Annotated in this window: 54 protein-coding genes (2 of these 54 cut by a window edge); 29 read left to right on the forward strand and 25 right to left on the reverse strand. The window is 70.8% G+C overall.

The features are described from left to right. On the forward strand, nt 1–244 hold the final stretch of the coding sequence (locus tag JNX00_RS09565; RefSeq protein ID WP_204744804.1) for an ABC transporter substrate-binding protein. Its footprint begins 815 nt before the window's first position; only the last 244 of its 1,059 coding nucleotides appear in the window; the start codon falls outside the window, past its left edge; the stop codon is at nt 242–244. 24 nt (nt 245–268) lie between these two features. Here JNX00_RS09565 and JNX00_RS09570 read toward each other — a convergent pair whose 3' ends face one another. Then, entirely contained in the window at nt 269–1,909 is a 1,641-nt protein-coding gene (locus JNX00_RS09570; protein WP_204744805.1) for a transglycosylase SLT domain-containing protein, read from the reverse strand. Further along, nucleotides 1,906–2,679: a hydroxyacylglutathione hydrolase gene (gloB, locus tag JNX00_RS09575; RefSeq protein ID WP_070397972.1), complete on the reverse strand. Its 774-nt coding sequence runs from the start codon at nt 2,677–2,679 to the stop codon at nt 1,906–1,908. Before gloB ends, JNX00_RS09570 begins: the two co-directional genes overlap by 4 nt. A gap of 68 nt (nt 2,680–2,747) precedes the next feature. On the opposite strand from gloB, the gene JNX00_RS09580 reads away from it, so the two are divergent. From JNX00_RS09580 to JNX00_RS09595, 4 genes are all read left to right on the forward strand, one after another. Then, nucleotides 2,748–3,515: a class I SAM-dependent methyltransferase gene (locus JNX00_RS09580; protein ID WP_204744806.1), complete on the forward strand. Its 768-nt coding sequence runs from the start codon at nt 2,748–2,750 to the stop codon at nt 3,513–3,515. 66 nt (nt 3,516–3,581) lie between these two features. Next, complete coding sequence (rnhA, locus tag JNX00_RS09585; RefSeq protein WP_070397970.1) at nt 3,582–4,016, forward strand: ribonuclease HI; 435 nt, start codon at nt 3,582–3,584, stop codon at nt 4,014–4,016. Nucleotides 4,017–4,203: 187 nt separating this feature from the next. Then, nucleotides 4,204–5,349, forward strand: a complete 1,146-nt coding sequence (locus JNX00_RS09590) for an efflux RND transporter periplasmic adaptor subunit (protein ID WP_204744807.1) — start codon at nt 4,204–4,206, stop codon at nt 5,347–5,349. A 31-nt stretch (nt 5,350–5,380) separates the two neighbouring features. After that, nucleotides 5,381–8,476, forward strand: coding sequence for an efflux RND transporter permease subunit (locus JNX00_RS09595; protein ID WP_204744808.1), 3,096 nt, complete (start codon nt 5,381–5,383; stop codon nt 8,474–8,476). A 6-nt stretch (nt 8,477–8,482) separates the two neighbouring features. Here JNX00_RS09595 and JNX00_RS09600 read toward each other — a convergent pair whose 3' ends face one another. The 13 genes from JNX00_RS09600 to JNX00_RS09660 form a co-directional block, all read right to left on the reverse strand. Continuing rightward, the gene (locus JNX00_RS09600; protein ID WP_204744809.1) at nt 8,483–9,007 is read right to left on the reverse strand and encodes a hypothetical protein; all 525 of its coding nucleotides are present in this window, start codon (nt 9,005–9,007) and stop codon (nt 8,483–8,485) included. A 121-nt stretch (nt 9,008–9,128) separates the two neighbouring features. Further along, on the reverse strand, nt 9,129–10,403 hold the full coding sequence (gene glp / locus JNX00_RS09605; protein WP_204744810.1) for a gephyrin-like molybdotransferase Glp: 1,275 nt from the start codon (nt 10,401–10,403) through the stop codon (nt 9,129–9,131). Beyond that, nucleotides 10,400–11,029 carry a molybdenum cofactor guanylyltransferase MobA gene (gene mobA, locus JNX00_RS09610; RefSeq protein WP_070397965.1) on the reverse strand — a complete coding sequence of 210 codons (630 nt, stop codon included), beginning with the start codon at nt 11,027–11,029 and terminating at the stop codon, nt 10,400–10,402. Before mobA ends, glp begins: the two co-directional genes overlap by 4 nt. A 15-nt stretch (nt 11,030–11,044) precedes the next feature. Continuing rightward, a complete protein-coding gene (moaA, locus tag JNX00_RS09615; RefSeq protein ID WP_204744811.1) occupies nt 11,045–12,160 on the reverse strand; it encodes a GTP 3',8-cyclase MoaA in 1,116 nt (371 codons plus the stop codon). 14 nt (nt 12,161–12,174) lie between these two features. Then, complete coding sequence (locus JNX00_RS09620; RefSeq protein ID WP_204744812.1) at nt 12,175–12,936, reverse strand: SDR family oxidoreductase; 762 nt, start codon at nt 12,934–12,936, stop codon at nt 12,175–12,177. 27 nt (nt 12,937–12,963) lie between these two features. Next, entirely contained in the window at nt 12,964–14,397 is a 1,434-nt protein-coding gene (locus JNX00_RS09625; protein ID WP_070397962.1) for an aldehyde dehydrogenase family protein, read from the reverse strand. A 13-nt stretch (nt 14,398–14,410) separates the two neighbouring features. Next, a complete protein-coding gene (locus JNX00_RS09630) occupies nt 14,411–15,739 on the reverse strand; it encodes a TRAP transporter large permease (protein WP_070397961.1) in 1,329 nt (442 codons plus the stop codon). A 31-nt stretch (nt 15,740–15,770) separates the two neighbouring features. Next, nucleotides 15,771–16,262, reverse strand: a complete 492-nt coding sequence (locus JNX00_RS09635) for a TRAP transporter small permease (protein WP_070397960.1) — start codon at nt 16,260–16,262, stop codon at nt 15,771–15,773. Nucleotides 16,263–16,382: 120 nt separating this feature from the next. Beyond that, nucleotides 16,383–17,327 (reverse strand): TRAP transporter substrate-binding protein, encoded by a 945-nt coding sequence (locus JNX00_RS09640; RefSeq protein ID WP_239478330.1) that lies wholly within the window; start codon nt 17,325–17,327, stop codon nt 16,383–16,385. A 68-nt stretch (nt 17,328–17,395) separates the two neighbouring features. Continuing rightward, nucleotides 17,396–18,424: a D-erythronate dehydrogenase gene (denD, locus tag JNX00_RS09645; protein ID WP_204744813.1), complete on the reverse strand. Its 1,029-nt coding sequence runs from the start codon at nt 18,422–18,424 to the stop codon at nt 17,396–17,398. Nucleotides 18,425–18,464: 40 nt separating this feature from the next. Further along, on the reverse strand, nt 18,465–19,142 hold the full coding sequence (locus JNX00_RS09650; protein ID WP_204744814.1) for an aldolase: 678 nt from the start codon (nt 19,140–19,142) through the stop codon (nt 18,465–18,467). Then, the gene (locus JNX00_RS09655) at nt 19,139–19,909 is read right to left on the reverse strand and encodes a FadR/GntR family transcriptional regulator (RefSeq protein ID WP_070397956.1); all 771 of its coding nucleotides are present in this window, start codon (nt 19,907–19,909) and stop codon (nt 19,139–19,141) included. The genes JNX00_RS09650 and JNX00_RS09655 overlap by 4 nt, the downstream gene beginning before the upstream one ends. An 89-nt stretch (nt 19,910–19,998) precedes the next feature. Beyond that, entirely contained in the window at nt 19,999–20,826 is an 828-nt protein-coding gene (locus JNX00_RS09660; protein WP_070397955.1) for a metal-dependent hydrolase, read from the reverse strand. Between the two features lie 154 nt (nt 20,827–20,980). On the opposite strand from JNX00_RS09660, the gene JNX00_RS09665 reads away from it, so the two are divergent. Continuing rightward, nucleotides 20,981–21,532 carry a dihydrofolate reductase family protein gene (locus JNX00_RS09665; RefSeq protein ID WP_239478294.1) on the forward strand — a complete coding sequence of 184 codons (552 nt, stop codon included), beginning with the start codon at nt 20,981–20,983 and terminating at the stop codon, nt 21,530–21,532. 15 nt (nt 21,533–21,547) lie between these two features. On the opposite strand, the gene JNX00_RS09670 is transcribed toward JNX00_RS09665, so the two are convergent. Both JNX00_RS09670 and fliA read right to left on the reverse strand, forming a co-directional pair. Next, a complete protein-coding gene (locus JNX00_RS09670) occupies nt 21,548–22,819 on the reverse strand; it encodes an MFS transporter (protein WP_204744815.1) in 1,272 nt (423 codons plus the stop codon). 52 nt (nt 22,820–22,871) lie between these two features. Further along, complete coding sequence (gene fliA / locus JNX00_RS09675) at nt 22,872–23,600, reverse strand: RNA polymerase sigma factor FliA (RefSeq protein ID WP_070397953.1); 729 nt, start codon at nt 23,598–23,600, stop codon at nt 22,872–22,874. A gap of 260 nt (nt 23,601–23,860) precedes the next feature. Here fliA and JNX00_RS09680 point away from each other — a divergent pair, with 260 nt between their 5' ends. The 4 genes from JNX00_RS09680 (at nt 23,861) to JNX00_RS09695 (ending at nt 30,376) form a co-directional block, all read left to right on the forward strand. After that, nucleotides 23,861–24,358 carry a c-type cytochrome gene (locus JNX00_RS09680; RefSeq protein ID WP_204744816.1) on the forward strand — a complete coding sequence of 166 codons (498 nt, stop codon included), beginning with the start codon at nt 23,861–23,863 and terminating at the stop codon, nt 24,356–24,358. A gap of 143 nt (nt 24,359–24,501) precedes the next feature. Further along, entirely contained in the window at nt 24,502–25,692 is a 1,191-nt protein-coding gene (locus JNX00_RS09685; protein ID WP_204744817.1) for an efflux RND transporter periplasmic adaptor subunit, read from the forward strand. Between the two features lie 12 nt (nt 25,693–25,704). Continuing rightward, entirely contained in the window at nt 25,705–28,932 is a 3,228-nt protein-coding gene (locus JNX00_RS09690) for a multidrug efflux RND transporter permease subunit (RefSeq protein WP_204744818.1), read from the forward strand. Next, nucleotides 28,925–30,376 (forward strand): efflux transporter outer membrane subunit, encoded by a 1,452-nt coding sequence (locus tag JNX00_RS09695; protein WP_204744819.1) that lies wholly within the window; start codon nt 28,925–28,927, stop codon nt 30,374–30,376. The genes JNX00_RS09690 and JNX00_RS09695 overlap by 8 nt, the downstream gene beginning before the upstream one ends. Before the next feature lies 1 nt (nt 30,377). Here the strand turns inward: JNX00_RS09695 and JNX00_RS09700 are convergent, their stop codons facing one another. Then, complete coding sequence (locus JNX00_RS09700) at nt 30,378–31,364, reverse strand: NADPH:quinone oxidoreductase family protein (protein ID WP_204744820.1); 987 nt, start codon at nt 31,362–31,364, stop codon at nt 30,378–30,380. 157 nt (nt 31,365–31,521) lie between these two features. Between JNX00_RS09700 and surE the strand changes: the two genes are divergently transcribed. The 5 genes from surE (at nt 31,522) to rlmD (ending at nt 36,383) form a co-directional block, all read left to right on the forward strand. Then, nucleotides 31,522–32,304, forward strand: coding sequence for a 5'/3'-nucleotidase SurE (gene surE, locus JNX00_RS09705; RefSeq protein WP_116957820.1), 783 nt, complete (start codon nt 31,522–31,524; stop codon nt 32,302–32,304). Beyond that, entirely contained in the window at nt 32,301–33,080 is a 780-nt protein-coding gene (locus JNX00_RS09710; RefSeq protein ID WP_204744821.1) for a protein-L-isoaspartate(D-aspartate) O-methyltransferase, read from the forward strand. Before surE ends, JNX00_RS09710 begins: the two co-directional genes overlap by 4 nt. A 77-nt stretch (nt 33,081–33,157) precedes the next feature. Continuing rightward, complete coding sequence (locus tag JNX00_RS09715; protein ID WP_204744822.1) at nt 33,158–34,051, forward strand: peptidoglycan DD-metalloendopeptidase family protein; 894 nt, start codon at nt 33,158–33,160, stop codon at nt 34,049–34,051. A gap of 12 nt (nt 34,052–34,063) precedes the next feature. After that, on the forward strand, nt 34,064–34,849 hold the full coding sequence (locus JNX00_RS09720) for a 3'-5' exonuclease (protein ID WP_070397945.1): 786 nt from the start codon (nt 34,064–34,066) through the stop codon (nt 34,847–34,849). Between the two features lie 115 nt (nt 34,850–34,964). Next, nucleotides 34,965–36,383, forward strand: a complete 1,419-nt coding sequence (gene rlmD / locus JNX00_RS09725; RefSeq protein ID WP_204744823.1) for a 23S rRNA (uracil(1939)-C(5))-methyltransferase RlmD — start codon at nt 34,965–34,967, stop codon at nt 36,381–36,383. A gap of 97 nt (nt 36,384–36,480) precedes the next feature. On the opposite strand, the gene JNX00_RS09730 is transcribed toward rlmD, so the two are convergent. Together JNX00_RS09730 and JNX00_RS09735 are read right to left on the reverse strand one after the other, a co-directional pair. Next, nucleotides 36,481–36,798 (reverse strand): hypothetical protein, encoded by a 318-nt coding sequence (locus tag JNX00_RS09730; protein WP_070398239.1) that lies wholly within the window; start codon nt 36,796–36,798, stop codon nt 36,481–36,483. Nucleotides 36,799–36,906: 108 nt separating this feature from the next. Then, entirely contained in the window at nt 36,907–37,605 is a 699-nt protein-coding gene (locus JNX00_RS09735) for a Bax inhibitor-1/YccA family protein (RefSeq protein WP_204744824.1), read from the reverse strand. Nucleotides 37,606–37,789: 184 nt separating this feature from the next. Here JNX00_RS09735 and JNX00_RS09740 point away from each other — a divergent pair, with 184 nt between their 5' ends. Then, nucleotides 37,790–38,197 (forward strand): heme-binding protein, encoded by a 408-nt coding sequence (locus JNX00_RS09740; protein ID WP_204744825.1) that lies wholly within the window; start codon nt 37,790–37,792, stop codon nt 38,195–38,197. 117 nt (nt 38,198–38,314) lie between these two features. On the opposite strand, the gene JNX00_RS09745 is transcribed toward JNX00_RS09740, so the two are convergent. From JNX00_RS09745 to JNX00_RS09755, 3 genes are read right to left on the reverse strand one after another with little or no spacing between them, the layout of a single operon-like run. Next, nucleotides 38,315–38,725 (reverse strand): biopolymer transporter ExbD, encoded by a 411-nt coding sequence (locus JNX00_RS09745; protein WP_070397941.1) that lies wholly within the window; start codon nt 38,723–38,725, stop codon nt 38,315–38,317. A gap of 4 nt (nt 38,726–38,729) precedes the next feature. Continuing rightward, nucleotides 38,730–39,476 (reverse strand): MotA/TolQ/ExbB proton channel family protein, encoded by a 747-nt coding sequence (locus JNX00_RS09750; protein ID WP_070397940.1) that lies wholly within the window; start codon nt 39,474–39,476, stop codon nt 38,730–38,732. 32 nt (nt 39,477–39,508) lie between these two features. Beyond that, on the reverse strand, nt 39,509–40,219 hold the full coding sequence (locus JNX00_RS09755; RefSeq protein WP_070397939.1) for an energy transducer TonB: 711 nt from the start codon (nt 40,217–40,219) through the stop codon (nt 39,509–39,511). Between the two features lie 326 nt (nt 40,220–40,545). On the opposite strand from JNX00_RS09755, the gene JNX00_RS09760 reads away from it, so the two are divergent. The 6 genes from JNX00_RS09760 to JNX00_RS09785 are packed head-to-tail and all read left to right on the forward strand — an operon-like array spanning nt 40,546 to nt 45,194. Beyond that, nucleotides 40,546–40,884 carry a hypothetical protein gene (locus JNX00_RS09760; protein WP_083292907.1) on the forward strand — a complete coding sequence of 113 codons (339 nt, stop codon included), beginning with the start codon at nt 40,546–40,548 and terminating at the stop codon, nt 40,882–40,884. Nucleotides 40,885–40,915: 31 nt separating this feature from the next. Next, a complete protein-coding gene (locus JNX00_RS09765; protein ID WP_204744826.1) occupies nt 40,916–41,521 on the forward strand; it encodes a DUF6162 family protein in 606 nt (201 codons plus the stop codon). 32 nt (nt 41,522–41,553) lie between these two features. Beyond that, nucleotides 41,554–42,489 carry a zinc ABC transporter substrate-binding protein gene (locus tag JNX00_RS09770; protein WP_239478295.1) on the forward strand — a complete coding sequence of 312 codons (936 nt, stop codon included), beginning with the start codon at nt 41,554–41,556 and terminating at the stop codon, nt 42,487–42,489. Next, nucleotides 42,486–43,292, forward strand: coding sequence for a metal ABC transporter ATP-binding protein (locus JNX00_RS09775; protein ID WP_204744827.1), 807 nt, complete (start codon nt 42,486–42,488; stop codon nt 43,290–43,292). The genes JNX00_RS09770 and JNX00_RS09775 overlap by 4 nt, the downstream gene beginning before the upstream one ends. A gap of 58 nt (nt 43,293–43,350) precedes the next feature. Further along, complete coding sequence (locus tag JNX00_RS09780; RefSeq protein WP_204744828.1) at nt 43,351–44,256, forward strand: metal ABC transporter permease; 906 nt, start codon at nt 43,351–43,353, stop codon at nt 44,254–44,256. Continuing rightward, nucleotides 44,253–45,194, forward strand: a complete 942-nt coding sequence (locus JNX00_RS09785; protein WP_204744829.1) for a zinc ABC transporter substrate-binding protein — start codon at nt 44,253–44,255, stop codon at nt 45,192–45,194. Before JNX00_RS09780 ends, JNX00_RS09785 begins: the two co-directional genes overlap by 4 nt. A 4-nt stretch (nt 45,195–45,198) precedes the next feature. On the opposite strand, the gene JNX00_RS09790 is transcribed toward JNX00_RS09785, so the two are convergent. Both JNX00_RS09790 and JNX00_RS09795 read right to left on the reverse strand, forming a co-directional pair. Continuing rightward, complete coding sequence (locus JNX00_RS09790; protein WP_070397934.1) at nt 45,199–45,888, reverse strand: response regulator; 690 nt, start codon at nt 45,886–45,888, stop codon at nt 45,199–45,201. Then, a complete protein-coding gene (locus JNX00_RS09795) occupies nt 45,881–47,407 on the reverse strand; it encodes an ATP-binding protein (protein ID WP_204744830.1) in 1,527 nt (508 codons plus the stop codon). The genes JNX00_RS09790 and JNX00_RS09795 overlap by 8 nt, the downstream gene beginning before the upstream one ends. A 162-nt stretch (nt 47,408–47,569) precedes the next feature. Between JNX00_RS09795 and JNX00_RS09800 the strand changes: the two genes are divergently transcribed. The 7 genes from JNX00_RS09800 to JNX00_RS09830 form a co-directional block, all read left to right on the forward strand. Continuing rightward, nucleotides 47,570–49,000: an efflux RND transporter periplasmic adaptor subunit gene (locus JNX00_RS09800; protein WP_204744831.1), complete on the forward strand. Its 1,431-nt coding sequence runs from the start codon at nt 47,570–47,572 to the stop codon at nt 48,998–49,000. Further along, a complete protein-coding gene (locus JNX00_RS09805) occupies nt 48,997–51,006 on the forward strand; it encodes a MacB family efflux pump subunit (RefSeq protein ID WP_239478296.1) in 2,010 nt (669 codons plus the stop codon). Before JNX00_RS09800 ends, JNX00_RS09805 begins: the two co-directional genes overlap by 4 nt. A 29-nt stretch (nt 51,007–51,035) precedes the next feature. Continuing rightward, nucleotides 51,036–52,439 carry an efflux transporter outer membrane subunit gene (locus JNX00_RS09810; protein WP_239478297.1) on the forward strand — a complete coding sequence of 468 codons (1,404 nt, stop codon included), beginning with the start codon at nt 51,036–51,038 and terminating at the stop codon, nt 52,437–52,439. 124 nt (nt 52,440–52,563) lie between these two features. Continuing rightward, nucleotides 52,564–53,226, forward strand: coding sequence for a PepSY-associated TM helix domain-containing protein (locus JNX00_RS09815; protein WP_070397930.1), 663 nt, complete (start codon nt 52,564–52,566; stop codon nt 53,224–53,226). Nucleotides 53,227–53,248: 22 nt separating this feature from the next. Next, a complete protein-coding gene (locus JNX00_RS09820; protein ID WP_204744833.1) occupies nt 53,249–53,761 on the forward strand; it encodes a DUF2271 domain-containing protein in 513 nt (170 codons plus the stop codon). 28 nt (nt 53,762–53,789) lie between these two features. Then, on the forward strand, nt 53,790–54,653 hold the full coding sequence (locus tag JNX00_RS09825) for a DUF4198 domain-containing protein (protein WP_204744834.1): 864 nt from the start codon (nt 53,790–53,792) through the stop codon (nt 54,651–54,653). Nucleotides 54,654–54,766: 113 nt separating this feature from the next. Continuing rightward, nucleotides 54,767–54,964: the beginning of an FAD:protein FMN transferase gene (locus JNX00_RS09830; RefSeq protein ID WP_204744835.1), read on the forward strand. The gene runs 822 nt beyond the window's last position; 198 of the gene's 1,020 nt are visible here — the first part of the coding sequence; its start codon is at nt 54,767–54,769; its stop codon lies off the right edge, out of view.

A 54,964-nucleotide genomic window follows, 5' to 3' on the forward strand; every position in this document is an offset into this window, starting at 1 on the left:
GACGGCCGGTCCCTCGGACCTCATCAAGACCGTGCCCGAGAGCCACTTCCAGGGCGACCGGGCGATCTACCTGGCCACGGTGGAGCGCTCGCGCGACGCCTGGACGGCCGATGGCCTGATGCCGCGCGGCGGTCCCGAGGCCATGAACCGCGTGGGGGAGGGAACGCTGCTGGCACCGGCCGAGGTGGCGCGGCATTTCACGAACGCCTTCGCGCAGAAGGCGAAAGCGCGCTTCAGGGCCTGAGGCCCGCCCGCGCGCCGCGCCGTTTCATTTGCGCGCGGTCTTGCTGGAACCCGAACTGGCCGAGCGGGTTTTGCCAGACGAAGACTTGCTGGCGCTGGCCGGCTTCTTGACCATTGCCTTCTTCGCCGACGCCGAGCGGGTGGCGCTGGCGCGCGGCTTGGCCGCCTTGGTGGTGCGCGCCGTGGCGGTGCCGCTGGCCTTGGCCCGCTGCGGCAGGTGCAGGGTCACGCGCTGGCCGGTCTTGAGCGAACTGCCCACCGAGAGGTGGTTCCATTCGGCCACGCTCGCCGCGCTCAGGCCATAGCGCCGCGCCAGGCGGGCCACGTTTTCGCCCTTGCGCGCCTTCACCACCACGCGGCGCGTGGTCACTTCGGGCTGCAGGCTAAGGGTGCCGTTGTCGGCCACGTGGGCGGGCACGTCGCGGTCCAGCTTGCCGTTGCGCGGCACGATGAGGCTGGAGCCCGCGCGCAGCCGCATGCGCGGCGGAATGGCATTGGCCTTGCGCAGTTCGGCTTCGCTCATGCCCACGCGCTCAGCCGCCTGTGCCACCGTCATGGTGCTGGGCACCACCCAGGCGGTCCAGCTCGCCAGCGGGCCGCTGTAGGCCTGCAGCTTGCGTTGGAAGATCACCGCGTTGTCCCAGGGCAGCAGCACCTGGGGCGTGCCGGCGGCCATCACCACCGGCTGCTTGAGGGACGGGTTGAGCGCGCGCACGTCGGCCTCCTCGACCTCGGCCAGGCGCGCGATCACGGCCACGTCCATGTCGCGCTCGATGGCGACGGTGTCGAAGAAGGGGTGGTTGCCGATGTCGGGCAGGGTGGCCGAGTAGCGCGCCGGATTGGCCACGATGTTTTTCACCGCCTGCAGCTTGGGCACGTAGTGGCGCGTCTCGGCGGGCATGATGAGGTCGCCGTAGCCCGTGGGCAGTCCCGCGCGCTGGTTGCGCGTGATGGCGCGGCTGACGTTGCCCTGGCCCCAGTTGTAGGCGGCCAGGGCGAGGTGCCAGTCGCCGAAGCGCGCGTGGAGCTGCTCCAGGTAGTCGAGCGCGGCGCGGGTGGAGGCCAGCACGTCGCGCCGGTCGTCGCGGAAGGCGTTCTGCTTCAGGTCGAAGGAGGCGCCGGTGGCGGGCATGAACTGCCACATGCCGGCGGCGCGCGCGCTGGACACGGCCTGCGGGTTGAAGGCGCTTTCGATGAAGGGCAGCAGCGCCAGCTCCATGGGCAGGCCACGCGCCTCGATCTCCTCAACGATGTGGAAGAGGTAGCGGCTGGAGCGCTCGGTCATGCGCTGGATGTAGTCGGGGCGCGAGAGGTACCACTGCTCGTGCTGGCGCACCAGCTCGTCGTTCAGGTCGGGCAGGGCCAGGCCGCGGCGGATGCGCTCCCACAGGTCGGCGGGCGCGGCCAGCGAGGTCACGGTGGGCGCGTCCATCGGCGCGACGGCGAGGTCGCTTAGCGGCACGTTGCCGGGCAGGCGAACGGCCGGGCCGCCGCGCGTGCTGGAGGCGGGGTCGCCGGTGGGCGCGCTGGCGGCGGGCGAGTCCGGGGCGTTGACGGCGACGGTGCTGGCGCAGCCGGCCAGCGCCACCGGGAGGGCGAGGGCCAGCGCCAGGCGCCGGGCACCGCCACGCAGGCGCGCGAGCGCCGGGGCAAGACAAGGGGTCATCGGAAAACGTTCTTCCATTCGCGCAGCGTGGCGAACACGGCCACCGGATCGGCCGAGAGGCCGGGTGCCTGTTGCTGAGCCGCGGCCACCACCTCGGGTTCCGCGGTGCGCAGAAACGGGTTGATGCGCCGCTCCAGATCGATGGAGCTGGGCAGGGTGGGCTGGTTGCGCGCGCGCTGCTGCTGGCAGTGCCGCGCATAGGCCGCGAGCTCGGCGTTGCCGGGTTCCACCGCCTGCGCGAATTTCAGGTTGGAGAGGGTGTACTCATGCGTGCAGCACACGCGGGTGGCGCCCGGCAGGGCCGCCAGGCGGTCCAGCGAGCGGTGCATTTGCGCGGGAGTGCCTTCGAACAGGCGGCCGCAGCCGCCCGAGAACAGCGTGTCGCCGCAGAACAGCAGGGGCAGGCCGTCGAGTTCGGGGGTGTAGTACGCGATGTGGCCGCTGGTGTGGCCCGGCACGTCGATCACGTCGAAGGCCAGGCCCAGCGCCGTGACCCGCTCGCCCCCGCCCACGCGGCGCAGCGGCTCGGGCATGGGCTCGTGGACGGGGCCGATGACCTGGGCGCCCGTGGCCTCGCGCAGGGCGGCCACGCCGCCGGTGTGGTCGGCGTGGTGGTGCGTGATGAGGATGGTGTCGAGCGCCAGGCCCAGGTCCTTCAGCGTGGCCAGCACGCCCGAGGCCTCGCCCGGGTCGACCACCAGCGCGCGGCGGCCGTCGTGCAGCAGCCAGATGTAGTTGTCGGTGAAGGCGGGGATGGGCAGGAGCTGCATGGGGGCTGCGGTGGGCGCAGGGGAGGGGGCGTGTAGAGTGCGGGCACTGTGAATACGCCCCCGCGCCGATGACCGAAAAAATTATAGGGTTGACCGAATGGTTCGCGACCCCGCCTGGCAGGTACCTGCTGGCCTGGGAGCAGGACCGGTTCGACCTGGCGGTGGCCGATGTGTTCGGTTTCCATGCCTTGCAGCTTGGCGTGCCCGAGCTCGACGCGCTGCGCGCCAACCGCATGCCGCAGCGCTGGCTGGCCTTGCCCGAGGGCGATGCGCCCGCCATCGACGGCGCGCGCGTGGCCCTGGTCACCGACGCCGCGGCCCTGCCGTTTCCCGAAGCCAGCCTCGACCTGGTGGTGCTGCCGCACACGCTGGAGCTCAGCGCCGACCCGCACCAGGTGCTGCGGGAGGTGGAGCGCGTGCTGGTGCCCGAGGGGCGGGTGGTGCTCACCGGCTTCAATCCCGCGAGCCTGTGGGGCATGCGCCAGGCGCGTGCGCGCGCCATGCAGCGGCTGGGCCGGGGCACGCGCCCGTACCTGCCCGACGCGGGCGAGTTCATCGGGCCGGGCCGCCTGCGCGATTGGCTGCGGCTGCTGAGCTTCGAGGTCGAGGCCCAGCACTGCGGCTGCTACCGCCCGGCGGTGCGCACCGACAAATGGCTGCACCGCCTGCGCTGGATGGACCGCGCCGGCGCGCGCTGGTGGCCCATCTTCGGTGCGGTGCACGTCACCACCGCGGTCAAGCGGGTGCGCGGCATGCGCCTGCTGGGCCCGGCCTGGAAGCCGCGCCGCCTGCCGGCCACGGCGCCGGTGCCGCTGGCCAACCGGCAACGGCGCTGAGGCACTCGCCGCCGCGCCGCGGCGGGCACGGCCATCGGGCATTTTTTTCTTTGGATGGAGCATTCTTTGGACCACGTGGTGATCTACACCGATGGCGCCTGCAAGGGCAATCCCGGCCCCGGCGGCTGGGGCGTTTACTTGAAATCCGGCGGGCATGAGAAGGAGTTGTGGGGCGGCGAGCGCGACACCACCAACAACCGCATGGAACTCATGGCCGTCATCCAGGCTCTGTCCGCCCTGAAGCGGCCCTGCCAGGTGTCGCTGCACCTGGACAGCGAGTATGTGCGCAAGGGCATCACCGAATGGATCCACGGCTGGAAGAAGAAGGGCTGGGTGACGGCGAGCAAGCAGCCCGTCAAGAACGCCGATCTGTGGCAGCGCCTCGACGCCCTGGTGCACGGCGGGCCGCACCGCGTCGAGTGGCACTGGGTCAAGGGCCACGCCGGCCACGCCGGCAACGAGCGCGCCGACGCGCTGGCCAACCGGGGCGTGCCGAACTAGAAAGCCCCCCCGCCGCGCTTCGCGCGACCCCCCAAGGGGGGCGGCACCTGCGGCCCGGCACAGCCGGTTCAGCGGTGCCCCTTGGTTGCGCCGCTTCTGGCGTGGACTGCACAATGTAAGGATTGTTGGCATGGAAACTGTTTCCCCACGGCGACAGGGCCAACGGCAGTATTCGAGCGGAGACTTCATGGCGAAACCCAAATCAACGGTCTGGCTGGCGGTGCTGGGCCTGGCGCTGGCGCTGGGCGGTGCCTGGTGGTGGCAGCAGCAGCCGCGCGCCTCGGGCGTGTCCGGCTCGGCGGGTGCGGCCCCCGCGCCCCGCGCGCCCGGCGGCGCCGGTCCGGTCAGCGTGGAGATCGCCGCCGTCAAGCAGGCGCGCCTGCAGGACGACGCCCAGGCCGTGGGCTCGCTGAACTCGCGCCAGGCCGTCACCCTCAAGCCCGAAACGGCGGGCCGCGTCGCCCGCATTGCCTTCAAGGACGGCCAGGGCGTCAAGCGCGGCCAATTGCTGGTGCAGCTCGACGACACGCTGCAGCGCGCCGAGCTGAGCCAGGCCCAGGCCCAGCTGTCCATCGCGCGCGCCAACCTCAAGCGCAATGAGGAGCTGCTGGCCCAGAGCTTCGTGGCCGCGCGCGTGGTGGACGAAAGCCGCGCCGCCCTGCAGGTGGCCGAGGCCCAGGTGGACCTGGCCCAGGCCCGGCTGCAGCGCATGCGCATCACCGCGCCCTTCGACGGCACGCTGGGCCTGCGCAGCATCAACCTGGGCCAGTACGTGAAGGACGGCGATCCGCTCGTCAACCTGGAAGACACCTCCCAACTGACCGTGGACTTCCGCCTGCCCGAGCGCTACCAGAACCGCATCGCCCCGGGCCAGTCCGTGCAGGTGCAGCTCGACGCGCTGCCCGGCCAGCGCTACCAGGCGCGTGTGCTCGCGGTCGATCCGCTGCTGGACGCCAACGGCCGCTCCATCGCGGTGCGCGCCGAGATGCCGTCCTCCCCCAGCCAGGCGCTGCGCCCCGGCATGTTCGCGCGCGTGCTGATCGTGTTTTCGGTGAATGAGAACGCGCTGGTGGTGCCCGAGGAGGCCCTGGTGCCCCAGGGCGGCCGCCAGTACGTCTACGTGATCGACGAGCAGGGGCAGGGCGACGCGCGCAAGCGCACCTCGCGCCGCGTCGAGGTGGAGCTGGGCGTGCGCCGCGGCGCCGACGTGCAGATCACCCAGGGCCTGAAGCCCGGCGACACCGTGGTGGTGGCCGGCCAGCAGCGCCTGCAGCGCGACGGCACCGTGGTGCGCGTGGTGGACCTGGCGGCGCGCGCCGCCGCCGCCAACTGACGCCGCCGCGCGCTCGCCACCGGAGGCCCGCATGCAACTGCCCGAAGTCGCCATCCGCCGGCCGGTGTTCGCCACCGTGCTGTCGCTGCTCATCCTGCTGGTGGGCCTGGTCTCGTTCAACAACCTCACCGTGCGCGAGTACCCGCGCATCGACGAGCCCACCGTCACCGTCACCACCCGCTTCGGTGGCGCCTCCAGCGAGGTGATCGAGTCCCAGGTCACCAAGGTGCTGGAAGACTCGCTCGCCGGCATCGAGGGGGTGGACATCATCACCTCCATCAGCCGGCAGGAGCAGAGCCAGATCACGGTGCGCTTCAAGCTTGAGCGCGACCCCGACTCCGCCGCCGCCGACGTGCGCGACAAGGTCAGCCGCGTGCGCCAGCGACTGCCCGACGACGTCGACGAGCCCACCATCGCCAAGGTCGAGGCCGACGCCACGCCCGTCATCTGGCTCGCGCTCAACTCCGACACGGTGTCGGCCCTGGAGCTCAGCGACGTGGCCAACCGCCTCATCAAGCCGCGCCTGCAGACGGCGCCCGGCGCGGCCGACGTGCGCATCTGGGGCGAGCGGCGCTTCTCCATGCGCATCTGGCTCGACCCGGACCGCCTGGCCGCCTACAACCTGACCGTGCAGGACGTGGAGGACGCGCTGCGCCGCTCCAATCTGGAGGTGCCGGCCGGGCGCATCGAGAGTTCGCAGCGCGAGTTCAACGTGACGGCCGCCACCGACGTGCAGACGCCCGAGCAGTTCCGCGCCATCGGCATCCGCACGGTCAAGGGCCAGACCATCCGCATCGGCGATGTGGCGCGCGTGGAGCAGGCGCCCCAGGACGAGCGCACCTCGGTGCGCTACAACGGCCGCGACGCCGTGTCGCTGGGCGTGATTCGACAGGCCACGGCCAACCCGCTGGAGCTGTCGGCCGCGGTGCAGAACATGCTGCCCAGCATCACCGCCGAACTGCCCAAGGGCGTGAGCATCGAGGTCGCCAACGACAACTCCATCTTCATCGACCGCTCCATCAAGGCGGTCTACACCACCATCGCCGAAGCGGTGGTGCTGGTGGCGCTGGTGATCTTCCTGTTCCTGCGCACGCTGCGCGCCTCGGTCATTCCGCTGATCACCATCCCGGTCAGCCTGATCGGCTCCTTCGCGCTGATGGGCTTGTTCGGCTTCTCCATCAACACGCTCACGCTGCTGGCGCTGGTGCTGGCCATCGGCCTGGTGGTGGACGACGCCATCGTGATGCTGGAGAACATCTACCGCCACATCGAGGAGGGCATGAAGCCCTTCGACGCGGCGATCAAGGGCGCGCGCGAGATCGGTTTCGCCATCGTGGCCATGACGCTCACGCTGGCGGCGGTGTACGCGCCGCTGGCCTTCACGCCGGGGCGCACCGGGCGGCTGTTCGCCGAGTTCGCGCTGGCGTTGGCGGGTGCGGTGGTGGTCTCGGGCTTCGTGGCGCTCACGCTTTCGCCCATGATGTGCTCCAAGCTGCTGCGCCACGTGGACCAGCCCGGCCGCTTCGACCGCTTCATGGAGCGTGTTCTGGTGCGCATCAACCAGGGCTACGACCGCCTGCTGGGCCTGTCGCTGCAGGTGCGCTGGCTGGTGGTGGGCGTGATGCTCGCCAGCGCTGGCGCGAGCTGGTGGCTGCTGAGCACCACGCGCTCGGAGCTGGCGCCCATGGAAGACCGCGGCGTGGTGTTGGCCAACATCAACGGGCCCGACGGCGCCACCCTGGCCTACACGCGCCGCTACGTGGACGCGATCGAGAAGATGGCCAGGGAACAGCCGGAGTTCGACCGCATCTTCGCGGTGGTGGGCAACCCCTCGGTGGCGCAGGGCAGCGTGACCATGCGCGGCAAGGCCTGGGAGGAGCGCGACCGCAGCACCATGGAGATCGCGCGCGCGCTGGCGCCGCGCATGGCGGCGCTGCCTGGCATCAGCGCTTACCCGATCACGCCGCCCTCGCTGGGCCAGGGCTTTCGCGAGCGACCGCTCAACTTCGTCATCGTCACCAACGACACCTACGAAAACCTCTCGGCCGTCGTGCGCCAGTTCCAGGACCGCATGGCGCAGAACCCGGGCCTGGTGCAGGTCGACACCGACCTGCGCCTGAACAAGCCCGAGATCCGCATGGACGTGGACCGCGAGCGCGCGGCCGACATGGGGGTGAGCGTGGACGCCATCGCGCGAACGGTGGAAACCATGCTGGGCGGGCGCACGGTCACGCGCTACAAGCGCGACGGCGAACAGTACGACGTGGTGGTGCAGACCGTCTCGGCCAACCGCAGCACGCCCGAGGACATCGACCGGCTGTTCGTGCGCGGGCGCGGCGACGCGATGATCCCGCTCGCCTCGCTGATCAGCACGCGTGAGGTGGTGGTGCCGCGCGAACTGAACCACTTCGGCCAACGCCGCAGCGCCTCGATCACGGCCAACGTGGCGCCCGACTATTCGCTGGGCGAAGCCCTGCGGTTCATGGAACAGACGGCGCGCGAGATCTTGCCTGCGGGCTACGCCACCGACCTGAACGGCCAGAGCCGCGAGTTCCGCAACGCCTCGGGCTCGCTGGCGCTGGTGTTCGTGCTGTCGTTGCTGTTCATCTACCTGGTGCTGTCGGCGCAGTTCGAGAGCTTCGTCGATCCCTTCATCATCATGCTGTCGGTGCCGCTGTCGATGATGGGCGCGCTGCTGGCGCTCAAGCTCTCAGGGGGCACGCTGAACGTGTTCAGCCAGATCGGCCTGATCACACTGGTGGGCTTGATCACCAAGCACGGCATCCTGATCGTGGAGTTCTCCAACCAGCTGCGCGAGCAGGGACTGGAGAAGCTGGACGCAGTGAAGCAGGCGGCCGGCCTGCGCCTGCGGCCCATCATGATGACCACGGGCGCCATGGTGCTGGGCGCGATCCCGCTGGCCCTGGCCACCGGCGCGGGCGCCGAAAGCCGCCAACAGATCGGCTGGGTGATCGTGGGCGGCATGTCGGTGGGCACGTTGCTCACCATCTTCGTGGTGCCGACGATGTACACGCTGCTGTCGCGCCGCCAGTCGGGCGAGTCGGCGCACCCGGTGATGCACGACGAGGCGGGTGGCGATCACGCCGGGGCGATACCCGCCAAGTAGCCGCGGTTACAGGGGCGCGCCCACGGCGTCGGGCACCGGTGCGGCGCGCCGCTCGGCCGCCCCGCCTGCCTCGGGGACCTCGCACACGCTGAGCGCGGCCTGCAGGTCCCGCGCCGCGCTGCGCAGCGCCTTGCCGCTGCGCACGTCCTGCGCGGGAATTCGTGCAAGCAGCTTGTAGGCCATGTTCCGGACCAGCAGGAAGGGGTGCTCCTCGGCCAGTACGCGGCAGGCGGTCTGGAACCGGAGGCTGGCCGCTTGCCTGGCCGCCTGGCGGGTCTGCCGGTACTTCTTGAGGCTGAACCCGCAGTCGAGCAGCCGCCGCAGGGACATCGGTTCCTCCCATGCGCATTGCCCGCGGTCCATGCAGAGGGCCTTGTCCGCTTGCTGGTCGGCGGTGAGCCGGTCCATGAACCCCTTGACCACCCGGGTGGCTTCGTCGAGCGATGGGACGCCGGCCTCACCGGGGTCGCTGGCGTCTCCTGGGGGCTGCTCGAGGGGGGCGGCGTCGGGTGGGGCAGGGCAATGTCTCATATCGGTCCGTGGAATCGATGCTGACAATGCCGCTTCAGTCGCCGCGGGCCGCCATTCGTTCCGCGTTCGGCCGCATGGCCGATGCCGGGCCCAGGGGGAGCGGGCCTCGCCGCCCGTGCCCTCAGATCGCCCCGTCGAAGACCATCACCTCGACGGTGTCGCCCACGGCCACGTTGCCCTGGTCGTGTCGCAGCACGATCAGCCCATTGGCCTGGACCATGGAGCTGAGCACGCCCGAGCCCTGGTTGCCGGTGGTGCGGGCCACCAGCGTGCCGTCGGCCGCGCGCTCGACGGTGCCGCGCTGGTACTCGGTGCGGCCGGGCTTCTTGCGCATGGCCTCGCCGCTCCTGGCCTGCAGCAGCACCGGTGGCGCCACGTCCGCGCCCATGAGGCGCTGCAGGGCCGGGCGCACGAAGGCCAGGAAGGTCACCATCACGGCCACCGGGTTGCCCGGCAAGCCAAACAGCACCGCGGACTTGGCGCCGTCGGTGATGCGGCCCACCGCCATCGGGCGGCCCGGGCGCATGGCGATGCGCCAGAAGGCCACGTCGCCGAGCTGTTTCATCATGGCCTTGGTGTGGTCGGCCTCGCCCATGCTGACGCCGCCGCTGGTGATGACGGCGTCGGCGCGCGCGGCGGCGTCGCGGAAGGCGGCCTCCAGGCGGGCGGGCCGGTCGGGGACCACGCCCATGTCGATCACCTCCACGCCCAGGCGCGTGAGCAGGCCGAACACGGTGTAGCGGTTGCTGTCGTAGACCGCGCCTTCGCGCGGGGCCTCGCCCAGGCTCAGGATCTCGTCGCCGGTGGAGAAATAGGCCACGCGCGCGCGGCGCCGCACGCGCACCGCGGGCAGGCCCAGGCTGGCCACCAGGCCCAGCGCGGCGGGGCCCAGCACCTGGCCACGGCGCAGCGCGGGCTGGCCCGCCATCAGGTCTTCGCCCATGAAGCGGCGGTTGTCGCCGGGTCTGACCACGCCGGGCGGAATGGTGACCGTGTCGCCATCGACCCGGACGAATTCGATCGGCACCACCGTGTCCAGGCCCGCCGGCATGATGGCGCCGGTCATGATCTTCAGGCACTCGCCCGCGCCCACGGGGTGCGCCCAGGCCTTGCCCGCGAAGGCCGTGCCCTGGCAGCGCAGCACCAGCGGCGACGAACCCAGCGCCGCGCCATCGAAGGCAAAGCCGTCCATGGCGGAGTTGTCGTGGGGCGGCACGCTGATGGGCGAGACCACGTCCTCGGCCAGCACGCGGCCCAGGGCCTCGAAGATGCCGACGTCCTCGGTGTCGGTGATTGGCTCGACGAGCCGCGCGAGGAATGCATTGACGCGCTCGGCGGTCAGGGCCTGGGGGTCGTAGCCCTGCAGCTCGGCGGCGATCTGGTCGATGGTCTTCATGGGCGGCCCTGCTCCAGCGCGTGCAGCTCGTCCAGGGTGTTGGTGTTGAAGAAGGCCAGGGGGTCGTCGCCGGCTTGGTCGAAGGGCACGAGCACGGTGTGGTGCTGCTCGGTCCAGCGGTCGATCTTGCGGCCGCCGGCCTGCGTGAAGGCCACCAGGCTCTCCAGCAGTTGCACGCGCAACAGGCTGAACACCGGCTGCGCGCGCGGCGCGCTGCCGTTCTCGGGCGCGCTGGCCATGGCGATGTCGGTGGCCGGGTCGTCGAAGGCGGCGGCCAGGCGCCGCGCCAGGTCCAGCGGGAAGCGCGGCGTGTCGCAAGGCACCGTCAGCAGGTAGGGCGTTTCGGCGCGCTCCAGGCCGGTGAGAAACCCGGCCAGCGGGCCCGCGTAGTCGCTCAGGGTGTCGGGCCACACCGGCACGCCGAAGGCCTCGTAGGCGCCGAGGTTGCGGTTGGCGTTGAGCATCAGCTCGCCAATGTGGTCGCCCTCCTGCATCTGCAGGCGCATGAGCGCGTGCAGCGCCAGCGGCGTGCCATTGAACTTCTGCAGGCCCTTGTCGGCCCCGCCCATGCGCGAGCCCCGGCCGCCGGCCAGGACCAGTGCCGTGATTTCTCTGGGATGGATCATTCGAGGAAGTGAGGCTTAGCCACCGATGTAGCTCATCTCGACGCGCCGCTTGCCCGCGCCGGGCTCGGGCGGCAGCGAGGCGCGCAGCTGCGAGTAGCGGTCGTCGCGGCCTTGCCAGATGGCGCCGATGGCGCTGGCCAGCTCGGCGTCGCTCGCACCGCCGCGAATCAGGTGGCGCAGGTCGTGGCCTTCGGTGGCGAACAGGCAGAGGTAGAGCTGGCCCTCGGTGGACAGGCGGGCGCGGTTGCAGTCGCCGCAGAAGGCCTGCGTCACGCTGCTGATGGCGCCGATCTCGCCCGAGCCGTCGGCGTAGGCCCAGCGCTCGGCGGTCTCGCCAGGGGCGGTGGGGTCCAGTGGCACCAGGGGCAGCTCGCGCTGAATGTGCTCGATGAGCTCGGCGCTGGGCAGCACCTCGTCCATGCGCCAGCCGTTGGTGGCGCCCACGTCCATGTACTCGATGAAGCGCAGCACGATGCCGGTGCCCTTGAAGTGGCGCGCCATCGGCAGGATCTGGTCGTGATTGGTGCCGCGCTTGACCACCATGTTGACCTTGATCGGCCCCAGGCCCGCGGCCTGCGCGGCCTCGATGCCGGCGAGCACCTCGGCCACGGGGAAATCGACGTCGTTCATGGCGCGGAAGACGGTGTCGTCCAGGCCGTCGAGGCTGACCGTGACGCGCTGCAGGCCGGCGGCCTTGAGCGCGGCGGCCTTGCGCGCGAGCAGCGAGCCGTTGGTGGTGAGCGTCAGGTCCAGCGGTCGGCCTTCTGTGGTGCGCAGCGCGGCCAGCTGGCCGACCAGGATCTCCAGGTTCTTGCGCAGCAGCGGTTCGCCGCCGGTGAGCCGGATTTTCTGCACGCCGTGCGCGGCGAACAGGCGCGCCACGCGGGTGATTTCCTCGAAGCTGAGCAGCTCGCCGTGCGGCAGGTACTGGTAGTCCTTGTCGAACACTTCCTTCGGCATGCAGTAGCTGCAGCGGAAGTTGCAGCGGTCCGTCACGCTGATGCGCAGGTCGCGCAGCGGGCGGCCCAGGGCGTCGCCCAGCAGGCCGGTGGCGGCCACGGGCTGTGCCGGCACCGTGGCGGCGCGCCGCTGCAGGCGCTGGTCGATGAGGGGGATGACCCGTTCGGACATCCCCCGATTGTGGTTCAAACGCAGCGGGCGCCGTCCACCTCCAGGCAAACCCCGGAAATGAACGCGGCTTCGTCGCTGGCGAGGTAGAGCACGGCGTTGGCCACGTCCTCGGGGGTGGAGAAGCGCCCCAGCGGGATGGTGCTGCGGAACTTGGCCAGTCGCTCGTCGGTGAGCTCGCCGCCCGCGAAGGCCGTGCCCAGGCCGGTGAAGGGGTTCATCACCGGGTTGATGCAGTTGACGCGGATGTTGTCCGGCCCGAACTCGGCCGCGAGCGACTTGCTGGTGGTGATCACCGCACCCTTGGAGCCGTTGTACCAGGTGAGGCCGGGGCGCGGGCGCACCCCAGCGGTGGAGGCGATGTTGATGAAGGCACCGCCGCCGTTGGCGCGGAACACGGGCACCGCGTGCACGGCCGCGAGGTAGATGCTCTTGACGTTGACCGCGTAGCAGCGGTCGAACTCTTCCTCGCTCACGTCCAGCGCAGGTTGGTTCTTGTGCGTCCAGCCGGCGTTGTTGACCATAGCGTCGAGGCGGCCGTGGCGCTGCACGGCCGCCTGCACCAGGGCCTTCATGTCGCTGGAGCGCGTGACGTCGGCGGCGAAGAAGCTGGCGCGCCCGCCCTTGGCCGTGATGTCGGCGACCACGCGCTCGCCGCCGGCGGTGTTGACGTCGTTGACGATGACCTGCGCGCCTTCTTCGGCCAATCGGTGGGCGATGCCCTCGCCGATGCCGCCACCCGCGCCGGTGACGATGATGGACTTGTCTTTCACTCGCATGGGATGTGCCTCTGTGGTCTTGCTGAATCAGCCGTGGCGGATGGCCACGGTCTTGAGGGTGGTGAAGCCCAGCAGGGCCTCGAAGCCCTTTTCGCGGCCATAACCGCTGGACTTGACGCCGCCGAAGGGCAGTTCCACGCCGCCGCCGGCGCCGTAGTTGTTGATGAACACCTGTCCGGCCTTCACGCGCCGCGCCATGCGCAGCTGGCGCGCGCCGTCGCGTGTCCACACGCCGGCCACCAGGCCGAAGGACGTGCCGTTGGCCAGACGCACCGCCTCGTCCTCGTCCTCGAACGGCATGGCCGCGAGCACCGGGCCGAAGACCTCTTCCTGCGCCAGCCGGTGCTGGGGCGGCACGTCGCGCACCAGGGTGGGCGCGGCGTAGTAGCCGTTGGCGTCGGCGGCGGGGTCGATGCGGCCCTGCGCGACGATGGGCAGGCCGTCGCGCCGCACCTCGTCCAGGAAGCCGCGCACGCGTTCCTGCTGGGTCTGGCGGATCAGCGGGCCGAGGTCCAGGTCCAGGGTGGGCGGGCCGGCGCGCAGGGCGGTGAAGGCCTCGCCCAGGCGCTGCAGCAGCGGCTCGTACAGGCCGCGCTGCACCAGCAGGCGCGAGCCGGCGCTGCAGGTCTGGCCGCTGTTCTGCACGATGGCGTTGACGATGAAGGGCAGGGCCGCGTCCACGTCGGCGTCATCGAAGACGATCTGCGGTCCCTTGCCGCCCAGCTCCAGCGTGACCGGGCAGTGGCGCTCGGCCGCGGCCTGCTGGATCAGCGTGCCCACGCGCGGGCTGCCGGTGAAGCTGATGTGGTCCACGCCGGGGTGGCGCGCCAGCGCGTCGCCCACCTCGTGGCCGTAGCCGGTGACGATGTTGATGGCGCCGGGCGGAAAGCCCACCTCGGCCGCCAGTTCGGCCACGCGCAGCAGCGACAGGCAGGCGTCCTCCGAGGGCTTGACCACGCAGACGTTGCCCGCGGCGAGCGCGCCGCCCACGCTGCGCCCGAAGATCTGCATCGGGTAGTTCCAGGGGATGACGTGACCGGTGACGCCGTGCGGCTCGTGCCAGGTGAGCACGCTGTAGCCATCCAGGTAGGGGATGGTGTGGCCGTGCAGCTTGTCGCCCGCGCCAGCGTAGAACTCGAAGTAGCGCACCAGGGCCAGGGCGTCGGCCTTGGCCTGCCGGGTGGGCTTGCCGCAGTCGCGCTGCTCGATGGCGGCCAGCTCGTCGGCGTGCGCGGCCACGGCGGCGCTGAGCTTCATGAGCAGGCGCCCGCGCTCGGCCGCCGTCAGGCGCGACCAGGCGCCGTCCAGGCAGCGCCGCGCGGCCTGCACGGCCGCGTCCACGTCGGCGGCGTTGCCGCGCGCGATGCTGTCGTAGGGCTGGCCGTCGGCGGGGTCGATGACGGGCAGGGACTGGCCCGAGGCGCTGGGCACGGACCGGTTGTCGATGAAATGCAGGGCCATGGCGGAGGTTCCTTCACTGCGGGCCGATGGCGGGCGCGGGCCCGATCGGCGCCACGGCGGCGGGCTTGTGGTAGACGAGGTCGCGCAGGGTGAGCGAGACCGAGGGGAAGTAGGTGATGATGGCCAGGCAACCGACGATCACCAGCACGAAGGGCACCAGGTGAGCGACCATGCGGTCGAGCGAGATCTTGGCCACGGTGGCCGCGGCGAACAGGTTCACGCCGAAGGGCGGGGTGATCATGCCCATGGCCAGGTTGACCACCATGATCATGCCGAAGTGCACCGGGTCGACGCCGAAGTGCACGGCCACCGGCACCAGGATGGGCGCCAGCACGATGATGGCCGCCGACGTCTCGATGAACATGCCGATGACGAACAGCGCCGCGTTCACGCCGAGCAGGAACCACATGGGCGACTGCAGCACGTCCTTGAGCCACAGGCCGATGGCGTCGGGGATGCCGGCGCGCGTGATGAGGAAGGCGAAGAGGCCCGCGTTGGCGATGATGAACATGATCACCGCGCTGGAGATGACCGACTTGCGCAGCACCGGCATCAGGTCTTTCAGGCCCAGCTCGCGGTGGATGCCCAGGCCCACCAGCAGGGCGTAGAACACCGCCACCACCGAGGCCTCGGTGGGCGTGAACACGCCGCCGTAGATGCCGCCCAGGATGATCACCGGCATCAGCAGCGCCCAGCCGGCCTCCCGCGTGGCGCGGCCCACGGTGAGGCGGCCGTCGCCGTCGTTCTTGCCCAGGCCCTTGAAGCGGCACCACAGGTGCACGAACAGCATCAGCGTGCCGCCGATCAGCAGGCCCGGCACCACGCCGGCGATGAACAGCTCGCCGATGGACACCTCGGCCGCCACGCCGAACAGGATCATGGGGATGGAGGGCGGGATGACCACGCCCAGCTCGGCCGAGGTGGCCTGCAGCGAGGCCGCGTAGCCCACCGGATAGCCGTGTTTGACGAGCGCGGGGATGAGGATGGAGCCGATGGCGAAGGTGGTCGCCACCGAGGAGCCCGAGACCGCGGCGAAGATCATGCAGGTGAGCACGCAGGTCATGGGCAGGCCGCCCTGCACGCCGCCCACCAGCGATTTGGCGAAGTTGACCAGGCGGCGCGAGATGCCGCCGGTCTCCATGAGGTTGCCCGCGAGGATGAAGAAGGGAATGGCGGCGAGCGGGAATTTGTCGATCGCGCTGAACATCTCCTTGGGCACCAGGATGAGCTTGTCGCCGTCGAACAGCGCCAGGCCCAGCATGGCCGAGCCGCCGATGGCGACCGCGATGGAGATGCTGAGCGCGAAGCCCAGCAGCATGGTGAAGATCAGGGTGAAGGTCATGGCGCGGTCCGGCGGTCGGCGGGTCTGGGCCTTATTGGGCCGTGGCGAGTTCTTCGTTCTTCGGGTCCAGGTGGTGCGCGATCACCGCGACCACGCCCAGCGCGGCGCCCACGGGCAGCGCGGCGTACGCCCAGGCCATGGACAGCTCCATGCTGGCGAAGGTCTGGAAGCGCACGCGCGTGACCAGGTCGATGCCGAACCAGAGGATCACGCCCAGAAAGCCCAGGTTGACCAGCGTGATGATCCAGCGCACGGCGTGGTGCCAGGCGCCGCGCGACAGGCGCAGCATCAGGTCCACCGAGACCAGCGCGCCGTGGCGCAGCGCGGCCACCACGCCCAGCATCACCATCCAGATGAGCAGGCGGCGCATGGCCTCCTCCGTCCAGGTGGAGGGCTGCGAGAGCACGAAGCGGCTGGTGACCTGCCACAGGCCCAGGCAGGAGATGAGCGCGAGCAGCAGGCAGGCGAGCGTGAGGCACAGGCCGGTGAGCGCGCGGTCCAGCCGCAGAAAGAGGGATTTCATGAGAGCACCTTCGAGGGCGGGCCCACCCAAGCGAGGGTGCCGCGGACCCGGCTGTGCCGGTCCGCAGGCATCGCCCCTTGGGGGGTGACGGCCCACGCCAGTGGGCCGGCGCGGGGGGACCTACTTCACCGCTTGAATGGCGGCGATCTTGTCGGCGCCGAATTCCTTGGCGTACTGCTGGTAGGCGGGCGCCACGGCCTTGCGGAAGCTCTCGCCGTTGACCTGCTTGACGACCTGCATGCCGTCCTTCTCCAGCTGCGCGATGCCCGTGTTCTCGTCGTCGTTGACTTTCTTGCGCTGCGCGGCGGCGGCCTTCTTGCCAGCCTCCAGGAAGACCTTCTTGTCGGCGGCCGAGAGCTTGTTCCAGACGGCGGGCGAGAGGATCAGCGCGGCCGGCGAGTAGACGTGACCGGTCAGCGAGAGGTGTTTCTGCACCTGCGAGAACTTGGAGGACAGGATCACCGGGATCGGGTTCTCCTGGCCGTCCACCGTGCCCTGTTGCAGCGCGGTGAACAGCTCGGGGAAGGGCATGGGCGTGGGCAGGATGCCGAAGGTTTTGTAGCCGTCCATGTGCACCTTGTTTTCCATGGTGCGCATCTTCAGCCCGGCGGCGTCGCTGGCCTGGTTGATGGCCCGCTTGCTGTTGGTCATGTGGCGAAAGCCGTTCTCCGTCCAGGCCAGGTTGACCAGGCCCTTGGCTTCCATCTTCTTGCTCAGGTCCTGGCCGATGGGGCCGTCCATCACCTTGCGCGCGTGGTCGTAGTCACGGAAGAGGAAGGGGATGTCGACGATCTTGACCTCGGGCACGAAGTTGCCCAGCGGGCCGGTGGAGGTGTTCACCAGGTCCTGCGTGCCCAGCTGCACGGCCTCGATCTGCTCGCGTTCGCCGCCCAGGGCCGAGTTGGGGAACTGCTGGCACTTGTAGCGGCCTTGCGTGCCTTTCTCCATTTCCTCGCAGAACACCGTGGAGCCCACGCCGTAGTGCGAGGTGGGGGAGGTGGCGTAGCCGATCTTGAGCACGGTCTGCGCCTGGGCGCCGGTGGCGGCCGCCAGCAGCGCGGCCATGGCCAGGGGGGTGAGCAGCGTTGTTTTCATGCGTTTGTCTCCTTGGGGTGGGTCACTGGCAAAAGGGCTCAGCGCGCGGGTGTCGGCCGTGGGCGCGCCGCGGGTGGTTTCACGGCATCGGGGTGGTCCTGAGCGTACTGGCGCAGGACGGCATGGAAATCGGGGTCTGCCTGTAGGCCCAGGGCGCGGGCGCGCGGGCTGTCGAAGCGCGCGGGCCAGCCGGCCACGATGCGCGCGGTGGCGGCGTCGGGCTCGTGGCCCACGAGCGCGGCGACCTCGGGGCCGGCGAAGTCGCCGAGCGCGTCCAGCATGTCGCGCACGCGCAGGCTCAGCGCCGGCAGGTTGATGGCGGTGCGCCCGCCGAAAGCCTCGCGGCTGGCCTCGGCCACGGCGATGATGCCGGCCACGGTGGTGGCCGGCGAGGACAGCGCCACGGGCGTGTCCAGCGGCACGGGGCAGTTGCTGGGCAGGCCGGCCAGGGGCTCGCGCAGCATGCCCGACAGGAAGCCCGAGGCCGCGCCGTTGGGCCGCCCGGGCCGCACCGAGACCGTCATCAGGCGTGCCGCGCGGCCGTCGATGTGACCCTTGCGGGTGTAGTCGGCCACCAGCTGCTCGCACACGAACTTGTGGACGCCGTAGCTGGACTGCGGCGTGGGCAGGGTGTCGTCGCCCACCACCGCGGGCAGGGGCAGGGCCGGGTCGCTGCCGTAGACGGCGACCGAACTGGAGAAGAAGAACAGGACCGGTGCGTGGCCGTCGGCGGTCTGGCGGCGGCAGGCGTCGAGCAGGGCGCGCGTGGTGTCCAGGTTGGCGCGCAGGCCGAGGTCGAAGTCGGCCTCGCACTCGGCGGACACGGCAGAGGCGAGGTGAAAGACCGCGTCCCAGCGCTGGGCGAACAGGGTGGGCAGGCTGTCCATCAGGTCGCCGGCCAGGGACCGCACGCGCGGGTCGCGCGTGAGCGCGGCATCGCTGGGCGCGAACAGGTCGGCCAGCATCAGGCTGTCGATGGGGCGGCCGGCGAGCCGGCCGCGTTGCAGCAGCTCGCGCGCGAGGCGGCTGCCCAGGAAACCGGCGCCGCCGGTGATGAGGATGTTCATGCGGTGAAGCGGTGGGCGGATGGGGCTGTGCTGGCGGGCCTTACCAGGGGGCGCCAAAGCGTTGGCGCAGCTCGTCGACGCGCGCGTCGTTCAGTGGGGCGGGGCGGGGGGAGCAGAGCAGCCACAGGCGCGCGGTCTCCTCCAGTTCTTCGAGCAGCGCCATGGCCTGCGAGGGGCCCTGGTGCCACACGACGGGGCCCAGGCGTTCGAGCATCACGGCGCGCAAGGGCTGTTCGGCCCGCGCGATCAGGCCCGCCACCTCGTGGGCCACGGCGGGGTCGCCGGGCACGCGGTAGGCGACGTGGGGCACGTGGCCTACCTTCATCACCTGGTAGGGCGTGATCGGCGGCAGGATGTCCTGCTCGGTCCACACGCCTTGCAGGCTCAGCGCCACGAGGTGGGTGCTGTGGGTGTGCAGCACGCAGCGGGCCTCGGGCGCGGCGTCGTAGATCTGGCGGTGCAGGGCCAGGGTCTTGCTGGCGCGCTCGCCGCCGCGCTGGTGGCCGTCTTCGCCCACCCAGGCCAGGGCCTCGGGGCGCAGGTGGCCCAGACAGGCGTCGGTGGGGGTGATGAGGAAGCCGCCGCCCTGCGAGGCGTCGAGCCGCAGGCTGATGTTGCCGGCTGTGGAGTGCGCGTAGCCGCGCAGGAACAGCGAGGCGCCCACGCGCACGATCTCGTCGCGGCAGGCCTGCTGGGCGGGGGGGAAGGCGTCGCTCATTCGGGGCGGGACAGGGTGGGTTTGAGCAGCGCGTCCAGGGCGCGGCGCACGGGCGGCGAGGCGTGTTCGATGCGGTGCGCGGCGTTGGCCATGTGGCGCGTGGCGGCCTCGCGCGCGGCGGCGACGTCGCCGCGGCACACCGCCTCGGCGATGGCGCGGTGCTCGTGGTGCACCTCCACCATGTAGCCGCTGTCCAGGGATTCGTTGGTGCGCGTCACGCGCATGGCGTCGCGCTGGTACTGCTCCAGAAAGCCCAGCAGGCGCTCGTAGTGCGGGTTGTCGGTGGCGCGGGCGATGCTGCGGTGAAAGCGCAGGTCGGCCTCCACGCCGGGCGCGCCCACGGGCGGGCAGGCTTCCAGTTCGGCCAGCGCGTTCATGATGGCGCGCGCCTTCTCGGGCGTGATGCGCCGCGCCGCGAGTTCGGCCACGTCGGCCTCCAGGCCGCGCCGCACCTCCACCACCTGCAGCACGGCCTCCATGGAATGCAGCACGGTGGGGTCGAAGGCCAGGGCGCGCGCCTGGTGGCTGGGCGCCACGAACACGCCCGCGCCCTGGCGCGAGGTGAGCAGGCCGATGGACTTGAGCTGGCTGATGGCCTCGCGCACCACGGTGCGCGACACGCCGAACTGCTCGGCCAGGCGCTGCTCGGTGGGCAGGCGCTGGTCCGGGCCCAGCTCGCCCGACTCGATGCGCTGCATCAGCAGGGCCGCCAGCTGGTCGGTCAGGCGGGGCGGCGCCTGCAGGGGCTCGGCGCTGTCGGGGCTCATGGTGTCTCGGCCATTGGTGTGCTTATCAGGTCATCATACAAGTTGAGTGGGCGAAAAAAATCCCGGGAAAACCCGGGACGCCCGCGCGTTCAGCGACCGGCGGCGCTGACCGGCACGAAGCGCTCGCTGTGTTCGCGCAGCCAGGTGGCCGAGCGTTCGCTGTGCTGCTGGTTCGGGTGGAAGTCGGGCCGGAAATAGGCCCGCCAGGCCGGCCAGTTCGTCCTCAGCAGGCCTTGCCGGCCCAGCAGATGCCGCGCGGCGCTGCGCCAGGTGGACCAACGCCACAGCGTGCCGTCGCGCCGCAGGTTGGAGACGGTCTGGCGCAGGGCGTCGCTGAGGAAGAAGACGGTGACGCGGCGCATCCATTTCGCGCGCCAGGCGTGGTCGCCCCCCAAAGCCTGGTACAGGTCGAACGCGGTGCTCTTGTGCTCGGCTTCCTCGGCGCTGTGCCACAGCCACAGGGTCTGCAGGCGCGGCTCGCTACCGTCCAGTACCTGGGGGTGCGCCAGCAGCCACTCGGCGAAGAGGGCGGTGAAGTGCTCGTAGGCCGCGGTCACGCCCAGCGGGTGGCGGGGATCGGCGCCCTCGAACAGCACCATGCGCGACTCGGCGCGCGGCGCCCACGCGTTCACCAGGCCGTGCTTCTCGATCTGCGCGTTGAACAGGGCGTGGATGCGCCGGTGCGTGGCCTCCTGGCCCACGAAGCCCTTGATCTCGGCTTCCCAGCGCGCCTGCTGGTCGGCGGGCAGGGCCTTGGCGCCCTCCCGCACGGCGTCGATGAAGAACTGCTCGCCCACCGGAAAGCTCATGGACAGGGCGTTGAACCAGGCGGTGAGGAAGGCGTCGCCGCCGCACCAGTGGCGCGCGACGGGCGTTTCCAGGTCGATGAGCAGGCGGCGGATGGTGAGGGTGGTCATGTTGGTACAGGCAAGTACCGCACCACTGTGCGCGCATGCGGACGGGCTGTCAAGCGGGCTGGGCTGTCGAATCGGCGAAGGCTGGTCCGTCGTGCAGAGGGGGCCGGAACCCGCGTTCGCGTCGAACGGCGGCCGCCCCAGCGAGGACTGAACCATGCCCATGCGACCCCTTCGGTATTCCATCAACCTCACGCTGGACGGCTGCTGCGACCACAGCGCCATTCCGGCGGATGAGGAGCTGCACCGCCACGCGGTGGAGAACCTCCGGCAGGCCGATGCCCTGCTGTTCGGGCGGGTGACCTATGAGTTGATGGAGTCGGCGTTCCGGGCGCCGGCGGGGACGGCCGCAGGGCCCCACGCGGTGGACCCCTTCGCCCGGACGATCGACGCCGCACGGAAATACGTCGTGTCCGACAGCCTGGACGTGGTCGACTGGAACGCGGAACTTGTGCGCGGGGAGCTGGGACCGCTGGTTCAGCGGCTCAAGCAGCGCCCGGGCAAGGGGCTGTTCGTGGGGGGCGTGAAGCTCCCGCTGGCCCTGACGGAGCTGGGGCTGATCGACGAGTACGAGTTCATCGTGCACCCCCGGCTGGCGGGCCATGGCCCGAGCGTGTTCGCGGGCTTGTCGAAGCATGTCGACCTGAAGCTGGTGAGCCGGCTGGCGTTCGGCTCGGGGGCGGTGGCGATGCGGTATGTGCCGAAATAGATGAAGGGCGCGCCCTCAGGCCGCCGCCCCCCGCGCCACCCCCGGCCCGCTCCCCCGCACCCGCCAGAACAGGAACAGCGCGATGCCCATGTTGAGCAGGTTCCAGCCGATCCCGTTGAGGAAGGCCGCGCGGTAGCTGCCCGTCAGGTCGAACACCCAGCCCGACATCCAGCCCCCCAGCGCCATGCCCACCAGCGTGGCCATGATCACCGCGCCCACGCGGGCGCCGGCCTCCTGCGGCGCGAAGTACTCGCGCACGATGATGGCGTAGCTGGGCACGATGCCGCCCTGGAACAGGCCGAACAGGGCCGAGATCACGTACAGCGGCACCAGGCCGTCGAAGGGCAGAAACAGCAGCAGCGCCACGCACTGCAGCGCCGAGCCCAGCAGCAGGGTGCGGATGCCGCCGATGCGGTCGCAGATCCAGCCCGAGACCAGGCGGCTGACGATGCCGCTGGCCAGCATGAGCGAGAGCATCTCGGCGCCGCGCGCCGCGCCGAAGCCCAGGTCCACGCAGTAGGCGACGATGTGCACCTGCGGCATGGACATGGCCACGCAGCAGCCCACGCCGGCCAGGCACAGCAGGGTCTGCGCCTGCGCGGGCTTCATGCCGAAGGGGCGGCTGGTGTCGGGCACGGCGCCGCCGGGCGTGGCGGGCGCGGCCATCACCACCACGGGCGGGCGCTGGCGCATGCGGTTGGCCAGCAGGAACATGCCCGTGCCGCAGACGATGGCCAGCAGGAAGTAGGTGTTGCGCCAGCCGATGGTCTCGATGCCCCACTGCACCAGCGGCGGCCACACCGTGCCCGCCACGTAGTTGCCGCTGGCCGCGATGGCCACCGCGATGCCGCGCCGCTTGCGCCACCACAGCGCGGTGTCGGCCAGCAGCGGCGCGAAGGTGGCCGAGCTGCCGAGCAGCCCCAGCAGCAGCCCATGCGCCAGGCCGAAGGTCCAGATGCTGCCGGACAGCGCGGCGGCCGCGAAGCCGCCGGCCACCGCCACCGCGCCCAGGCGCAGCACCGGCGTGATGCCGTGGCGGTCGGCCATGCGCCCGGTCCACAGGCCGCCCAGGCCCAGGCAGACCATCATCAAGGTGTAGGGCAGGGAGGCGTCGCCGCGGCCGATGCCGAACTCCGTTTGCACGGCGGGCAGCACCACGGCCACCACGTACATGCCGCTGTTGCCCAGGGTGACCAGGCCCAGCACGGTGAGCAGCCGCCAAGCGGCGGCGCGGGAGTCGATGAGGCTGGGATCGGCGGGCGTGTTGTCTCTGTGGGGTGTTTTCATGGCCGGGCGATGCTACGCCGGGCCGCCGCCGCGCGCTGTCGCCGGTGATATATCAGTGCGCCTGCAGTTGGGCGCGCAGCAGGTCGATGGCGTGGCGGTGCACCTGGCTGACGCGCGATTCGCTCACGCCCAGCTCGCGGCCGATGTCCTTGAACATCATGTCCTCGCCGTAGTGCCTGAGCATGACCTGCTGCTCGCGCTCGGGCAGGCCCTGGATGGCGTCGACCAGGGCCAGGCGCATGCGCTGCTGTTCCAGAACGCTCAGCGGGTCGTGGGTGCTGTCGCCGAACTCGCTGCCGTGCAGGCCGTCGTCGTCCTCTTCGCTCACCAGGCCGGCGTCGTCCAGCGGCATCAGCTGGGAGCGGTGCAGCTTGGCCTGCAGCGCGTGGTATTCGTCGAGCGTGAGGCACAGCTCCGCGGCCATTTCGCTGTCGTGTGGGCGGCGGCACAGGCGCTGCTGCAGGCGCTGCGCGGCCTCGTCGATGTCGCGCCGGCTTTGCCGGCAGCCGCGCGAGGCCCATTCGGTCGCGCGCAGCTCGTCGATCATGGCGCCGCGGATGCGCGGCATGGCGAATTTCTCCAGCCCGCCGGCCTCGGCCTCGGCCGGGTCGCAGCGGCCGATGGCCTCGTTCAGGCCGATCATGCCGGCCTGGATCAGGTCGTCCACGTCGACCGAGGGCGGCAGCTGGGCGCGCAGGTGGCGGGCCACGCGCCGCACCAGGGGCTGGTAGAGGCGGATCTGGGCGTTGCGCGGATCGGCGAAACAGGCGGTGGTGCTCATGCGGATGTCCCTTTTTGCGGCCTGGACGCGGGGCTCAAGGGCCGCGTGGCCATGGCAGAAATTCTGGGGACTGGCCGCCCCACCGTCTGTGGGGATTGCTGGATGCGCCCTGTCAGCACCACGCGGCGAAGGCCGTGGGCATTTCCGGTGCCGCCGCCGCGCGCTTAGGTATTTTTTAAGCTTCGCCTAGGAAAGATTTAGGACGGAAGACTGAGCCCCTTGCGAACAATGCCGGCACACCGCAACGAAGGAGTGTTTCCATGTTCCGCACCGCCGCGCTGGCCCTTGGCCTGTTCGCGTCCACGGCCGCGCTGGCCAATGGCCCGGCCCCCGTTCGCCCGCCCGAGACGGACCTCGTGGCCCTGGGCCGCTACCTCGTCAAGACCTCCGGCTGCAACGACTGCCACACCCCCGGCTACGCCCCCAGCGCGGGTGCCGTGCCCGAAGCCCAGTGGCTCACCGGCGATGCCGTGGGCCTGCAGGGCCCCTGGGGCACCACCTACCCGAGCAACCTGCGCCAGCAGTTCCAGCAGATGAGCGAGGCCCAGTGGCTGCAGCGCGCCCGCCAGCCCATGCGCCCGCCCATGCCGTGGTTCGCCCTGCGTGACATGGCCGACACCGACCTGAAGGCGATCTACGCCTACGTGCGCGCCGCCGGCCCGGCCGGCCAGGCCGCGCCGGCCTATGCCCCGCCCGGGACGGCCGTGAAGACGCCAGTGGTGGTGTTTCCGTCGCCGCCGCCAGCCGGCAAACCGTGATCCGCAAGGCGTGTCGGCGAGCCGCCACACGCGCTCGAAAAGCCCTCGTCAATTCCCCCGGGATTGCGGCTTAATCCGCAACTCCCTCAGCGCCACGCCCCCTACCCGGGGGCGTCGGCGCCGGCATTTTCTGGAGCACCCCCATGCCAGCCAAGTTTCCCGGGCGCACCCCCGCCCTGGCCGTCCTGTTCCCCGTGCTGTTGTCCTTTCTGCCGGCCTGCGGCGGCCCCGCCGACGCGCAGGGCGGGCCGCCACCGGCCATGCCGGTGAGCGTGGCGCCCGCGGTGCAGCGCAGCGTCACCGACGTCGAAACCTTCAGCGGCCGCCTGGAAGCGGCCGAGTTCGTGGAGCTGCGCCCGCGCGTGGCCGGCACCATCGACAAGGTGCACTTCACCGACGGCGCCAGCGTCGCGGCCGGTGCCCTGCTGTTCACCATCGACCCGCGCCCCTTCGAGGCCGAGGTGGCGCGCGCCGAGTCGCAGCTGGCGGCCGCGAAGTCGCGCGCCGAGCTGGCGCAGACCGAGTACGCCCGCGCCCAGAAGCTGCTCGACAGCCGCGCCGTGTCGCGCCAGGAGTTCGACCAGCTCGCCGCCGGCGCGCGCACCAGCGAGGCCGACATCAAGGCCGCCGAGGCCGCCCTGCGCGTGGCGCGCCTGAACCTGGCCTACACGGCGGTGCGCGCGCCCATCGGCGGGCGGCTGTCGCGCGCCAACGCCACGGCGGGCAACCTGGTGAACGAACAGGTGGTGCTCACCACCATCGCCGCCACGAACCGCGTGTACGCCTACTTCGACGGCAGCGAGCAGACCTTCCTGCGCGTGCGCGCCGCCGGCAACGCCAAGCCCGTGGTGCGTCTGGGCCTGGCCAACGAGACTGGCTACCCGCATCAGGGCACGCTGGACTTCGTCGACAACCGCCTGAACCCGCAGACCGGTGCCATCCGCCTGCGCGCCAGCTTCGACAACCGCGACGGCCGCTTTGTGCCCGGCCTGGCCGCGCGCCTGACCATGACCACCAGCGCGCCCTACCAGGCCACGCTGGTGCCCGAGCGCGCCATCGGCACCGACCAGAACCGCAAGACCGTGGTGGTGGTGGGCGCCGACGGGCAGCCGCAGTTCCGCGTGGTGCAGCTCGGCGCCCTGCAGGACGGCATGCGCGTGCTGCTGGGCGACGCGGTCAAGCCCGGCGAGAACGTGGTGGTGGAAGGCCTGCAGCGCATCATGCCCGGCGTGCCGGTGCAGCCGCAGGTGCTGAAGGTGGACGACAGGGGCATGCCACTGCCTCCGCTGTCCATGCCGCCGACCTCGGCCGCGCCGCAGCAGCCCGGCCAATAAGGGAGCGCCCGCATGGACATCTCCCGGTTCTTCATCGACCGGCCGCGTTTCGCGGCCGTGCTGTCGATCTTCCTGTTCCTGGTCGGCGCGCTGGCCATCTTCCAGCTGCCGCTGTCCGAGTACCCCGAGGTCGCGCCGCCTCAGATCGTGGTGCGCGCCCAGTACCCAGGCGCCAACCCGCGCGTCATCAGCGAAACCGTGGCCACGCCGCTGGAGGAGCAGATCAGCGGCATCGAAAACCTGCTCTATTACGACTCGTCGGCCACGGCCGACGGCGGCATGGCGCTCACCGTCACGTTCAAGATCGGCACCAGCCCCGAGGCGGCCGAGACGGCGGTGCAGAACCGCATCAACCGCGCGCTGCCCCGGCTGCCGGACATCGTGCGCCAGATCGGCGTGACCACCGAAAAAAGCAGTCCCAACCTGACGATGGTGGTGCACCTGCTGAGCCCGGACAACAGCCGCGACGCGCTGTACCTGCGCAACTACGGCCAGATGAACGTGCGCGACGACCTGCTGCGCCTGCCCGGCATGGGCTCGGTGTTCCTGTTCGGCGCTGGCGACTACGCCATGCGCATCTGGCTGGACCCGGGCAAGCTGGCCGCGCGCAACCTCACCACCGCCGAAGTGGTGGGCGCCATCCGCGAGCAGAACGCGCAGGTGGCCGCCGGCACGGTGGGCGCGCCGCCCGCGCCCAAGGGCACGGAGTTCCAGCTCTCGGTGAACACGCAGGGCCGGCTGACGACCGAGGAGGAGTTCGCCGACATCATCGTGCGCACCGATCCGGCCACGGGCGGGCTGATCCGCATCCGCGACGTCGGCCGCGTGGAACTGGCGGCCGGCACCTACGCGATGCGCAGCCTGCTCAACAACAAGGAGGCCGCGGCCATCGCCGTCTTCCAGGCCCCGGGCTCGAACGCGCTGGCGCTGTCCAACAGCGTGCGCGAGACCATGGAGCGGCTGTCCAAGGGCTTTCCGCCCGGTGTGCAGTACGACATCGTCTACGACCCCACGCGCTTCGTGCAGACCTCGATCGAGAAGGTCGTGGCCACGCTGCTGGAGGCCATCGCGCTGGTGGTGCTGGTGGTCATCGTCTTCCTGCAGACCTGGCGCGCCTCACTCATCCCGCTGCTGGCGGTGCCGGTGTCCATCGTGGGCACCTTCGCCTTCCTGCTGCTGCTGGGCTATTCCATCAACACGCTCACGCTGTTCGGCCTGGTGCTGGCCATCGGCATCGTGGTGGACGACGCCATCGTGGTGGTGGAGAACGTGGAGCGCAACATCGAGGAGGGCCTGTCGCCGCGCGAGGCCACCATCAAGGCCATGCGCGAGGTCTCCGGGCCCATCATCGCCATCGCCCTGGTGCTGTGCGCGGTGTTCGTGCCGCTGGCCTTCGTTCCCGGCCTCACGGGCCAGTTCTACAAGCAGTTCGCGGTGACGATCGCCATCAGCACGGTGATCTCGGCCTTCAACTCGCTCACGCTGAGCCCGGCGCTGTCGGCACTGATGCTGCACCCGCACGACCAGTCGCCCGACCGGCTGACGCGCGCCATGGACAAGGTCTTCGGCCGCTTCTTCCGCTGGTTCGACCGCGCCTTCCACCGCCGCAGCGAAGGCTATGGCCGCCGCGTCGGCTACATCGTGCGGCACAAAACCGTCTCGCTGGTGGTGTACGCGGTGCTGCTGGGGGTGACAGGCCTGCTGTTCGCGCGCATCCCGGCCGGCTTCGTGCCCGCGCCCGACAAGCAGTACCTCATCGGCATCGCGCAACTGCCGGCGGGCGCCTCCATCGACCGCACCGACGCCGTGATCCGCGAGATGACCGACATCGCACTCAAGGTGCCCGGCGTGATCGACTCGGTGGGCTTCCCGGGCCTGTCGATCGCGGGCTTCTCGGCCGCGCCGAACGAAGGGATCATCTTCTTTGGCCTGGCGCCGTTCGAGGAGCGCACCTCGCCCGAGATGAGCAAGGAAGCCATCCTGGGACAGGTGAATGGCGCGATCCAGCAGATCCAGGGCGCGCGCATGTTCGTGGTGCCGCCGCCGGCCGTGGACGGCCTGGGCAACGTGGGCGGCTTCAAGCTGCAGGTGCAGGACCGCGGTGGCCTGGGCGAGCAGGCGCTGTACGGCGCGGTCTGGGGCACGCTGGGGCAGGTGTACGCCAACCCGAAGTCGGCCGTGGGCACGCCGTTCTCCAGCTACGACATCAACGTACCGCAGCTCTACGCCAACGTCGACCGCACGCGCGCCAAGCAGATGGGCATCCACCTGGCCGACATCTACGACACCATGCAGGTGAACCTGGGCTCGCTCTACGTGAACGACTTCAGCCGCTTCGGGCGCACCTACCAGGTGGTGGTGCAGGCCGACGCGCCGTTCCGCGCCGACGCCGAGGCCATTACCAACCTGAAGACGCGCAACGCCGCGGGCGAGATGGTGCCGCTGGGCGCGCTCATGACGGTGGAGCCCAGCTTCGGTCCCACGCGCGTGACGCGCTACAACGGTTACCCGTCGGCCGACATCAACGGCGCGCCCAACCCGGGCTTCTCGTCGAGCCAGGCCGAAGGCGAGATCGAGACCCTGCTGCAGCGCACGCTGCCGCGCGGCATGACCTACGAGTGGACCGAACTCAGCTACCAGGACCGGCTCACGCGCGACTTCACCGTGCCGGGCACGCACATCACCCTGCCGGTGCTGGCGGCGGTGCTGCTGATTTCGGTGCTGCTGGTGATCCTGGTGCTGGCCGCCCAATACGAGAGCTGGACGCTGCCGCTGGTGATCGTGCTGATCGTGCCCATGGGCATCCTGTCGGCGCTGTTCGGCGTGTGGCTGTCCAGTTTCCCGCCCTTCATGCAGCCGGGCGACCTGAACGTCTTCACCCAGGTGGCGCTGGTGGTGCTGGTGGGCCTGGCGTGCAAGAACGCGATCCTGATCGTGGAGTTCGCCAAGGAACTGGAAGAGCGCGGTGAGACGCTGGTCGACGCCATCGTGCACGCCTGCCGCATGCGGCTGCGGCCCATCCTGATGACCTCCATCGCCTTCTGCGCGGGCGTGATCCCGCTCATCGTGGGCAGCGGGGCGGGCAGCGAGATGCGCCGCGCCATGGGCATCGCGGTGTTTTCGGGCATGGTGGGTGTCACGCTGTTCGGCATCTTCATGACGCCGGTGTTCTACGCGCTGCTGCGCTCGCGCCGCGCGCACCGCCTGGGGCAGGACGAGACGGAGGCCCAACATGCGTGAGTGGTGCCTTTGCGCCGCCGCACTGGCTGCGCTGCTCACCGGCTGCGCCGCCGTGGGCCCTGACCACCAGGCGCCGACCGTGGCGCTGGACGAGCGCTTCATCAACGCCGGCGCCAGCGGCAGCAACGCCCAGGCGCCGGGCGAGGACATCGCGCGCTTCTGGCGCGCCTTCAACGACCCGGCGCTGGACGCGCTGATCGAGCGCGCGCTGGCGGCCAACACCGACATCCGCCTCGCGCAGGCGCGCCTGCAGGAGGCGCGGGCGCTGCAAGGCGAGGCCGATGCGGCCGCGCGGCCCGGCGTGGCCATCGAAGGCAGCGCGCAGCGCGCGGTCACGCCGCTGACCCAGCAGCCCGGCGCCTCGCGCAGCGAGCGCACCGGCAACAGCTTCGACGCCAGCTTCGTCGCCGGCTGGGAGCTCGACCTGTTCGGCCGCGTGCGCCGCACGCGCGAGGCCGCCGCCGCGCAGGTGAGCGCGAGCGAGGCCGGCCTGCACGCGGCCCACACGGCCGTGGCGGCCGAGGTGGCGCGCTACTACCTGGAATTGCGCGGCCTGCAGGAGCGCCAGCGCGTGACCGAGGCCAGCCTGGCGAACCAGCGCGAGTCGCTGCGCATCACCGAGGCGCGGCTGGAGGCTGGTCGTGCGCGCCAGCTCGACGTGGCCGGCGCGCGCGCCCTGGTCGCCAGCACCGAGGCGCTGCTGCCCGCGCTGCAGGCCGGCGTCGAGGCCGCCGCCTACCGCCTGGCCACGCTCAGCGCCCAGCCGCCGCGCGCGGTGCTGGCCGAGCTGTCCACGCAGCGGCCCCTGCCGTCGCTGCCGGTGACGGACCTGGCCGCGCTGCCGGTGGGCACACCGCAGCAGTGGCTGCAGCGCCGGCCCGACGTGATCGCCGCCGAGCGCCGGCTCGCCGCCGCCACCGCGGGCATCGGCATCGCGCGCAGTGAGCTGTACCCGAGGATCTCGCTCTCCGGCCTGCTGGGCTTCAACGCCGCGCGCCTGGGCGACCTATTCACCAGCGATGCGGCGCGCTACGCGCTCGGCGTGGGCCTGTCGTGGACGCCGTTCGACTTCGGCGCCATCCGCTCGCGCGTGGCGGCCAGCGAGGCGCGCGCCCAGCAGGGCCTGGTGGTGTTCGAGCAGACCGTGGCGCTGGCGCTGGAGGAAACCGAGGGCGCATTCAGCGGCTACAACCGCCACGCGCAAAGCGCCGGGCGCCTGCTGGAGGCCGCGCGCCACGCCGACGAGGCCGCGCAACTGGCGCGCGCGCGCTTCGAGGCCGGCGTGACCGACTTCCAGGCCGTGCTGCAGGCCGAGCGCGAGGTGCTGTCGATCCGGGAGCAGCTGGTGCAGGCCCAGGTGGGCACGGCGGCCGCGCTGGTGGCGGTGTACCGGGCCATCGGCGGTGGCTGGTCGGCGGGGGCGGCGACCACCGCCGCGCGCTGACTCAGTTCACCAGCACCAGCTTGCCCTTGACCGAGCGCGATCCCATGATCGCGTAGGCCTTGCGCAGCTCGGCCATGGGCAGGGTCTGGTCGATGACCGGTTTCACCTGGCCCTTGGCGTACATGCCGGCCAGGGCCTGCATCATGGCCGCGTTGGCCTGGGGCTCGCGCTTGGCGAAGTCGCCCCAGAACACCCCCACGATGCTGGCGCCCTTGAGCAGCGCCAGGTTGAGGGGCAGGCTGGGAATGGGTCCGCTGGCGAAACCCACCACCAGGTAGCGCCCGCGCCAGGCGATGGAACGGAAGGCCGGCTCGGCGAAGTCGCCGCCCACGGGGTCGTAGACCACGTCCGGGCCCTTGCCCCCGGTGAGGCGCTTGATCTCGTCGCGCAGGCCGCCCAGGGGGCCGTGCTGGGCGTAGTTGATGGTGGCGTCGGCGCCGAGCGAGGCGCACAGCGCGCACTTCTCGTCGCTGGAGGCGGCCGCGATCACGCGCGCGCCGGCGGCCTTGGCGATCTGGATGGCGGCCGTGCCCACGCCGCCGGCCGCGCCGAGGACCAGCACCGTCTCGCCCGCCTTGAGTTGCGCGCGGTCCATGAGCGCGTGGTACGAGGTGGCGTAGATCATGATGAACGCGGCCGCGTCCACGGCGGGAAAGCCGTCGGGCAGGGGCATGCACAGCGCGGCGGGCGCCAGGGTGTGGGTGCCAAAGCCGCCGGTGCCGCTGAGGCAGGCCACGCGCTGGCCCGGCTTGAGGTGCTGGACGCCGTCGCCCACGGCCTCGACGACGCCCGCGTATTCGCTGCCGGGAACGAAGGGCAGCGGCGGCTTCATCTGGTACTTGTTCTGCACGATGAGCAGGTCGGGGAAGTTCAGGCTGGCCGCCTCGATGCGCAGGCGCACCTGGCCCGCGCCGGGTTCGGGCGTGGGCAGTTCCTTCCATTGCAGGGCGTCGACGCCGATGGGGTTCTCGCACAGCCAGGCGTGCATGGTGGGTCTCCTCTTGGAATGGGGGCGGGGCATGATAGGCACCGGTTTTGCATTCGCGCAGGGGGCCTTGTCCCTTGGGCGACGGGCGTGGCCGACGCCGCAAGGCCACCCGGGATAAGAAGAAAGCGCCACACCCCGGATCAATAGAATTTCGCCCATGAAAATCCTGATCTCGAACGACGACGGCTTCCAGGCCAAGGGCCTCGTCGCCCTGTACGACGCCGTCAAGGCCCTGCCGGGCGTCGAGGTCGAGGTCGTCGCGCCCGAGCACAACAACAGCGCCAAGAGCAACGCCCTGAGCCTGCACTCGCCGCTCTACGTGCAGACCGCCGCCAACGGATTCCGCTACGTCAACGGCACCCCCGCCGACTGTGTACATATCGCGCTCACCGGCCTGCTGGGCTACCGGCCCGACCTGGTGATCTCCGGCATCAACAACGGCGCCAACATGGGCGACGACACCATCTACTCGGGCACCGTCGGCGCAGCCATGGAGGGCTACCTGTTCGGCGTGCCCGCCATCGCGTTTTCGCAGACCGAGCGGGGCTGGGCCCACCTGGATGTGGCCGCCACCAAGGCCGCCGAGCTGGTGCAGCAGTTGCTGCCTTCGCTGCCCGAGATGCAGCAGCGCGGCCAGGCCTGGCTGCTCAACGTCAACATTCCGTGCCGGCCCGCCGAGCAGATCCGCGGCGTGAAGGTCACGCGCCTGGGCCGCCGTCACGCGGCCGAACCAGTGATCGCCCAGGTCAACCCGCGCGGCGAGACCATGTACTGGATCGGCAGCGCCGGTCCCGCCCGCGACGAGGCCGAAGGCACCGACTTCCACGCCACGCAACAGGGCTACGTCAGCCTCACGCCCCTGCAGGTGGACCTGACCGACCACGACACCCTGGCCTACTGGGTGCCCACGGCGGCCGCGCTCTCGAAGGAGGGCGCATGAAAGCGCCGCCGCCGCGCCAGCGCCCGGGTTTTCCGGCCCGCCTGCCGGCTGGCACGCCAGCCCCTGTACCCGCGCGCCAGCACAAGCCCGATGCAGCGCCCGCGCACGCCCCGGTCCGGCCCAGCGGCGTCGGCATGGACTCGGCCGCCGTGCGCGCCGCCATGGTGCGCAAGCTGCAGGGGCAGGGCATCTCTCACCCGGCGGTGGTGGCGGCCATGCTCGCGGTGGAGCGGCACCGCTTCGTCGATTCGGCGCTGGTGAACCAGGCCTACGAGGACACCAGCCTGCCCATCGGCCAGGGCCAGACCATCAGCAAGCCCGGCGTGGTGGCGCGCATGGTGGAGCTGCTGTGCCAGGCGCGCGCGCAGCCGCTGGGGCGCGTGCTTGAGATCGGCACCGGCTGCGGCTACCAGGCCGCCGTGCTGGCCCGCGTGGCCAAGGAGGTCTACAGCATCGAGCGCATCCGCAGCCTGCACGAGAAGGCGCGCGACAACCTGCGCGCCTTGCGCGTGCCCAATCTGCACCTGCTCTTCGGCGATGGCATGGTGGGTTTCCCGCAGGGAGCGCCCTATGCGGGCATCATCGCGGCGGCCGGCGGGAACGATCTGCCCGCCGCCTGGATCGATCAGCTCGCGGTCGGCGGCCGGCTGGTGGCACCGGCCGTCACGGCCGCCGGTCGACAGAACCTCGTGGTGGTTGACAAAACCGCCAATGGCGTGGTCCGCACCGAGCTCGAGGCCGTTCATTTCGTGCCCCTAAAATCGGGCCTCGCCTGACGGTCCCGCCCTTGCCGGCGTCGAGCGTGTATCGAAATGGGCCCCTTCGGGGCCCGCAAGACAATGGTGGAGTCTTCATGAACCAAATGGCAAGACACGACCTGGGTCATACCCGGGCGCAGGGGCGCACAGCCCAGCGCGCGCTGACCTGGTCCGTGCTCGGCTTGGCCCTGCTCGTGAGCGCTTGCGGCTCGCAGCGCGTGGCGCGTCCCGCGCCGGTCGACGACCGGGGCACATCCCGGCCCGCCGCGGAGTCGGCAACGGCCACCCCGGCCCCTGCCGCCGCGCAGCCCCGCGTGGGCTATGTGACGGTGCAGCCTGGCGACACGCTGTACCGCATCGCCCTCAACGCCGGCCAGGACTACCGCGACATCGCGACCTGGAACAACCTGCCCAACCCGAATGCCATCGAGGTCGGCCAGCTGCTGCGCGTGGTGCCGCCCACCGCAGCAGCGCCAGCCCCGGCACCGGCGCCCAGCGTGGGCACGGCGCCCGTCAACAGCGGCAGCGTGGCCTCGCGGCCACTGAGCGAAACGAGCCCGTCCGCGGCGCCCGCGCCCGCGCCCGCCCCGGCGCCCACGCCGGCCCCCGCGGCGGCGGGCGACGACATCCAGTTCGTGTGGCCGGCCTCGGGCCCGGTCATCGCGGGCTTCGACGAGAACACCAACAAGGGCGTGAGCATCGGCGGCAAGATCGGCGACCCCGTGGTCGCGGCGGCCGATGGGCGCGTGGTCTACGCGGGCGCCGGCCTGCGCGGCTACGGCAACCTCATCATCCTGCAGCACAACAACACCTACCTCACGGCCTACGCGCACAACCAGGCGCTGCTGGTGCGCGAGAACCAGTCGGTGCGCCAGGGCCAGAAGATCGCCGAGATGGGCAGCAGCGACGCCGACCGGGTGAAGCTGCACTTCGAGGTGCGCCGCCAGGGCAAGCCGGTGGACCCGCTGGCCCACCTGCCCAAGCGCTGAGCCCGGCCGCGCATGGCCTGGCCCGTCCTCGTCTTCGACATCGAGTCCATTCCGGACGTGGACGGCCTGCGCGCGCTGCGCGGGGCCGGCGCCGAGCTGAGCGATGAGCAGGTCCACGCCGCCTGGGTGGCCGAGCGCAAAGAAAAGGGGCAGAGCGACTTCATGCCCCTGTACCTGCAGCGCGTGCTGGTCATCAGCTGCGTGTTCCGCAATGCCGAGGGCCTGCGCATCCACTCCTTCGTCGACAAGGACGGCCAGAGCGAGGCCAAGGTCATCCAGAGCTTCTTCCAGGCGATCGAGAAGCACGTGCCCCAGCTCGTGAGCTGGAACGGCGGTGGCTTCGATCTGCCGGTGCTGCACTACCGCGGCCTGCGCCACGGCCTGGAAGCCAACAAGTACTGGGACATGGGCGAGGACGACCGCGAGTTCAAGTGGAACAACTACATCGGCCGTTACCACATGCGCCACCTGGACCTGATGGACCTGCTGGCCATGTACACGCCGAAGAACAACGCGCCCCTGGACAGCCTGGCCAAGCTCTGCGGCTTTCCCGGCAAGCTGGGCATGGACGGCTCTCAGGTCTACCCGCAGTTCCTCGCAGGGCAGACCGACGCCATCCGCCGCTACTGCGAGACGGACGTGATGAACACCTACCTCATGTACTGCCGCTTCCAGAAAATGCGCGGCGGCTTCACGCCCGACGAGTACGAACGCGAGATCGCCTACGTGAAGGAGACGCTGGGTGGCCTGGCGCCGGGCGAACCGCATTGGCAGGAATACCTGGCGGCCTGGGCTTGACGTAGCCCCCACGCTTCGCCGCTGCGCGGGTCGCTGCCCCCCGAGGGGGCCATGTCGCCTGGGGGCGGTCCGGCAACGACACGGCCGCTTTCGGCCGGCCTGAGACAATCGCGGGATGTCCGCAGAGTCTCCTCCCCACACATCCCCCGCCTATCCCGACGGTTCGCTTGCCGTCGAGTCCCTGGACATCGAGGCCCAGGGCATCGCCCACCGCGCCGACGGCAAGGTGGTGTTCATCGAGGGTGCGCTGCCTTTCGAGCAGGTCAGCGTCTCCGTTCACCGCAAAAAGAACAACTGGGAAGCCGCCACCACCACGGCGGTGCACCGCGAGTCCTCGCAGCGCGTGCGCCCCCGATGCCCGCATTTCGGCCTGCACGCGGGCGCCTGCGGCGGCTGCAAGATGCAGCACCTGCACCCGGCCGCGCAGGTGGCCATCAAGCAGCGTGTGCTGGAGGACAACCTCTGGCACCTGGGCAAGGTGCGCGCCGAGACCATCCTGCGCCCGATCGAAGGCCCCGCCTGGGGCTACCGCCACCGCGCACGCCTGTCGGTGCGCCACGTGCACAAGAAGGGCGTGGTGCTGATCGGCTTTCACGAGCGCAAGAGCCGCTACGTGGCCGACATGGGCGTGTGCCTGGTGCTGCCACCGCACGTGAGCGACATGCTGGCGCCGCTGCGCGAGCTGATCTTCGAGATGGACGCGCGCGAAACCTGCCCGCAGATCGAACTGGCCTGCGGCGACAGCGTCACCGCGCTGGTGCTGCGCCACCTGGAGCCGCTGAGCGAGGACGACCTGTCGCGCCTGCGCGCCTTCGGCCAGCGGCATGGCGTGCAGTGGTGGCTTCAGGCCAAGGGCCCCGACACCGTGCGCCGGCTCGACGAGGGCGGCGAGGAACTGAGCTATGCCTTGCCCGAGTTCGGCGTGGTCATGCCCTTCAGGCCCACCGATTTCACGCAGGTCAATCCGTCGATCAACCGCGTGCTGGTGTCGCGCGCGCTGCGCCTGCTGGACGCGCGCGCCGACGAGCGCGTGATCGACTGGTTCTGCGGTCTGGGCAACTTCACCCTGCCCATCGCCACCACGGCACGCGAGGTGCTGGGCGTGGAGGGCAGCGAAGCCCTGGTCGCCCGCTCGCGCGAGAACCTGGCGCGCAATGGCGAAGGCCGGGCGCGGGCCTTCGCGCCCACGCGCTTTGCCGCCCGCAACCTGTTCGAGATGACGCCCGAGCAGTTGGTGGCCGATGGCGTGGCGCAGAAGTGGCTGGTCGATCCGCCCCGGGAAGGCGCCTTTGCGTTGGTCAAGGCATTGGCCGATCTGCACCAGCAACCCGAACTGCGGGGCGCTTGGACGCCCCCGACGCGCATCGTTTACGTGAGCTGCAACCCCGCCACGCTGGCGCGCGACGCGGGTCTTCTGGTGCACCAGGCCGGCTACCGCTGCGTGGCGGCGGGTGCAGTGAACATGTTCCCGCACACCGCGCATGTCGAGAGCATGGCCGTGTTCGAGTTGGCAGACGCTGAGCGCCCTGCGTAGCGAAGTAACGGAGGAGGACGGCGCAGCCGTCCGCAGGACATTCGCCGAGCAGGGCGCCCGGCGTCCGCCAGCTCCGCAAGGTGGAGGCCAGAAGCCGTCAGGACGTCGGCTTGTCCGACGAGGCCTTCTCGGCAGGGGCCGCCTCGCCCTCGGAAGGCATGCCCACGACGTTGTTGTCCCGCATGTATTGGTCCATCTCTCGCCAGCCCGCGAACACCGCGGCCTTGCCCGCGCGCGGGTTGGTCTGGAAGCAGGACTCGATGCTGCGCACCGCGTGGCGGCAGGCGCTGCCGATGGCGCGGCCCTCCGACTCCTTGCGGGCATTCACCTGCGTGGCGGTCTCGATGCCCAGGGCATCGCAGCCGGCCAGCCAGGTGCTGGCGAGTGTGAGCAGGAGGAGGGCGGGACGTCGCATGGTGGTCTTGGTGGCTTGCCCTTGCATTTCGGCGGGCCGGGCCGGAACTTGACGGCCTTGGCCAAGAAAAAAGGGCCCGAAGGCCCTTCTTTCACGGGGTGAAACGGCTCACTCGCGGTCGCCGCCGAACACGCCCAGCAGCATCAGCAGGCTCTGAAACACGTTGTACAGGCTCAGGTACACGCCCAGCGTGGCGCTGATGTAGTTGGTTTCCTCGCCGTCCTGCACGCGCTTGAGGTCGACCAGGATGAAGGCGGAGAACACGCCCACGGCCAGCACGGAAATGGTGATCATCAGCGCGCTGGACTGGATGAACACGTTCGCCACGGCGGCCACCACGATCAGGATCGCGCCGATGAACAGGAACTTGGCCATGTTCGACAGGTCGCGCTTGATGATGGTGGACAGCGAGGCCATGCCGAAGAACACAGCGGCGGTGCCGCCGAAGGCCATCATGATCAGGCTGGCGCCGTTGGAGAAGCCCAGCACCATCGCCAGCAGGCGCGACAGCATCAGGCCCATGAAGAAGGTGAAGGCCAGCAGGATCGGCACACCGGCGGCCGAGTTCTTGGTCTTTTCGATCGCGAACATGAAGCCGAAGGCGCCGCCCAGGAAGACGATCAGGCCCAGGCCGCCCGTGAGGCTGGCGGTGATGCCGGTGCTCACGCCCACCCAAGCGCCCAGGACCGTGGGCAGCATGGACAGCGCGAGCAGCCAGTAGGTGTTGCGCAGCACGCGGTTGCGTTCCGTGGCGCTGGCCGAAACAGCGGTGCCGAAGCGGCCGTTGGTTTGCACGTGGTCGGACATGGTGGAATTCTCCTTAAGTCTGCCGTAAGACTCTGGCATTGTGCACGAGGTTCCTTGGGGCCCTCAAATTCCTGGCTGGCGCCCGTGGGCGTGCGGTGAGGGCAGTTGTGACTGTCGGGTGAGGAATCGCCGGGTTATCGTCGGGCTTTCCCCGCTTTTCGATCCTGAATACAGAAAGACGTTCATGAAGACCAAACACCAGCTCGACGCCGCCGACGTCAAGGCCATGGCCACCGCCGCCGAGGCCGAGGCCCTGAAGAACCAGTGGAACGTGACCATCGCCATCGTGGACGACGGCGGCCACCTGCTGTGGCTGCAGCGCCTGGACGGCGCGCCGGCCATCTCGGCCCACATCGCGCCCGCCAAGGCGCACACGGCCGCGCTGGGCCGCCGCGAGAGCAAGGTCTATGAGGACGTCATCAATCAGGGCCGCACCTCGTTCCTGAGTGCGCCGCAGCTGCAAGGCATGCTGGAGGGCGGTGTGCCGGTGATGAAGGACGGCCAGTGCATCGGCGCCGTCGGCGTGAGCGGCGTGAAGTCGAGCGAGGACGCGCAGATCGCCCGTGCTGGCATCGCCGCGCTCGGTCTTTGAGGATCGGGTAAAAAACGCCTGGCTAACGGCGGGTGACCGCCCTGGCTGGCTAAAAACGACGCTCGGGGATGGAGAATCCCCGGGTCGCCCCACGATACGTGACGCGGTCCCCGCCCCTCAGGGCGTGGGCTCCGTGATGAAACCGATTTTGCGCAGCCCGGCCTTCTGCGCCGCGGCCATGGCCAGGGCCACGCGCTCGTAGCGCACGGCCTTGTCGCCGCGGATGTGCAGCTCGGGCTGCGGGTCTTGCGCGGCGGCGGCGCTGAGCCTGCCCGCCAGTTCGCCATCGGCCAGGCGCTGGTCGTTCCAGAAGTACTGGCCTTCGGCGTTCACCGAGAAGCGGATGTTCTCGGGCTTGTCCTGCACCTTTTCGACGCTCGCTTGCGGCAGGTCGATGTTCACCGCGTGCTGGATGACCGGCACCGTGATGATGAAGATGATGAGCAGCACCAGCATGACGTCGATGAACGGGATCATGTTGATCTCGCTCATGACTTCGTCGCTGGTGTCTTGCGTGCCAATGGCCATGTGATCAACCCCGCTGTTGCTGCTGCTTGATGGGCAGGACCTTGCCCTCGGCGCCCACGCTCACGCGGGCACCGGTGACGAAGTAGGCGTGCAGGTCGTGCGCGAAGCGGTTGAGCTTGTGCAGCACGGCCTTGTTGCCCCGCACCAGTGCGTTGTAGCCCAGCACGGCGGGAATGGCCACCAGCAGGCCCAGGGCCGTCATGATCAGTGCCTCGCCGATCGGGCCGGCGACCTTGTCGATGGCCACCTGGCCCGAGCTGCCGATGCTCAGCAGCGCGTGGTAGATGCCCCAGACCGTGCCGAACAGGCCGACGAAGGGCGCGGTGGACGCCACCGAGGCCAGCACCGACAGGCCGCCCTGGGCGCGGATGGTGAAGTCGTCCACGCTCTTGCGCAGGGCGCGCTCGATCCAGTCGCTCACGTCCAGGTTGTCGTGCAGCTGCGGCCGGCTGGCGCCGTCCTGGTGGGTGATGTGGCGGGCGGCCTCGCGGCCCTCGATGGCGGCGGTGCGGAAAGGGTTGCCTTCGGCGTCGCCGAGTTTTTCCAATCCTTCGGCGAAGTCGCTGCTGTGCCAGAAGCCTTCGACGCCGCGCGCCTGGGCGCGCTGCGCGCGCAGGTCCAGGGCTTTCCACAGGATGATGATCCACGAGGCCAGCGACATGGTCAGCAGCACCAGGGCGACGCTGCGGGTGACCCAGTCACCCTGGGTCCAAACGTGGGCGAGGCCGGATGAGACGAACGGCGAATCCATGAAAAGCGGGCTCCTGAGAAAAGCGGTTGACTTCAGTTCGAAAAGTTCAATTCGAAAACGATCGGTACCTCGACCCACATGGCCACGGGTTCACCACCGCGCTTGCCGGGCACGAAGCGCCAGCGCAGCACGGTGTCGACGGCGGTCTTGTCCAGCCGCTCGAAGCCGCTGGATCGGGCCACCTCGACCCGGCTGGGCATGCCCTTGGTGTCGACGAAGGCACGCACCAGCACCCGTCCTTGTTCGCCCATGCGCTTGGACAGCGAGGGATAGGCGGGCTTGGGGTTGCTGAGGTAGTCCGCCTGGCTGGAGGGGAGGGTCACCACGGGCGCAGGCGCGGGCGGTGCCGGGGGAGCGGGCGGGGGCGCGGGCATCACGGGTGCCGGCGGCGCCGGCACCACAGGCTCGGGCGGTGCGGCCTGGATCGGCGCCGGGGCAGGCGAGGGCGTGGCCACCGGCAGCGGGCGCGGCGGCGGCGGGGCCGGGCGCGGCTTGGGTGGCGGCGGCTTGGGCGCGGGCGGCGCCGGGGCCGGCGGTTCGGGCGTCACCTGGGGCTGCGGCGGCTCGATGAGCTCGGCCATCACCTCCACGGGAATCACCAGCTCCACCGCGCGGCGCAGCAAGCCGCTCTGCAAGGCCCAGACCGCCAGCACGTGAAAGCCCAGCACCGAGCCGACCACGGCGAGGCGGCGGTTCAGGCGCCGCGACGGGGTCGGTACGGAGACGGTCGTTTCAAAACTCATTCGCGTCGAAAGATCCAGTACAGCGCGATCAGGGTCAGCATGAGACTGGCAACGTGAACGACGAGGCCTGTGATCATGGAGAACATCCTTTCGCGACGGCGGCGCACACGGGGTGTGACAGGAAAGTGGAGGCATTCTAAACGAGAATGTTTCGCATTCTCATGGTCGGCGCAAAAAAATTCCGTCGGCACACCGCAGATCCCCATTGTGCTCTTCGGCGCGGGCCGCCTCGATCGATTCTGGCAGGTGAGCCCCTTCTCTTTCTGAGAGTAAAAACAATTCTCATTTATGATTCAGGCTCATCGACGAACCCGCCCGATACACCCATGCCCCCTTTCCTGTCCCGTCCCACCGCCTGGTGGGCCCCCGTCCTGCTCACCGGCGCGCTGGCCTGGCCCGGCCTGTCCTCCGCGCACAGCCTGCTGCTGGCCTGCCAGCCCGCCGCCGACAACATGGTGCAGTGCAAGGGCGAGTTCTCCGACGGCAGCGACGCGGCCGGCATGGCCGTCTCGGTGAAAGCCTACGACGAGCGCGTGCTGGCCAAAGGCACGTTGGGTGGCGACTCCACCTGGCGCTTCCGCCTGCCCGAGGGCGAGTACTTCGTGCGCCTGGAAGACGGCGGCGAGCACTCGGTCGAGGTGGACCACACCGACGTGAAGCCATGAGCGCCGCTGCGCGCCGCACGGAGCTGTCCGCATGAGCACCCAAGTGGTGAGGCCGGCGGGCGCCGGCCACGAAACCCTGTGGGTGCTGCTCGCCGCGGCGGGTGTGCTCGCCTTGGCGGCGCTGGTCGTCGGCGTGCGATCGCAGGCGCCGGCTGCCGTGGCCCTGGCCACGCACCAGGTGGACGCGCGCACGCAACTGAACGCGGCCGAGCAGGGCGTGCACGCCGACCTGCTGGTCGCCGCCGATGAGATCGCCGCGCTGCGCGACGAAGACCAGGCCATGCCCACGCTGGACCGCCTGCGCGAACTGGGCCTGCCGCCCTTCGCCCCCGGCCCCGAAGCGCGCGCCCGCGGTGCGCACGAGTGGCGGTCGAGCCCGCAGGGGCAGGACCTGGCTTTCGTCGGCCGCAGCCCCGAGCCGCAGGTGGCCGCGTCCCTGCTGCTGCGCGTACCGGCCACGGTCGGCCCCGCCGCCGATGGGCACGCGCACGAGCACGCGGTCGAGATCTGGATCCAGCGCGAAGGCCCCGTGGCCTGGCCCGAGGGCATCGACGGCCCGGCGCTGGTGCGCCAGGGCTGGCGCCAGGTGGTCACGCGCTACGACGCCGGCGTGACGCGCAAGGACACCGCGCACTGAGCCCAGCGCCGACATTCACCGAACACATCACCATGCAAGACCTTCAGACGCCCTTCGCGCGCCGCCGCCTGCTCGCGGCCCTGGCCAGCACGCCCCTGGCGCTGGCCGCCACCGGCCTGCCCGCCTTCGCCCAAGCCAGGCGCCTGCGCGTGGGCGTGACCCTGCACCCCTACTACAGCTACGTCGCCAACATCGTGGGTGAGCGCGCCGAGGTGGTGCCCGTGATTCCCGCCGGCTTCAACCCGCACGCCTACGAGCCGCGCACCGAAGACATCAAGCGCATCGCCTCGCTCGACGCGATCGTGCTCAACGGCGTGGGCCACGACGACTTCGCGGGCCGCATGATCAAGGCCAGCGAGAAGCCCGACCTTCGGGTGATCGAGGCCAACGCCCAGGTGCCGCTGCTGGCGGCCGTGGGCGCGGGGCGCGGCACCTCGGGCAAGGTGGTGAACCCGCACACCTTCCTGTCGGTCACGGCCTCCATCTCGCAGGTCAACACCATCGCACGCGCGCTCGGCCAGATCGACCCCGCCAATGCCGCCGCCTACACCGCCAATGCCCGCGCCTACGCGCAGAGGCTGCGCAAGCTGCGCGCCGACGCGCTCGGCCAACTGGTGAAAACGCCCGGTGCCGATTTCCGCATCGCCACCATCCACGGTGCCTACGACTACCTGTTGCGCGAGTTCGGCCTGGAGGTGGCGGCGGTGGTGGAGCCGGCACACGGCATCGAGCCCAGCCCGGCCCAGCTCAAGGGCACCATCGATCAGATCCGTGCGCTCGACGTGAAGGTGATCTTCTCGGAGATGGACTTCCCCTCGGCCTACGTCGACACCATCCGCCGCGAGACCGGCGTGCGCCTGTACGCGCTCACGCACATCTCGCACGGGCCCTACACGGCCGAGAAGTTCGAACAGGACATCGCGAAGAACCTCGCCACCGTGGTGCGCGCGATCCAGGAGGCAGCGTGAGCGCGGCTCTCCATGCCACGCCGCCGCGCGGGTCGCTACCCCCCGAACTCGCCGGGCCAGCGGGTCGCGGCGGGCCCGCCCTGGCGTTCGACCGGGTCTCTCTCACCCTTGGCCAGACCGCGATCCTGCAGGGCGTGGACCTGCGCGTGGCCGCCGCTGGCGTGCACGCCCTGGTGGGGCCCAACGGCGGCGGCAAGAGTTCGCTGTTCAAGGCCCTGCTGGGCCAGGTGCCGCACCGCGGCCGAATCGCCCTGGAGTGGCCGGGCGAGCGGCCCGGCGTGGTGGGCTACGTGCCGCAGGCCCTGGCCTTCGACGCCGGCCTGCCGATGACGGTGCTGGACTTCATGGGGGCCGTGTGCCAGCGCCGTCCGGTGCTGCTGGGCCTGTCGCGGCGCTGGCAGGCGCCGGTGGAGCAGGCCTTGCGGCGGGTGGGCATGTGGGACAAGGCGCGGCGCCGCATGGGGGCGCTGTCGGGCGGCGAGCGCCAGCGCGTGCTGCTGGCGCAGGCCCTGATCCCCGCGCCCGACCTGATCCTGCTCGACGAACCCATGTCCGCGCTCGACGAGGCCGGCATGCGCGTGTTCGAAGACTTGCTGGCGCACTGGCGCGAGCGGCGCACCACGGTGCTGTGGATCGAACACGACCTGGACGCCGTCGCGCGGCTGGCCGACCGGGTGAGCGGCCTGAACCGCCAGGTGCTGTTCGACGGCACGCCCGCCGAGGCGCTGACGCCGCAGCGCGTGCTGGCGCTGTTCTCGCACCGCCAGCGGCACGAGGACGCGGTCGAGGAGGTGGCGGCATGAGCCGCGCACGGCCGCCCGAAGGGGCTCGCACCGCAGCGCGTTGCGCGGAGGCTTCCCAATGACCGGATGGATCGAGTCCCTGCGCCACGCCATCCAGCACCTGGCCGAGCAAGGCGTGCTGCCGAATTCGCTGAGCTATGGCTTCGTGGTCAACGCCGTGCTCGCGGGCCTGTGCATCGGCCCCGTGCTCGGTGGCCTGGGCACGCTGGTGGTGGTCAAGCGCCTGGCCTTTTTCTCCGAGGCCGTGGGCCACGCGGCGCTCACCGGCGTGGCCATCGGCATCCTGCTGGGCGAGCCCTACACCGGGCCCTACGGCAGCCTGTTCGCCTACTGCACGCTGTTTGGCCTGCTGCTGATGTACCTGCGCAACCGCACCGGCCTGTCGCCGGACACGCTGATCGGCGTCTTCCTCGCGGTCTCGCTCTCGCTGGGCGCCAGCCTGCTGCTGGTGCTGTCGGGCCGCGTGAACATCCACATCCTGGAGAACGTGCTGTTCGGCTCGGTGCTCACGGTAGACACCAGCGACCTGCTGGTGCTGCTGGTGGTGGCCACGCTGGTGGTGGCGCTCACGCTGCCGCTCTACAACCGCTTCATGCTGGCCAGCTTCAACCCGCAGCTGGCCAGCGTGCGCGGCGTGCGCGTGAAGCTGCTGGACTACCTGTTCGTGGTGCTGGTGACCCTGGTCACCGTGGCCTCGGTCAAGGTCATCGGCGCCATCCTGGTGGGGGCGCTGCTGATCATTCCGGCGGCGGCCGCGCGCCTGCTGAGCCTGTCGCTGCGGGGCTTCTTCTGGTTGAGCGTGTTCATCGCCACCCTCAGCACGCAGGTCGGCATCCTGGTGCCGATCGAACTCGAGCTGCCGGTGCCTTCGGGCGCAGCCATCATCCTCACCGCCGGCGCGCTGTTCGGGCTCGCCGCCATCGTTCGCGGCTTCACGCCCGCCCTCAAAGGACACGCCGGATGAACCCGCGCTCCGTTTGCCGCCGCCTGGGCGGCGCCTGTCTGGCGGCGCTGCTGGCCGCCACCGCGCCGCTGGCCGCGCACGCCCAGACCGCCACCCCCGCCGCGCCGTCTGCCGCGGCCCCCGCCGCGCCCGCGCGCCTGCTGGTCGCGCACCCCGTGGTGGCCTCGCTCACGCAAACGGTGGTGCAAGGCACCGGCATCGCGGTGCTGCGGCCCGTGCCCGAGACACTGCCGGCGAACCGCCAGCTCGCCTTCTTCGGCAGCCGCGGCGCGGCCGGCCTGGCCCAGGCCGCGCGCCAGGCCGACGCGGTGATCGCGCTGCGTTCCATCTGGCCCGACGACCCGCTGTTTCCGCTGGCGCGGCGCCAGAACATCCGCCTGATCGAGATCGACGCCGCGCGCCCGCTCGACGCCTCGCTCCCCGGCATCGCGCTGCGCGAGGGCGTGGACCCGGCGGCCGCGCTGCCCTGGCTCGACCCCGTGAACCTGGGCCGCATGGCCGACGTGATCGCGGCCGACGTGTCGCGCCTGGTGCCGCACGCCAGGCCCCGCCTGCAGGACAACGTGGCCGCGCTGCGCCAGCGCTTGCTGGCCGTTACCGCGATGAGCGAGGCCCGCCTGGCGCGCGCGGCCAATCTCTCGGTGTTCAGCCTGTCCGACCGACTGGACTATCTGGTGAGCGGCTTCAACCTGGACCTGGTGGGCACCGATTCGCGCGAGGACGATGCGGCCTGGACAACCGAATCCCTGGCGGCGCTGACGCAGCGCCTGCGCGACGGTTCGGTGGCCGCCGCGTTGCACCACCGAGAGCCGCCGCCCGCCGTGGCGCAGGCCGTGCAAGAGGCCGGCGCGCGGTTGATCGTGCTGCAGACCGAGGGCCGCGACCCGCTGGCCGACCTGCAGGTCAATGCCGAGCGCCTGGGCGCGCTGGCGCCCTGAGCCCTCAGGGCTCGTACTTGTAGCCCAGGCCGTACACCGAGTGGATCAGGTCGCGGCCTGGCGCGGCGTCCTCGATCTTGCGCCGCAGCTTCTTGATGTGGCTGTCCACCGTGCGGTCGGAGACGATGCGCTCGTCGCGGTACATCGCGTCCATGAGCTGCTCGCGCGAAAAGATGCGGCCCGGCCGCGCGCTCAGCACCTTGAGCAGCTGGAATTCCACCACGGTCAGGCCCAGGTCATGGCCGTCGAGCGTGGCGCGCCAGGCGGCTTCGTCCAGTTGCAGGCCGCCCGGCGCGCTGGCGGGCGCGTGCCTGCCCCGGCGCAGCACCGCCTTCACGCGCGCCACCACCTCGCGCGGACTGAAGGGCTTGCAGATGTAGTCGTCGGCGCCCAGCTCCAGGCCCAGCAGGCGATCGATTTCCTCCACGCGCGCCGTGACCATGACGATGGCCGGTGCCGGCCGGCCGGGCTGGCCGCTGCGCAGGGCCTTGCACACGTCCAGCCCGCTCTTGCCGGGCAGCATCAGGTCCAGCAGCACCAGGTCCACCGGGTGCTCGGCCAGCCAGCCCTCCACCTCGTCGCCGCGTGTGAGGTGGTGCGTCTCGAAGCCCGACTGCGCGAGGTAGTCGAGCAGCACGCCGGCGATCTTGTTCTCGTCCTCGACGATGAGGATGCGGCCCGCCGGTTCAGCCATGCGCGGCCTCCGTGTGCAGCGGCAGCCAGATGTCCCAGCGCAGCCCGCCCAGCGCGCTGGCCGAGGCGGTCATGCGGCCGCCATGGCCTTCGATGATGGCGCGCGCGATGGCCAGGCCCAGTCCCGAGCCGCCGCTGGCGCTGGCGCGCGATTCGTCCACGCGGTAGAGCCGGTCCGTCAGGCGCGGCAGGGCCTCGGCTGGCACGCCGGGCGCGGAGTCTTCCCAGCTCAGGCGCGCTTCCTGTCCCTCGCGCGCCAGGCGCACGCTCAGCGTGGCCGGGTCGTTGGTGTAGCGCCGCGTGTTCTGCAGCAGGTTGGCCAGCACCTGGTCGAGCCGGTCGCCATCGGCGCGCACGCGCAGGCCCGCGGGCAGGTCGGTGTGCAGCTGCAGGCGCCGGCCCGGCCGCGCGGTGGCGTCGTGCAGGTAGTCGGCCACGAAGGGGCCCAGGTCCAGCGGCGCGAAGCGGTAGTCCAGCGCGCCCAGGTCGGACAGGGAGAGCAGGCGCAGGTCGTCCACCAGGCGCGTGAGGCGGTTCACCTCCTGCGCCAGCGAGTCGAGGTTGGCCGCGTCGGGCCGGCGAATGCCGTCCTGCAGCGCCTCGATCTCGGCGCGCAGCGTGGCCAGCGGCGTGCGCAGTTCGTGGGCGATGTCGGCGATCCACTGCTGGCGCGCCTGGCGCGCGGCCTGCAGCGACTCGGCCATGCGGTTGAAGCCGTCGGCGAGCTGGGCCAGCTCGTCGTGGCCCTGGGCGTTCAGGCGCACCCCGTAGTCGCCCTGCGCGATGGCGGTGGTGCCCGCGCCCAGCGCGCGCAAGCGGCGCGACAGCCAGTGCGCGATCAGCGCCGCGTTCAGCAGCACGGCCGCGAACAGGCCGAGCGCGATGGCCGCGTAGGTGCGCGCCTGCTGCGCCTGGAACACGCGCTCCAGCGAGGCCACCATCTGCAGGCGCGGCACATAGCCCAGGTAGCCGACCAGGCGCTCGTCCACCGTGATGGGTTTGAACACGGCTTGTTCGGCGCGCCACTCGGGCCCGATGAGCACGCGGCGTTCGGCGTCCAGCAGCAGCAGGCGCGGGTCGATGGTGAGCGCGGGCGGGTTGCCGGGCGGCGGCGCGTCGGCCGATGGGCGCGAGGCCGATGGCGCGGGCGCATCCGCGGGCGGCGCAGCGCCGGGCGGCTGGCCCTGTTCGCCCGGGCGGCGCGGCACGCGCCCGGAGCCCAGCACCTCGCGCGAGAGTTCGAACCAGCGCTCGCGGTCGTTCACGATCCAATCCCAGTGGCCCTGCTCGCGGTAGCCATTGGCCAGGCGCACCACCAGGGGCTGCAGGCGCGTCTCGTCGGCCTTGTTCAGGTACTCGACCAGGCCCTTGTCGAAGCTCCAGCTGTAGATGAGGTAAGCCGCCATCACCAGCACCACGTTGGCGCCTGCGATGGCCAGGAAGAGCTTCACGCGCAGCGAGTCGAAGCGTGAGAGCCAGGCGCGGGGGCGTGTGGAGGAGGGGAGCGGGCCGGCGGACATGGGGTGAGCCTAAACCGGAATCTGGCAAACACTGTGCAAGGCCGGCGCCAGGCCCAGGCCCTTGTGTGAACCGGTCTTCGCACGCCGTGCGCATTCTTTCCATATTTGCCCCGCACCATCCGCCCCCACAGAACCGCTCCACCCGGCGGCGCGTACCCGACCATGAACCCGACCCAGAAGACTTCCTCTGTTCGCCGCCACCCCTGGCGCACCGCGCTCCTGATCCTGGCCGGCCTGGCCCTGCTGGGCGGTGGCGCGGCCTGGTGGTTCCAATGGGGGCCCGGCGCCAAGACCGGGAGCACCTACATCACCGCCACCATCCAGCGCGGCGATATCGAGGACCAGGTGGCGGCCACGGGCTCGCTGCAGCCGCGCGACTACGTGGACGTGGGCGCCCAGGTCTCGGGCCAGTTGCGCAAGCTGCACGTGGAGGTGGGCACCGAGGTGAAGGAGGGCGACCTGCTCGCCGAGATCGACGCCGAAACCTCGCAGGCGCGGGTGGACGCCAGCCGCGCGCAGTTGCGTTCGCAGCAGGCCCAGATGGCCGAACGCGAGCTTGCCCTGGTGAAGGCCGAGCGCGACCTGCAGCGCCAGAAGAACCTGATGGCCGAGGAGGCCACCACCGCCGAAACCCTGCAGAACGCCGAGACGGCGGCGCGCACCGCGCGCGCGCAGATCAACTCGCTGAAGGCGCAGATGGAGCAGGTGCAGGCCAGCATGCGCGTGGAAGAGGCCAACCTCAAATACACCAAGATCTACGCGCCCATGGCGGGCACCGTGGTCAGCATCACCGCGCGCCAGGGCCAGACGCTCAACACCAACCAGCAGGCGCCCACGCTGCTGCGCATCGCCGATCTGTCGGTGATGACGGTGCAGACCCAGGTCTCGGAGGCCGACGTGAGCAAGCTGCGCCAGGACATGCCGGTGTACTTCACCACTCTGGGCGGCCAGGGGCGGCGTTGGTATGGCGAGCTTAAAAAGATCGAGCCCACGCCCACGGTGACCAACAACGTGGTGCTCTACAACGCCTTGTTCGAGGTGCCGAACAGCAACCGGAGCCTGATGACGCAGATGACCGCGCAGGTGTTCTTCGTGGTGGCGCAGGCGCGCGACGTGCTGATGGTGCCGATGTCGGCGCTGACGATCCAGCGCGCGGCGCCGGGGGGGCGCGAGGCTGTCGAGAAGATGACGCCCGAAGAGCGCGAGCGCTTGCGCGAGCAACGCCGCCAGGCGCGCGAACAAGGGCAGGGCGGCGGCGCGCCCGCAGCCAGACCCCCAGTGGCGCCCAACGCAAGCCCCAAGGCCGCGGCCGGCCCCGGCGCCGCGCCGCGCGCCACGCGCGGTCCCCGCCAGGCCAAGGTCAAGGTCCTGCTCGCAGACGGCACGGTCGAGGAGCGCGAGGTCACCATCGGCATCGGCAACCGCGTGCACGCCGAGGTGCTGTCGGGCCTGAAGGAAGGCGATCGTGTCATCGCCGGCACGCGCGAGGCCGAGCCGCGCAACAACAACCCGCAGGGCTCGGCTCTGGGCCAGCGGGGGCCGGGCGGCCCGGGGGGCATGCCGGCGGCCGCACCGGCCGGGGCGCGCCGATGAGCCAGCTGCCCGCCGCCCCCGATGCCGCCGTGCGGCCAGCAGCCGCGCCGCCGGCCGAAGCGGTCCTGCCGCTGATCGACCTGCGTGGCATCACCAAGACCTACCGCAACGGCGAGCTCGCGGTCGAGGTGCTGCACGGCATCGACCTGCGGATCTACCCCGGTGAACTGGTGGCCATCATGGGCGCCTCGGGCTCGGGCAAGTCCACGCTCATGAACATCCTGGGCTGCCTGGACAAGCCCACCACCGGCAGCTACCGCTTCATGGGCCGCGATGTCTCCGAGCTGGAGCGCGACGAGCTGGCCGAGCTGCGCCGCGACGCCTTCGGCTTCGTGTTCCAGAGCTACAACCTGATCGCCACCGGCACCGCCGCCGACAACGTGGAGGTGCCCGCCATCTACGCCGGCGTGCCGCCGGCCGAACGCCACGCGCGCGCGGCCGAGCTGCTCGCATCCCTGGGCCTGGGCGAGCGCTCGCACCACCGGCCCAACCAGCTTTCGGGCGGCCAGCAGCAGCGCGTGTCGATCGCGCGCGCGCTCATGAACGGCGGGCGCGTGATCCTGGCGGACGAGCCCACCGGCGCACTGGACAGCAAGAGCGGCGCCGACGTGATGGCGCTGCTCAAGGACCTGTCGGCTCAGGGCCACACGGTGATCCTCATCACCCACGCGGCCGAGGTGGCCGCGCATGCGCAGCGCGTGATCGAGATCAAGGACGGCCACGTGGTGGCCGACCCCGGCCCGCGACCGCCGCAGGGCGAGGCCGCGCAGCTGGCGCGCGACTGGGCGCCGCGGCGCGGCCGCATCTCCCACCTGGGCGACGTGGCCGAGGCCGCCAAGACGGCCCTGCGCGCGCTGCGCGCCAACGTGTTCCGCGCCATCCTCACGCTGCTGGGCATCGTCATCGGCGTGGCCTCGGTGATCGCCATGCTGGCCATCGGCGACGGCGCCAAGCAGGCCGTCATCGACCGCATCAGCGCCATGGGCTCCAACCTGCTGCTGGTGCGCCCGGGCGCACCCAACCAGCGCGGCTTTCAGAACATCGCCACCCTGGTGCTGGCCGACGTGCAGGCCATCGACAAGGAGGTGCCCAACGTGCTGGCCGCCGTGCCCGAGCAGACCAGCAGCGTCACGCTGCGCTTCGGCGAGTCGGACTACGCCAGCAGCGTGCGCGGCACCTCGTCCAAGTTCCCGCTGGCGCGGCAGTGGAAGGTCGAGCGTGGCACCTTCTTCAGCGAAGAGGACGAGCAGGAGTACGCCACCGTGGCCGTGCTGGGCCAGACCGTGGCCAAGGCCTTGTTCCCCGACGGGCAGGAGCCGCTGGGCCAGTACATCCTGGTGAACAACCTGATCTTTCAAGTGATCGGCGTCATGAGCACGCGCGGCGCCTCGCCCAACGGCGACGACCAGGACGACATCGTCATGGTGCCGTACGCGACCAGCCAGCTGCGCCTGTCGGGCCAGCGCTTCCTGCGCAATGTCACCGTGGCGGTGGAGGACGTGGCCCGCATCGACGAGACGCAGTCGGCGGTGGAGTCGCTGCTGGCCGAGCGCCATGGCGTGATCGACTTCCAGATCCGCAACATGGCGTCGATCATCGACACCGCCACCGAGACGCAGAACACCATGACGGTGCTGCTCGGCTCCATCGCGGCGATCTCGCTGCTGGTGGGCGGCATCGGGGTGATGAACATCATGCTGGTGAGCGTGACCGAGCGCACCCGAGAGATCGGCATCCGCATGGCCACCGGGGCGCGCACGCGCAACATCCTGCAGCAGTTCCTGATCGAGGCCCTGGTGGTCTCGGCCCTGGGCGGTGTCATCGGCGTGGTCGTCGGCCTGGGCGTGGCCGCCGTGGTGGGCGCCTCGGGCACGGCCGTTCAGTTTTCCGTTGCGCCGGTGGTGCTGGCCTTCGGCTGTGCGTTCGCCACCGGCCTCATCTTCGGCTTCCTGCCGGCGCGCAAGGCCGCGCGGCTCGACCCTGTCGTGGCTTTGGCGTCCGAATGAACACCCCCCGCCGCGCCTGGAGTAGTGGAATGAACCGTGGTCTTGTCTTGAAGCTGTCCCTGCTGAGCGGCGCACTGACCTTGCAGGCCTGCGCGATCACGCAGGACCCGGCGCGTGGCCCTGTGGTGGACATGCCCGCGCAGTGGGACGCCACGGCCGCCACAGCCGGTTCGCCCGCGCTCACCACCGACTGGTGGCAGGGCTTCGGTTCGCCCGCGCTGGTGCAACTGTTGGACGAAGCCCAGGCCGGCAGCGCCGACCTGCGCATCGCCGTGGAGCGCATGCGCCAGGCCGACATCGCCCTGCAGCAGGCCGGCATCGCGCGCCTGCCCTCGGTGGGCGCCAGCCTGGGCACCACCGCCGGCCGCAGCGACGCGCCCGGCACACCGTCCACGTCGCGCGAATCCACCAGCGCGGGCCTGGCCATCAGCTATGAGCTGGATCTGTGGGGCCGCATCGCCGCCGGCGTGCGCGCGGGCGAGGCCTCGTTCGAGGCCAGCCAGCACGACTGGCGCGCCGTGCGCCTGGGCCTGCTCTCGGACGTGGCCGGCAACTACTTCCTCTGGCTCAGTGCCGGCGAGCGCCTGGTGATCGCGCGCCAGAACCTGGAGACCGCCGAGCGCGTGCTGCGCATCGTCGAGGCGCGCCAGCGCAACGGCGTGGCCACGGCGCTGGAGGTGTCTCAGCAGCGCGCCACGGTGCTGTCGGCGCGCACCGCCCTGATCCCGCTGGAGCTGCAGCAGCGCCAGACCGCCTCGGCCCTGGCCCTGCTCCTGGGCCGCGTGCCGCAGGGCTACACGCCGGCCGGCGGCGCGTTCTCGCAGCTGCGCGTGCCCGAACTCGCCCCGGGCCTGCCCGCCACGCTGCTCACGCGACGGCCCGACCTGGCCTCGGCCGAGTCGCAGCTGGCCGCCGCCGACGCCAACGTCGCCGCCGCGCGCGCGGCGCTGCTGCCCAGCGTATCGCTGTCGGGCTCGCTGGGCCTGGGCACCTCGGCCCTGCTGAGCCTGGCCGACCCCACGCGCAGCGTCTCGCTGGGTCTGTCGCTGGCGCAGTCCATCTTCGACGGCGGCCGCCAGCGCTTGCAGGTGCGCACCACCGAGTCGCAGCGCGTGGTGCTGATCGAGAACTACGGCAAGGCCATCCGCACCGCCTTGAAGGAAGTCGACGACGGCCTGGGCAACCTCTCCCGCAGCGAGCGGCAGGAATCGCTGCAGCGCGAGCTGGTGGCGCAGGCGCAGCGCTCGCTGCAACTGGCCGAATTGCGCTACCGCGAGGGCAGCGGCGACCTGCTCTCGGTGCTGGACGCGCAGCGCACGCTGTTCTCGGCGCAGGACGCGCTGGCCACGCAGAAGCTCTCGCGCCTCACGGCCGCGGTGGATCTCTACAAGGCCCTGGGCGGCGACTGGGTCGAGTCCCCGTCGTTGTCCTAAGGCCACCCACCGCTCGCGCTTCGCGCGAACCCCTCAAGAGGGCGTCACCTGCGGCCCGCAAAGCCGGTCCCATGGTGTCTCTCGGTTTGGTCTTGCAAATGAGAATGGTTATAATTTGCAAGTTGTGAATACCCGGTCAGACACCTCCGCCAAACCCCCTTCGGCCGCCCCGGCGGCGTCCAGCCGGGCCTATTGGCTCAAGACCCTGCACCAGTGGCACTGGATCAGTTCCGCGCTGTGCCTGATCGGCATGCTGCTGTTCGCCTTCACGGGCATCACGCTCAACCACGCCGCCGACATCCCCTCCACGCCCGTGGTGCAGAACAAGGCCCTGGAGCTGCCCGAGGACCTGCGCGCCGCGCTGGCGGTGAAGGACGACGAACCCGGCAACGCCGCGCTGCCGCCCGCCGTGCACGCCTGGCTGTCCGAGGCGCTGGACCTGAGCCTGCCCGCCAGCGAGGCCGAGTGGTCGCCCGAGGAGATCTACCTCTCGCTGCCGCGACCGGGTGGCGACGCCTGGCTGCGCATCGAGCGCGAGACCGGCGGCGTGGAATACGAGCGCACCGACCGCGGCTGGGTCTCCTACCTGAACGACCTGCACAAGGGCCGCCACACCGGCCTGGCCTGGAAGTGGTTCCTCGACATCTTCTCGGTGGCTTGCCTGGTGTTCGCCATCACCGGCCTGTTCATCCTCAAGTTCCACGCCGCCGCGCGGCCCACCACCTGGCCCATGGTGGGCGCGGGCCTGGTGATCCCGTTGTTGCTCGTGATCCTGTTCATCCACTGACCCTCCAAGGAGCCGTTTTCCCATGACGACCATCCGTTACGCCGCCGCGCTCACCGCGGCCGGCCTCGCCTGGCCCGCCGTGGCCGCCGACATGGCGCTCAAGGTCGAGATCCCGCGCCTGTCGGTGGCGGAGTACCACCGCCCCTACGTGGCGATCTGGATCGAGAAGCCCGACCAGTCCTTCGTGGGCAACCTCGCGGTCTGGTACGACATCAAGCTGCGCAACAACGAGGGCACCAAGTGGCTCAAGGACATGCGGGCCTGGTGGCGCAAGAGCGGGCGCGAGCTGAACATGCCCGTGGATGGCCTGAGCGGCGCCACGCGCGCGCCCGGCGAGCACAGCCTGCAGTTCGGCGACGCCGCCCTGGGCCAACTGGCCCCCGGCGAATACGCCGTGGTGCTGGAGGCCGCACGCGAGGTGGGCGGCCGCGAGCTCGTGAAGGTGCCTTTCGTCTGGCCGCCCAAGGGCGCCGCCACCACGCAGGCCCGCGGCCAGCACGAACTCGGCGCGATCAGCGTCACCGTCAAACCCTGAAGCCCCGAAACCGACCGGAGACCTCTCGATGAAGAACATTCCGCTTCGCGCCCGCGCGCTCGCCCTGGCGGCCGCCGCCTCCCTGGCCCTGCCGCTGGCCGCGCACGCGCACCGCGCCTGGCTGCTGCCTTCGGGCACCGTCTACTCGGGCCAACAGCCCTGGGTGAGCGTGGACGCCGCCATCTCCAACGACATCTTCTATTACGAGCACAACGCCGCCGGCCTGGACAACCTGGTCGTCATCGGCCCCAACGGCCAGCCGGTGCCGGCCGAGAACCAGGCCAAGGGCCGCTACCGCAGCATGTTCGACGTGAAGCTGGAGCAGCAGGGCACCTACCGCATCGCGCTGGTCAACGACGGCCTGATCGCCAGCTTCAAGGTCGGCGGCGAGACCAAGCGCCTGCGCGGCTCGGCCGAGTCCCTGGCCAAGGACATCCCGGCCGACGCCACCGAGCTGCGCGTGAGCCAGAACAACAGCCGCGTGGAGACCTTCGTGACGCGCGGCAAGCCCAGCACCGACGCGCTCAAGCCCACGGGCGCGGGCATCGAACTGGTGGCGGTGACGCACCCGAACGACCTGGTCGAGGGCGACACGGCCACCTTCCGTTTCCTGGACAACGGCAAGCCCGCCGCGGGCTACGCGGCCACCGTCATCCTGGACGGCCTGCGCTACCGCAGCGAGCTCGGCGAGATCCGCCTCAACACCGACCAGAACGGCGAGATCCAGGTGAAGTGGCCGGCGGCCGGCATGTACTGGGTGAACGTGGCCCCGCCGCGTGCGCCGCGCGTGGAGGGCGCGCCGCCCGCGCCGCCCAGCGGCCCCGCCGGTACCCTGGCCGAGCCGGTGCGCCGCTCCAACTACAGCCTGACGCTGGAAGTGCTGCCGAAGTAGGTCCCCCCGCCGCGCTTCGCGCGACCCCCCATGGGGGCGGCAGCTGCGGCCCGGCGAAGCCGGTTCCGCGCTGCCCCCGGGTCGGGGCGCTCCGTGCGCGGCACAAGTCCACCATGACCCGCGTACTGGTGCCCGATCACATCGAAGGCGCGGCGCCCCTGCTGGGCGCGCGCCTGCAGCGCCTGCGTGGCGAGAGCATGGGCACCACCTGGCAGGTGCTCTGGGCCGACCGCGACGCGGCGCGCCAGGGCGCGCTGCGCGCGGCCATCGAGGCCGAGCTGGACCTGGTGGTCGGGCAGATGAGCAGCTGG

This window comes from Hydrogenophaga sp. YM1 (assembly GCF_016903055.1).
GTDB lineage: Bacteria > Pseudomonadota > Gammaproteobacteria > Burkholderiales > Burkholderiaceae_C > Hydrogenophaga > Hydrogenophaga borbori.

What these genes read in the sequence shown, in the direction of transcription:
- JNX00_RS09590 (WP_204744807.1), top strand. Translation starts at nt 4,204, where the DNA reads ATGGCGAAACCCAAATCAACGGTCTGGCTGGCGGTGCTGGGCCTGGCG.
- JNX00_RS09755 (WP_070397939.1), bottom strand. Translation starts at nt 40,219, where the DNA reads ATGAGTTTTGAAACGACCGTCTCCGTACCGACCCCGTCGCGGCGCCTG.
- surE (WP_116957820.1), top strand. Translation starts at nt 31,522, where the DNA reads ATGAAAATCCTGATCTCGAACGACGACGGCTTCCAGGCCAAGGGCCTC.
- JNX00_RS09650 (WP_204744814.1), bottom strand. Translation starts at nt 19,142, where the DNA reads ATGAGCGACGCCTTCCCCCCCGCCCAGCAGGCCTGCCGCGACGAGATC.
- fliA (WP_070397953.1), bottom strand. Translation starts at nt 23,600, where the DNA reads ATGAGCACCACCGCCTGTTTCGCCGATCCGCGCAACGCCCAGATCCGC.
- JNX00_RS09735 (WP_204744824.1), bottom strand. Translation starts at nt 37,605, where the DNA reads ATGTCCGACCACGTGCAAACCAACGGCCGCTTCGGCACCGCTGTTTCG.
- JNX00_RS09600 (WP_204744809.1), bottom strand. Translation starts at nt 9,007, where the DNA reads ATGAGACATTGCCCTGCCCCACCCGACGCCGCCCCCCTCGAGCAGCCC.
- JNX00_RS09800 (WP_204744831.1), top strand. Translation starts at nt 47,570, where the DNA reads ATGAACCCGACCCAGAAGACTTCCTCTGTTCGCCGCCACCCCTGGCGC.
- JNX00_RS09710 (WP_204744821.1), top strand. Translation starts at nt 32,301, where the DNA reads ATGAAAGCGCCGCCGCCGCGCCAGCGCCCGGGTTTTCCGGCCCGCCTG.
- JNX00_RS09730 (WP_070398239.1), bottom strand. Translation starts at nt 36,798, where the DNA reads ATGCGACGTCCCGCCCTCCTCCTGCTCACACTCGCCAGCACCTGGCTG.
- JNX00_RS09765 (WP_204744826.1), top strand. Translation starts at nt 40,916, where the DNA reads ATGAGCACCCAAGTGGTGAGGCCGGCGGGCGCCGGCCACGAAACCCTG.
- JNX00_RS09780 (WP_204744828.1), top strand. Translation starts at nt 43,351, where the DNA reads ATGACCGGATGGATCGAGTCCCTGCGCCACGCCATCCAGCACCTGGCC.
- mobA (WP_070397965.1), bottom strand. Translation starts at nt 11,029, where the DNA reads ATGATCCATCCCAGAGAAATCACGGCACTGGTCCTGGCCGGCGGCCGG.
- JNX00_RS09635 (WP_070397960.1), bottom strand. Translation starts at nt 16,262, where the DNA reads ATGAAATCCCTCTTTCTGCGGCTGGACCGCGCGCTCACCGGCCTGTGC.
- JNX00_RS09570 (WP_204744805.1), bottom strand. Translation starts at nt 1,909, where the DNA reads ATGACCCCTTGTCTTGCCCCGGCGCTCGCGCGCCTGCGTGGCGGTGCC.
- JNX00_RS09580 (WP_204744806.1), top strand. Translation starts at nt 2,748, where the DNA reads ATGACCGAAAAAATTATAGGGTTGACCGAATGGTTCGCGACCCCGCCT.
- JNX00_RS09680 (WP_204744816.1), top strand. Translation starts at nt 23,861, where the DNA reads ATGTTCCGCACCGCCGCGCTGGCCCTTGGCCTGTTCGCGTCCACGGCC.
- glp (WP_204744810.1), bottom strand. Translation starts at nt 10,403, where the DNA reads ATGAAGACCATCGACCAGATCGCCGCCGAGCTGCAGGGCTACGACCCC.
- JNX00_RS09760 (WP_083292907.1), top strand. Translation starts at nt 40,546, where the DNA reads ATGCCCCCTTTCCTGTCCCGTCCCACCGCCTGGTGGGCCCCCGTCCTG.
- JNX00_RS09720 (WP_070397945.1), top strand. Translation starts at nt 34,064, where the DNA reads ATGGCCTGGCCCGTCCTCGTCTTCGACATCGAGTCCATTCCGGACGTG.
- JNX00_RS09655 (WP_070397956.1), bottom strand. Translation starts at nt 19,909, where the DNA reads ATGAGCCCCGACAGCGCCGAGCCCCTGCAGGCGCCGCCCCGCCTGACC.
- moaA (WP_204744811.1), bottom strand. Translation starts at nt 12,160, where the DNA reads ATGTCCGAACGGGTCATCCCCCTCATCGACCAGCGCCTGCAGCGGCGC.
- JNX00_RS09630 (WP_070397961.1), bottom strand. Translation starts at nt 15,739, where the DNA reads ATGACCTTCACCCTGATCTTCACCATGCTGCTGGGCTTCGCGCTCAGC.
- JNX00_RS09785 (WP_204744829.1), top strand. Translation starts at nt 44,253, where the DNA reads ATGAACCCGCGCTCCGTTTGCCGCCGCCTGGGCGGCGCCTGTCTGGCG.
- JNX00_RS09595 (WP_204744808.1), top strand. Translation starts at nt 5,381, where the DNA reads ATGCAACTGCCCGAAGTCGCCATCCGCCGGCCGGTGTTCGCCACCGTG.
- JNX00_RS09670 (WP_204744815.1), bottom strand. Translation starts at nt 22,819, where the DNA reads ATGAAAACACCCCACAGAGACAACACGCCCGCCGATCCCAGCCTCATC.
- JNX00_RS09770 (WP_239478295.1), top strand. Translation starts at nt 41,554, where the DNA reads ATGCAAGACCTTCAGACGCCCTTCGCGCGCCGCCGCCTGCTCGCGGCC.
- JNX00_RS09640 (WP_239478330.1), bottom strand. Translation starts at nt 17,327, where the DNA reads ATGGCCGCGCTGCTGGCGGCCGCCACCGGCGCCCAGGCGCAGACCGTG.
- JNX00_RS09660 (WP_070397955.1), bottom strand. Translation starts at nt 20,826, where the DNA reads ATGACCACCCTCACCATCCGCCGCCTGCTCATCGACCTGGAAACGCCC.
- JNX00_RS09745 (WP_070397941.1), bottom strand. Translation starts at nt 38,725, where the DNA reads ATGGCCATTGGCACGCAAGACACCAGCGACGAAGTCATGAGCGAGATC.
- JNX00_RS09695 (WP_204744819.1), top strand. Translation starts at nt 28,925, where the DNA reads ATGCGTGAGTGGTGCCTTTGCGCCGCCGCACTGGCTGCGCTGCTCACC.
- denD (WP_204744813.1), bottom strand. Translation starts at nt 18,424, where the DNA reads ATGAACATCCTCATCACCGGCGGCGCCGGTTTCCTGGGCAGCCGCCTC.
- JNX00_RS09805 (WP_239478296.1), top strand. Translation starts at nt 48,997, where the DNA reads ATGAGCCAGCTGCCCGCCGCCCCCGATGCCGCCGTGCGGCCAGCAGCC.
- JNX00_RS09665 (WP_239478294.1), top strand. Translation starts at nt 20,981, where the DNA reads ATGCCCATGCGACCCCTTCGGTATTCCATCAACCTCACGCTGGACGGC.
- JNX00_RS09750 (WP_070397940.1), bottom strand. Translation starts at nt 39,476, where the DNA reads ATGGATTCGCCGTTCGTCTCATCCGGCCTCGCCCACGTTTGGACCCAG.
- JNX00_RS09715 (WP_204744822.1), top strand. Translation starts at nt 33,158, where the DNA reads ATGAACCAAATGGCAAGACACGACCTGGGTCATACCCGGGCGCAGGGG.
- JNX00_RS09625 (WP_070397962.1), bottom strand. Translation starts at nt 14,397, where the DNA reads ATGGCCCTGCATTTCATCGACAACCGGTCCGTGCCCAGCGCCTCGGGC.
- JNX00_RS09740 (WP_204744825.1), top strand. Translation starts at nt 37,790, where the DNA reads ATGAAGACCAAACACCAGCTCGACGCCGCCGACGTCAAGGCCATGGCC.
- JNX00_RS09810 (WP_239478297.1), top strand. Translation starts at nt 51,036, where the DNA reads ATGAACCGTGGTCTTGTCTTGAAGCTGTCCCTGCTGAGCGGCGCACTG.
- rlmD (WP_204744823.1), top strand. Translation starts at nt 34,965, where the DNA reads ATGTCCGCAGAGTCTCCTCCCCACACATCCCCCGCCTATCCCGACGGT.
- JNX00_RS09825 (WP_204744834.1), top strand. Translation starts at nt 53,790, where the DNA reads ATGAAGAACATTCCGCTTCGCGCCCGCGCGCTCGCCCTGGCGGCCGCC.
- JNX00_RS09685 (WP_204744817.1), top strand. Translation starts at nt 24,502, where the DNA reads ATGCCAGCCAAGTTTCCCGGGCGCACCCCCGCCCTGGCCGTCCTGTTC.
- JNX00_RS09820 (WP_204744833.1), top strand. Translation starts at nt 53,249, where the DNA reads ATGACGACCATCCGTTACGCCGCCGCGCTCACCGCGGCCGGCCTCGCC.
- JNX00_RS09620 (WP_204744812.1), bottom strand. Translation starts at nt 12,936, where the DNA reads ATGCGAGTGAAAGACAAGTCCATCATCGTCACCGGCGCGGGTGGCGGC.
- JNX00_RS09790 (WP_070397934.1), bottom strand. Translation starts at nt 45,888, where the DNA reads ATGGCTGAACCGGCGGGCCGCATCCTCATCGTCGAGGACGAGAACAAG.
- JNX00_RS09700 (WP_204744820.1), bottom strand. Translation starts at nt 31,364, where the DNA reads ATGCACGCCTGGCTGTGCGAGAACCCCATCGGCGTCGACGCCCTGCAA.
- JNX00_RS09795 (WP_204744830.1), bottom strand. Translation starts at nt 47,407, where the DNA reads ATGTCCGCCGGCCCGCTCCCCTCCTCCACACGCCCCCGCGCCTGGCTC.
- gloB (WP_070397972.1), bottom strand. Translation starts at nt 2,679, where the DNA reads ATGCAGCTCCTGCCCATCCCCGCCTTCACCGACAACTACATCTGGCTG.
- JNX00_RS09690 (WP_204744818.1), top strand. Translation starts at nt 25,705, where the DNA reads ATGGACATCTCCCGGTTCTTCATCGACCGGCCGCGTTTCGCGGCCGTG.